The 55,418-nt window shown below is 66.9% G+C and carries 56 protein-coding genes (1 of these 56 running past the window's edge); 32 read left to right on the top strand and 24 right to left on the bottom strand.

Translation table 11 applies throughout. From position 1 onward, the window contains the following. The 4 genes in view from A6F68_RS00275 to A6F68_RS00260 are tightly spaced (at most 40 nt apart) and all read left to right on the top strand, a layout consistent with a single transcriptional unit that may run on beyond the window. A protein-coding gene (locus A6F68_RS00275) for a cyclic nucleotide-binding domain-containing protein (protein WP_067674693.1) crosses the window boundary here: on the top strand, positions 1-426 show its final stretch. The gene continues 2,088 nt to the left of window position 1, outside the view; the window shows 426 of its 2,514 coding nt (coding positions 2,089-2,514); its start codon lies beyond the left edge, outside the window; it ends in the stop codon at positions 424-426. Then, positions 426-1,286: a hypothetical protein gene (locus tag A6F68_RS00270; RefSeq protein ID WP_067674690.1), complete on the top strand. Its 861-nt coding sequence runs from the start codon at positions 426-428 to the stop codon at positions 1,284-1,286. Before A6F68_RS00275 ends, A6F68_RS00270 begins: the two co-directional genes overlap by 1 nt. Positions 1,287-1,293: 7 nt before the next feature. Further along, entirely contained in the window at positions 1,294-3,027 is a 1,734-nt protein-coding gene (locus tag A6F68_RS00265; protein WP_067674687.1) for a cytochrome c3 family protein, read from the top strand. 40 nt (positions 3,028-3,067) lie between these two features. After that, positions 3,068-3,916, top strand: a complete 849-nt coding sequence (locus tag A6F68_RS00260) for a phosphodiesterase (protein ID WP_067674684.1) — start codon at positions 3,068-3,070, stop codon at positions 3,914-3,916. Between the two features lie 31 nt (positions 3,917-3,947). On the opposite strand, the gene A6F68_RS00255 is transcribed toward A6F68_RS00260, so the two are convergent. Further along, on the bottom strand, positions 3,948-7,955 hold the full coding sequence (locus tag A6F68_RS00255; RefSeq protein ID WP_067674681.1) for an LVIVD repeat-containing protein: 4,008 nt from the start codon (positions 7,953-7,955) through the stop codon (positions 3,948-3,950). After that, complete coding sequence (locus tag A6F68_RS00250; protein WP_074428248.1) at positions 7,955-9,817, bottom strand: hypothetical protein; 1,863 nt, start codon at positions 9,815-9,817, stop codon at positions 7,955-7,957. Before A6F68_RS00250 ends, A6F68_RS00255 begins: the two co-directional genes overlap by 1 nt. Before the next feature lie 169 nt (positions 9,818-9,986). Here A6F68_RS00250 and A6F68_RS00245 point away from each other — a divergent pair, with 169 nt between their 5' ends. The 3 genes from A6F68_RS00245 to A6F68_RS00235 are packed head-to-tail and all read left to right on the top strand — an operon-like array spanning position 9,987 to position 12,669. After that, positions 9,987-10,619: a hypothetical protein gene (locus A6F68_RS00245; RefSeq protein ID WP_084001448.1), complete on the top strand. Its 633-nt coding sequence runs from the start codon at positions 9,987-9,989 to the stop codon at positions 10,617-10,619. After that, complete coding sequence (locus A6F68_RS00240) at positions 10,616-11,323, top strand: hypothetical protein (RefSeq protein WP_067674676.1); 708 nt, start codon at positions 10,616-10,618, stop codon at positions 11,321-11,323. The genes A6F68_RS00245 and A6F68_RS00240 overlap by 4 nt, the downstream gene beginning before the upstream one ends. Continuing rightward, positions 11,305-12,669, top strand: coding sequence for a hypothetical protein (locus A6F68_RS00235; RefSeq protein ID WP_198152632.1), 1,365 nt, complete (start codon positions 11,305-11,307; stop codon positions 12,667-12,669). The genes A6F68_RS00240 and A6F68_RS00235 overlap by 19 nt, the downstream gene beginning before the upstream one ends. A gap of 21 nt (positions 12,670-12,690) precedes the next feature. Here A6F68_RS00235 and A6F68_RS00230 read toward each other — a convergent pair whose 3' ends face one another. The 4 genes from A6F68_RS00230 to A6F68_RS00215 form a co-directional block, all read right to left on the bottom strand. Beyond that, entirely contained in the window at positions 12,691-14,673 is a 1,983-nt protein-coding gene (locus A6F68_RS00230) for a heme-binding protein (RefSeq protein ID WP_067674663.1), read from the bottom strand. Next, positions 14,670-15,962 carry a multiheme c-type cytochrome gene (locus A6F68_RS00225; RefSeq protein WP_084001446.1) on the bottom strand — a complete coding sequence of 431 codons (1,293 nt, stop codon included), beginning with the start codon at positions 15,960-15,962 and terminating at the stop codon, positions 14,670-14,672. The genes A6F68_RS00230 and A6F68_RS00225 overlap by 4 nt, the downstream gene beginning before the upstream one ends. 326 nt (positions 15,963-16,288) lie before the next feature. Continuing rightward, entirely contained in the window at positions 16,289-17,020 is a 732-nt protein-coding gene (locus A6F68_RS00220) for a hypothetical protein (protein ID WP_067674658.1), read from the bottom strand. Next, on the bottom strand, positions 17,007-19,040 hold the full coding sequence (locus tag A6F68_RS00215) for an adenylate/guanylate cyclase domain-containing protein (protein WP_067674656.1): 2,034 nt from the start codon (positions 19,038-19,040) through the stop codon (positions 17,007-17,009). The genes A6F68_RS00220 and A6F68_RS00215 overlap by 14 nt, the downstream gene beginning before the upstream one ends. Positions 19,041-19,387: 347 nt before the next feature. On the opposite strand from A6F68_RS00215, the gene gdhA reads away from it, so the two are divergent. Both gdhA and A6F68_RS00205 read left to right on the top strand, forming a co-directional pair. Next, positions 19,388-20,743 carry an NADP-specific glutamate dehydrogenase gene (gdhA, locus tag A6F68_RS00210; RefSeq protein WP_067674653.1) on the top strand — a complete coding sequence of 452 codons (1,356 nt, stop codon included), beginning with the start codon at positions 19,388-19,390 and terminating at the stop codon, positions 20,741-20,743. 69 nt (positions 20,744-20,812) lie between these two features. Beyond that, on the top strand, positions 20,813-21,196 hold the full coding sequence (locus A6F68_RS00205) for a hypothetical protein (protein WP_157096579.1): 384 nt from the start codon (positions 20,813-20,815) through the stop codon (positions 21,194-21,196). A gap of 16 nt (positions 21,197-21,212) precedes the next feature. Here the strand turns inward: A6F68_RS00205 and A6F68_RS00200 are convergent, their stop codons facing one another. After that, positions 21,213-22,313, bottom strand: a complete 1,101-nt coding sequence (locus tag A6F68_RS00200; protein ID WP_418368986.1) for a DUF3667 domain-containing protein — start codon at positions 22,311-22,313, stop codon at positions 21,213-21,215. Between the two features lie 100 nt (positions 22,314-22,413). Next, positions 22,414-22,758, bottom strand: a complete 345-nt coding sequence (gene rpoZ / locus A6F68_RS00195) for a DNA-directed RNA polymerase subunit omega (RefSeq protein WP_067674645.1) — start codon at positions 22,756-22,758, stop codon at positions 22,414-22,416. A 92-nt stretch (positions 22,759-22,850) separates the two neighbouring features. Here rpoZ and A6F68_RS00190 point away from each other — a divergent pair, with 92 nt between their 5' ends. Further along, entirely contained in the window at positions 22,851-24,002 is a 1,152-nt protein-coding gene (locus A6F68_RS00190; protein WP_067674642.1) for a phospholipase D-like domain-containing protein, read from the top strand. Between the two features lie 7 nt (positions 24,003-24,009). Here A6F68_RS00190 and A6F68_RS00185 read toward each other — a convergent pair whose 3' ends face one another. Continuing rightward, positions 24,010-25,530, bottom strand: coding sequence for a replicative DNA helicase (locus A6F68_RS00185; RefSeq protein ID WP_067674639.1), 1,521 nt, complete (start codon positions 25,528-25,530; stop codon positions 24,010-24,012). A gap of 129 nt (positions 25,531-25,659) precedes the next feature. Here A6F68_RS00185 and A6F68_RS00180 point away from each other — a divergent pair, with 129 nt between their 5' ends. From A6F68_RS00180 to A6F68_RS00165, 4 genes are all read left to right on the top strand, one after another. Further along, positions 25,660-26,142 (top strand): UPF0262 family protein, encoded by a 483-nt coding sequence (locus tag A6F68_RS00180; protein ID WP_067674636.1) that lies wholly within the window; start codon positions 25,660-25,662, stop codon positions 26,140-26,142. A gap of 18 nt (positions 26,143-26,160) precedes the next feature. Then, positions 26,161-26,859, top strand: a complete 699-nt coding sequence (locus A6F68_RS00175) for a glycoside hydrolase family 25 protein (RefSeq protein ID WP_067674628.1) — start codon at positions 26,161-26,163, stop codon at positions 26,857-26,859. 89 nt (positions 26,860-26,948) lie between these two features. Next, the gene (gene cdd, locus A6F68_RS00170; protein WP_067674625.1) at positions 26,949-27,359 is read left to right on the top strand and encodes a cytidine deaminase; all 411 of its coding nucleotides are present in this window, start codon (positions 26,949-26,951) and stop codon (positions 27,357-27,359) included. Further along, positions 27,356-28,372 (top strand): S66 peptidase family protein, encoded by a 1,017-nt coding sequence (locus tag A6F68_RS00165; RefSeq protein WP_084001442.1) that lies wholly within the window; start codon positions 27,356-27,358, stop codon positions 28,370-28,372. The genes cdd and A6F68_RS00165 overlap by 4 nt, the downstream gene beginning before the upstream one ends. Positions 28,373-28,376: 4 nt before the next feature. Here the strand turns inward: A6F68_RS00165 and A6F68_RS00160 are convergent, their stop codons facing one another. The 4 genes from A6F68_RS00160 to A6F68_RS00145 all read right to left on the bottom strand — a co-directional run bounded on the left by A6F68_RS00160 (position 28,377) and on the right by A6F68_RS00145 (position 31,561). Further along, entirely contained in the window at positions 28,377-29,276 is a 900-nt protein-coding gene (locus A6F68_RS00160; RefSeq protein WP_067674622.1) for a hypothetical protein, read from the bottom strand. 122 nt (positions 29,277-29,398) lie between these two features. Next, positions 29,399-29,758, bottom strand: a complete 360-nt coding sequence (locus A6F68_RS00155; protein WP_067674619.1) for a hypothetical protein — start codon at positions 29,756-29,758, stop codon at positions 29,399-29,401. A 43-nt stretch (positions 29,759-29,801) separates the two neighbouring features. Continuing rightward, on the bottom strand, positions 29,802-30,959 hold the full coding sequence (locus A6F68_RS00150; protein ID WP_067674616.1) for a M14 family metallopeptidase: 1,158 nt from the start codon (positions 30,957-30,959) through the stop codon (positions 29,802-29,804). Continuing rightward, complete coding sequence (locus A6F68_RS00145; protein WP_084001440.1) at positions 30,956-31,561, bottom strand: DUF4136 domain-containing protein; 606 nt, start codon at positions 31,559-31,561, stop codon at positions 30,956-30,958. The genes A6F68_RS00150 and A6F68_RS00145 overlap by 4 nt, the downstream gene beginning before the upstream one ends. Positions 31,562-31,696: 135 nt before the next feature. Between A6F68_RS00145 and galE the strand changes: the two genes are divergently transcribed. From galE to A6F68_RS00130, 3 genes are all read left to right on the top strand, one after another. Continuing rightward, the gene (gene galE, locus A6F68_RS00140) at positions 31,697-32,731 is read left to right on the top strand and encodes a UDP-glucose 4-epimerase GalE (protein ID WP_067674614.1); all 1,035 of its coding nucleotides are present in this window, start codon (positions 31,697-31,699) and stop codon (positions 32,729-32,731) included. Between the two features lie 106 nt (positions 32,732-32,837). Continuing rightward, entirely contained in the window at positions 32,838-32,963 is a 126-nt protein-coding gene (gene ykgO, locus A6F68_RS00135; protein ID WP_029941846.1) for a type B 50S ribosomal protein L36, read from the top strand. A gap of 72 nt (positions 32,964-33,035) precedes the next feature. Continuing rightward, entirely contained in the window at positions 33,036-33,644 is a 609-nt protein-coding gene (locus A6F68_RS00130; protein ID WP_067674612.1) for an HAD family hydrolase, read from the top strand. Positions 33,645-33,730: 86 nt separating this feature from the next. Here A6F68_RS00130 and A6F68_RS00125 read toward each other — a convergent pair whose 3' ends face one another. Continuing rightward, positions 33,731-34,075, bottom strand: a complete 345-nt coding sequence (locus A6F68_RS00125) for a CC_3452 family protein (protein WP_067681741.1) — start codon at positions 34,073-34,075, stop codon at positions 33,731-33,733. 171 nt (positions 34,076-34,246) lie between these two features. On the opposite strand from A6F68_RS00125, the gene A6F68_RS00120 reads away from it, so the two are divergent. Beyond that, positions 34,247-34,792 carry a winged helix-turn-helix transcriptional regulator gene (locus A6F68_RS00120; RefSeq protein ID WP_067681738.1) on the top strand — a complete coding sequence of 182 codons (546 nt, stop codon included), beginning with the start codon at positions 34,247-34,249 and terminating at the stop codon, positions 34,790-34,792. Positions 34,793-34,830: 38 nt separating this feature from the next. After that, positions 34,831-35,121: a hypothetical protein gene (locus A6F68_RS00115; protein WP_232308162.1), complete on the top strand. Its 291-nt coding sequence runs from the start codon at positions 34,831-34,833 to the stop codon at positions 35,119-35,121. 7 nt (positions 35,122-35,128) lie between these two features. Here the strand turns inward: A6F68_RS00115 and A6F68_RS00110 are convergent, their stop codons facing one another. The 3 genes from A6F68_RS00110 to A6F68_RS00100 all read right to left on the bottom strand — a co-directional run bounded on the left by A6F68_RS00110 (position 35,129) and on the right by A6F68_RS00100 (position 38,822). Continuing rightward, a complete protein-coding gene (locus A6F68_RS00110) occupies positions 35,129-35,935 on the bottom strand; it encodes a hypothetical protein (protein WP_067674608.1) in 807 nt (268 codons plus the stop codon). 66 nt (positions 35,936-36,001) lie between these two features. Then, positions 36,002-37,258, bottom strand: a complete 1,257-nt coding sequence (locus A6F68_RS00105; RefSeq protein ID WP_084001436.1) for a serpin family protein — start codon at positions 37,256-37,258, stop codon at positions 36,002-36,004. A gap of 55 nt (positions 37,259-37,313) precedes the next feature. Then, positions 37,314-38,822, bottom strand: coding sequence for a YifB family Mg chelatase-like AAA ATPase (locus tag A6F68_RS00100; RefSeq protein ID WP_067674606.1), 1,509 nt, complete (start codon positions 38,820-38,822; stop codon positions 37,314-37,316). Positions 38,823-38,976: 154 nt separating this feature from the next. Here A6F68_RS00100 and A6F68_RS00095 point away from each other — a divergent pair, with 154 nt between their 5' ends. The 6 genes from A6F68_RS00095 (at position 38,977) to yihA (ending at position 43,087) form a co-directional block, all read left to right on the top strand. Further along, positions 38,977-39,684: an alpha/beta hydrolase gene (locus tag A6F68_RS00095; RefSeq protein WP_198152631.1), complete on the top strand. Its 708-nt coding sequence runs from the start codon at positions 38,977-38,979 to the stop codon at positions 39,682-39,684. Between the two features lie 66 nt (positions 39,685-39,750). After that, positions 39,751-39,885: a 50S ribosomal protein L34 gene (gene rpmH, locus A6F68_RS00090; RefSeq protein ID WP_057884309.1), complete on the top strand. Its 135-nt coding sequence runs from the start codon at positions 39,751-39,753 to the stop codon at positions 39,883-39,885. A gap of 175 nt (positions 39,886-40,060) precedes the next feature. Continuing rightward, positions 40,061-40,420 (top strand): ribonuclease P protein component, encoded by a 360-nt coding sequence (rnpA, locus tag A6F68_RS00085; protein WP_067674600.1) that lies wholly within the window; start codon positions 40,061-40,063, stop codon positions 40,418-40,420. Beyond that, positions 40,417-40,626, top strand: a complete 210-nt coding sequence (gene yidD / locus A6F68_RS14580) for a membrane protein insertion efficiency factor YidD (protein ID WP_074428247.1) — start codon at positions 40,417-40,419, stop codon at positions 40,624-40,626. Before rnpA ends, yidD begins: the two co-directional genes overlap by 4 nt. A gap of 47 nt (positions 40,627-40,673) precedes the next feature. Further along, positions 40,674-42,440 (top strand): membrane protein insertase YidC, encoded by a 1,767-nt coding sequence (gene yidC / locus A6F68_RS00080; protein WP_067674597.1) that lies wholly within the window; start codon positions 40,674-40,676, stop codon positions 42,438-42,440. Then, positions 42,437-43,087, top strand: a complete 651-nt coding sequence (gene yihA / locus A6F68_RS00075; RefSeq protein WP_067674594.1) for a ribosome biogenesis GTP-binding protein YihA/YsxC — start codon at positions 42,437-42,439, stop codon at positions 43,085-43,087. The genes yidC and yihA overlap by 4 nt, the downstream gene beginning before the upstream one ends. Before the next feature lie 10 nt (positions 43,088-43,097). Here the strand turns inward: yihA and A6F68_RS00070 are convergent, their stop codons facing one another. Continuing rightward, a complete protein-coding gene (locus A6F68_RS00070) occupies positions 43,098-43,520 on the bottom strand; it encodes a VOC family protein (protein ID WP_067674591.1) in 423 nt (140 codons plus the stop codon). A 236-nt stretch (positions 43,521-43,756) separates the two neighbouring features. Here A6F68_RS00070 and A6F68_RS00065 point away from each other — a divergent pair, with 236 nt between their 5' ends. From A6F68_RS00065 to A6F68_RS00040, 6 genes are all read left to right on the top strand, one after another. Continuing rightward, positions 43,757-44,428 carry a glutathione S-transferase family protein gene (locus A6F68_RS00065; RefSeq protein ID WP_067674588.1) on the top strand — a complete coding sequence of 224 codons (672 nt, stop codon included), beginning with the start codon at positions 43,757-43,759 and terminating at the stop codon, positions 44,426-44,428. Continuing rightward, positions 44,386-45,279, top strand: a complete 894-nt coding sequence (locus A6F68_RS00060) for a S1/P1 nuclease (RefSeq protein WP_067674585.1) — start codon at positions 44,386-44,388, stop codon at positions 45,277-45,279. Before A6F68_RS00065 ends, A6F68_RS00060 begins: the two co-directional genes overlap by 43 nt. Further along, complete coding sequence (dapE, locus tag A6F68_RS00055) at positions 45,276-46,400, top strand: succinyl-diaminopimelate desuccinylase (RefSeq protein ID WP_067674582.1); 1,125 nt, start codon at positions 45,276-45,278, stop codon at positions 46,398-46,400. Before A6F68_RS00060 ends, dapE begins: the two co-directional genes overlap by 4 nt. 57 nt (positions 46,401-46,457) lie before the next feature. Further along, positions 46,458-47,777: a dicarboxylate/amino acid:cation symporter gene (locus A6F68_RS00050; RefSeq protein ID WP_067674580.1), complete on the top strand. Its 1,320-nt coding sequence runs from the start codon at positions 46,458-46,460 to the stop codon at positions 47,775-47,777. A gap of 75 nt (positions 47,778-47,852) precedes the next feature. Beyond that, a complete protein-coding gene (locus tag A6F68_RS00045; RefSeq protein ID WP_067681735.1) occupies positions 47,853-49,091 on the top strand; it encodes a dicarboxylate/amino acid:cation symporter in 1,239 nt (412 codons plus the stop codon). 50 nt (positions 49,092-49,141) lie between these two features. Then, positions 49,142-49,522, top strand: coding sequence for a nuclear transport factor 2 family protein (locus A6F68_RS00040; RefSeq protein ID WP_157096578.1), 381 nt, complete (start codon positions 49,142-49,144; stop codon positions 49,520-49,522). Here the strand turns inward: A6F68_RS00040 and nth are convergent. Genes nth through dapB form a run of 3 tightly spaced genes read right to left on the bottom strand, consistent with a single transcriptional unit; the run spans position 49,515 to position 51,792 of the window. Beyond that, entirely contained in the window at positions 49,515-50,174 is a 660-nt protein-coding gene (gene nth / locus A6F68_RS00035) for an endonuclease III (protein ID WP_067674574.1), read from the bottom strand. The genes A6F68_RS00040 and nth overlap by 8 nt on opposite strands. Further along, positions 50,171-51,043 carry an ion transporter gene (locus A6F68_RS00030; protein ID WP_067674571.1) on the bottom strand — a complete coding sequence of 291 codons (873 nt, stop codon included), beginning with the start codon at positions 51,041-51,043 and terminating at the stop codon, positions 50,171-50,173. Before A6F68_RS00030 ends, nth begins: the two co-directional genes overlap by 4 nt. Positions 51,044-51,060: 17 nt before the next feature. Then, positions 51,061-51,792, bottom strand: a complete 732-nt coding sequence (gene dapB / locus A6F68_RS00025) for a 4-hydroxy-tetrahydrodipicolinate reductase (RefSeq protein WP_067674568.1) — start codon at positions 51,790-51,792, stop codon at positions 51,061-51,063. 35 nt (positions 51,793-51,827) lie between these two features. Between dapB and A6F68_RS00020 the strand changes: the two genes are divergently transcribed. Beyond that, positions 51,828-52,541 (top strand): NAD-dependent deacylase, encoded by a 714-nt coding sequence (locus tag A6F68_RS00020; RefSeq protein ID WP_067681732.1) that lies wholly within the window; start codon positions 51,828-51,830, stop codon positions 52,539-52,541. Here the strand turns inward: A6F68_RS00020 and A6F68_RS00015 are convergent. Genes A6F68_RS00015 through dnaA form a run of 3 tightly spaced genes read right to left on the bottom strand, consistent with a single transcriptional unit; the run spans position 52,530 to position 54,941 of the window. After that, positions 52,530-53,300: a HesA/MoeB/ThiF family protein gene (locus A6F68_RS00015; RefSeq protein ID WP_067674565.1), complete on the bottom strand. Its 771-nt coding sequence runs from the start codon at positions 53,298-53,300 to the stop codon at positions 52,530-52,532. The genes A6F68_RS00020 and A6F68_RS00015 overlap by 12 nt on opposite strands. A 49-nt stretch (positions 53,301-53,349) precedes the next feature. Next, on the bottom strand, positions 53,350-53,529 hold the full coding sequence (locus tag A6F68_RS00010; RefSeq protein WP_067674562.1) for an RNA-binding protein: 180 nt from the start codon (positions 53,527-53,529) through the stop codon (positions 53,350-53,352). 2 nt (positions 53,530-53,531) lie between these two features. After that, a complete protein-coding gene (gene dnaA, locus A6F68_RS00005) occupies positions 53,532-54,941 on the bottom strand; it encodes a chromosomal replication initiator protein DnaA (protein WP_067674559.1) in 1,410 nt (469 codons plus the stop codon). Positions 54,942-55,418 lie beyond the last annotated feature (477 nt).

The following is a 55,418-nucleotide window of genomic DNA, read 5'->3' as shown; positions in this document are numbered from 1 at the left end:
CACGTGCCGACTTCGTGCCGCCACTGCGAGCATCCGCACTGCATGGCCGATTGCCCGCCGAACGCGATCAAGCGCGGCCCCGATGGAGAGGTCTTCATCGACGAGACCTGCATCGGCTGCGGCAACTGCCAGCGCAACTGTCCCTACGGCGTGATCCGCATGGACGCGAAGCCGCCAAAGAAGCCCGGCTTGCTGTCGTGGCTCATGCTCGGCATAGGGCCCGGGCCCGGCGAAGCGAGCTATGCCTGGCGCAAGAAGAAGGCCGAACAATCGGGCAAGGAGACGCCCAAGGTCGCGATCAAGTGCGACATGTGTTCGGGTATCGAAGGCGGTCCGGCCTGCGTGCGCGCGTGCCCGACCGGCGCCGCGATCCGCGTCGGCCCCGAGAAGTTCCTCGCGGTCAGCCAGGCGGATCGGGACGACTGATGGCGAGCCTCGCCAACGAGAGCGGAAGCCGCCGGGGCCCCAGCGACCACGAGAGCTTTCTCGTCCACAAGCGTTTCCGCTGGCTCAAGATCGCGATCGCACTCTGCGTTATCTTGTCGATCGGCTACGCCTTCGCCGACGTGGACCCGCGGCCCAACGGGGGCACCTGGTACGGCTACACGCTGGGCACGATCGGCGTGGCGCTGATCGTCTGGCTGTCGCTGCTCGGCATTCGCAAGCGCGCCATGACCGAGGGACGCTGGTCGCTCAAGGCATGGACTTCGGCGCATGTCTATCTCGGACTTTCCCTGATCGTCATCGCCACGCTGCACACCGGATTCCAGCTCGGCTGGAACGTCCACACGCTCGCCTATGCGCTGATGATGCTGGTCATCCTCTCGGGGCTCTACGGGGTGGTCGTCTATGCCACGTTGCCCGAGAAGCTTTCGACCAATCGCGGCGACATGTCGAAGAAGCAGATGGTCGAGGCACTGGGCGCCATCGACCGCCAGCTCGAGGCCGCGGCGCAGCCGCTGGCCCGCGACGAGAGCGACCTCGTCATTGCGGCGCTGGAGCAGGATGCGTTCAAGGCCGGGGTGATCGCGCGCCTGACGAACAGCTATCCGCGGTGCCGGACCGAGCGGGCGCTTGCCGCATTCGCGGCGGACCGTTCGCGTGACGAGCACGAAGACAGGGTCTTCGGCCTGCTGCAGCGCCGCTCGGCCCAGCTCGGACAGATCCGCCGCCAGATGCGCCTTCGCGCGCTGCTCGACATCTGGCTCTACGTCCATATCCCGGCGACGGTTGCGCTGCTCGGCGCGCTCACGGCGCACGTGATCAGCGTGTTCTATTACTGGTAGCGCCGCGATGACGTTCCGCCTCCGCCAGATCCAGACCACCGCCGCAGGGCGCGAGATCGTCCGTGAGCGCACGGTTGACGGCGAGCGGCTGACGATCGGCCGTTCGGCCGAGAACGACGTCGCGATTCCCGACCTTGCGGTGGAGCAGCACCACGTCATCGTCACCGCCCAAGGGCGCTCGCTGACGTTCGAGGCGGCCGGAACGCTCGGGTTCACGCTCGACGGACGGAAGCGCACCGCCGAAACGATCGACGACGGCGGCGCCGAGCTCATTCTGGGTTCCTACCGCATCGATTTTGCCGCCGGGCCCGATGGGGAGTTCGAGGTCACCGTCCGCAGCCAGGAAGAGCGGGAGAGCGGCGAGGGTCTCGGCACCCACGGTTTCCGCCTTGCGAACACCTGGCTTCCGAGCAAGCGACCGGTCGCCTGGACGCTGCTTATAGCGATCTTCCTCGCCTTCCTCGTCGTGCCCATCTGGAGCCACATCAACCGCGAGCCGGTCAAGCCCGACTACCGCAAGCCAGGGCAGGTCGCGATGGATGCCAGCTGGTCGACCGGCAAGCTCAGCCTCGCGCACCGCGGGCTCGAGGACAACTGCGAGGCCTGCCACGCGAAGCCCTTCGTCGCTGTGCGTGACGATACCTGCCTCACCTGCCACGAGAAGATCGGCGACCATTCGGCCAAGCCCAGGCTCACGCTCGCCCGCGGTCCCCTGAGCTGGGGAGATCAGGTCCAGCGCGACATCGCGGACGTGTTCCACAAGCCCGGCGCGGGCGCCTGCACCGATTGCCACACCGAGCACGAAGGCGAAGGGCGGATGGAACCCCCGGCGCAGAAGTTCTGCGCCGACTGCCACGGCACGATGGACAAGCGCATCAAGACGCCGCTCGGCAACGCGCACGACTTCGGCAAAGGGCATCCCCAGTTCCAGGCGGCGGTCCTGACCGTGCCGGGTGCGGAGAAGGCGACCCGCCTGTCGCTGGACACCAAGCCCAAGGAATTTAACGGCCTCAAGTTCCCCCATGCGATGCACCTTTCGAAGGGCGGGGGCGTTGCGCAGATGGCGCGGCGGCTCGGGGCGGGGAAGGGCTACGGCGCGCCGCTCGAATGCGCCGACTGCCATACGCCGACGTCGGACGGCGTGCGCTTCCGCGAGATCGACATGGAAACGAGCTGCGGCACGTGCCACAGCCTCGTCTTCGACAAGGTCGGCGGGACCTTCCGCACACTGCGCCACGGAGACATCGACCAGATGCGTGCCGACCTGGCAGCCGCCGATCGCGTGCCGCGGAGGCCGATCGCCAGCGGGCGCAAGCGCCCGGGTGAGTTCGCTCCGGGCGGGCTCTACTATGGCAACTTCGCGCCGCCCCAGGCTTCGTCGGTTCCGCTCGCCTCGCGCGTCCTGTCGACGCGCGGAGTCTGCACCGAATGCCACTTCCCGAGCGGAAGCGGCGTGATGGAAGTCGTCCAGCCCAAACGATACATCGCCAACGGCTGGTTCGATCACGAGCCGCACAAGCGCGAAAAGTGCACGACGTGCCATGCCGCGCCGACCTCCAGTTCGGCGACCGACGTGCTGCTGCCCGGCATCAAGACCTGCCGGACGTGCCACCTCGGCGAGGACGCGGCGAAGCCAAAGGTCCCGTCGAGCTGTGCCATGTGCCACAGCTATCATCCACGCGGAGAACTGGCCCCGGTGCGGGTCGGCAAGGACGCGGCGGACAGGAAAACGAAAACATGATCGAATGCTTGGGTCGCAACGGTTCGGGGAGAGCGCGGCAATGTTGATCGCGCAGCTGACCGACATCCACATCGGGTTCGACCCGGACGAGATGCCCGAGGAACTGAACCTCCGGCGCTTCCGCGCGACGCTCGCGCGGCTGCTCGGCGGGCCCAACCGCCCCGACATGCTGATCCTCTCGGGCGACATCACCGACAATGGCGACCTTGAAAGCTTCGAGGATGCGGCCGCGCTGGTTTCAGGTTGCCCCTTCCCGGTGTGGCCGATGGTCGGAAACCACGACAGCCGCGAAGGACTGTTCCATGCCTTCCCGCACATTAAGGGCGAGGGCGGGTTCGTGCATTATGCGGTCGACGCGGACGGTTTGCGTATCCTGCTGCTCGACACGCTCGAGCCTGGTCGCCACGGCGGCGCATTCTGCGAAGCGCGGGCGCGGTGGCTCGCGGCCGAGCTTGCAGCGCATCCCGACACACCGACGCTGATCTTCATGCATCACCCGCCGGTCGTGAGCGGGATCGACTGGATGGACCCGGCAGCGACGGAAGACTGGATCGTGCGCTTCGGCGACGTCGTGGAAGGGCACGAACAGATCCGCGGCATCCATTGCGGACACCTGCACCGGCCGATCCACTCGACGTTCCGGGGAATCCCATTGAGCGTGACCGGATCGTGCGCACCGCTCGTCGCGATGGACCTGCGCCCGGTGGACCGCGATCACCCCGACGGCCGCGACCTCATCACCACTGAGCCGCCGAGCTATGCGCTGCACCGCTGGGACGGAAGCTCGATCGTGAGCCACTACGAGGACGTCAGCGGCTGGCACGCGCTTGCGCACTACACCGACAAGCTGCAGCCGATGATCCACGACATGTTCGGCGAGCGCGACTAGTCAGCCGCGCATTTCGGGCTGCGGCCCGGGATTACTGAGCGGCCGCCAGAACCGGGCCGCTTCCCGCAACCCAGCGCTTCATGTCGGGGGTGTCGGAAACCTTCCACGGCACGCCCTTGCTGGTGAGGAACAGCTTTTCCATCTCGCTGCGGTTGAACGGGCGCGAGCCCAGGCGGCCGAAGACCGCGATCTGCCCGCCCGTCTCATCCACCGCGCGATCGCGGTCGAGGCCCTTCGACATCGCCAGCGCCGGGCTCGGCGTCTTCGCCCAGGCGATCAGTTCGGGCATCGGCGCTGGGCTGAAACCGTAGAAGTTGGGCTGGCTGTCGGGACTGGTGAGCTGGAGCACCTTCATCCCGTTCCGCCCGTCGGCGACATAGGCGAAGAGCGATGCATTGGTGGACGCTACGACCACGTCCTCGACGTCGTTCATGCGCCCGCCGAACGTCTCGCGCTTGTAGATCGAGGGCGCCGCCGGGTTGGTCACGTCGACTATGACGAGGCCTTCTCCCTTCGCCGCGACGTAAGCGTATGTCCGCGCGAGATAGAGACGCCGCGCGTCGGCAATCGGGATCGTGCCCGACGGCACCGGAACCGGCTGGCGCAGGTTCGTCACGTCGAGAAGCTCGACGCCATTGCGCGTGGTCACCCAGAGATACCGGAACTGGATCGCGCTCGCACGCGCGTCGTCGAGGGGCACAATTGATGCAACCTGCGGCTTCAGCGGGTCCTTCAGGTCGACCGCGACCAGGCCCTGCGCGGCCGTGATGTAGGCCACTTCGCCCGCCAGCACGATGTGCCGCGCGCCGTAGAGCACGCCGTCGGGATTCCAGGTGACGCTGCGCTTCAGCTTGTTGTTGCGGAATTCGCCGTCGGCCATCGTGTTGACGTTGACCAGGATCAGGCCTTCTTCCGCATCGGTGATCGCGGCGTAGCTGTAGATCGGCAGGAAGTCCTGCTCCTGGTTCATCTCGCGCATTTCCGGCGTGTTGCGCAGCGGGTTGATCGGCTGGTTCGTCGGCAGCGCCATGCAGGTCGCGTTCTTCGAAGGCACGTGCGTGTCGTGACCCAGCGGCGAGAACGGCGCGGTGACGATCCGCTCGGAGAATCCCTTGTTGGCGATCGAGGCGACATCGTAGACGCGGAAGCCGCCCTTGCCTTCGGCGACGAAGATGTACTCGCCGCGCAGCTGCAGGCAGCCGACCTTGTCGCGGGTGCCTTCGTGGACGTTGGCGAAACGTTCGAACGCCTTGGTTTCGCCCGAAATCTTGCTGTCGAAGGTCTGGCCGCGGGTCCAGTCCTTGAGCTCGCGGCCGTGTTCGTCGACGAACTGCGCGTAGTAGTCCGGGTAGGCGTACTTGTGCAGGTAGCTGCCGAGCACCGCCTGCGGTTCGTCCCATTCGGTCACGCGCACCGCCTCGAACCCGCCTTCGAGCCCGGTCCACGCGTTGAGGCCGAGGAAGTTCACGTAGTTCGTGCCGAGCAGCAGCAGCTGCGCCATGATGGCGTTGTTGTCGTCCTTCTCGGACAGGTGGCAGTCCGAGCAGGTCTTCGTCTCGGTCGTGCGCACGGTATGCGGGAAGTGCGGCGCGAAGGCCTGGCTGGAGAACCCGATCGCGCTTACCGGCGGCTGCTGCACGTAGATGCGTTCGCGGTTGATGTTGGTGGAGCTCAGCACCAGCGCCGAGCTCGAGCGGACCGGGGCTACCGCGTTGCCCTTGGTCGTCTGGTGCTTGCCGAGCTGGAACATCTCGTCGCGCGCGACCTGCGGGTTGTAGGTCGCGAAGTTGCGCGTCGTCTCGCCTTCGAAGTGGTGCTCCTTGGTCTTCCAGTTGGCCTCGATCGGAAGATGGCATCCGCCGCAGCTCGTGGTCCACGATAGGTGGCAGGTGAAGCAGGTCATTTCCTCGTCGCGGTGTGCGCGGTCGCCGGCAGCGATGCCCGGTCCGAACGAGAACAGGCCGTCTTCCGCGCCGGTCCTGCTCATGAGCTTCGCACGTGCCGACTTGGCATTGAACCGCGGGCTCGCCGGGTCGACCGTGTCCTTCACCAGGCTCACCCGCCATTCGAGCTTGGGATCGATGATCGAACGCTGGATGAGCTGCTGCCGGCCGGCGGAATCGTAGGTCCATTCGAACCGGCGCTGACCGTCCGGATTGCGGATGAGCGCGAGGTTGTTGCCCTTGGGCGGTGCGGCCGGGCCGCTCGTCATGAGGTTGGGATAGGCGTCGGCGGTGCCGTGGCAATCCTTGCAGGTGATCTCGATCGCGTTCGCGACTTCGCCGTAGATCAGTCCGTTGCCGTGGCTGTCCTGTGAAAAGTGGCAATCGGCGCACTGCATGCCCTTCTCGGCGTGGATGTCCATCAGGTGCACCGACTTGCCCGGGTTCACGCCGACGGGCACGAACTTGCCTTCGCCTTCCTTGCGCCACTTCTCCGGATCGTCGTTGGCGACGATGTTGCCGTCCTTGTCGAGCAGGTTGCCCTGGCGGTCGCGCTTGAAGATGCCGCGGAAGTTCCACCCGTGGCCGTGATAGTCGGCGAACTGGGTGTCCTTGAGCGTGGGGTTGAGGTCGTAGACGTTGCGCAGGAAATCCACGTCCGACCACTTGCCCTTGGGCGCGGCGCCCTCGGGGTTGCGCTCATTGACCTTCCGCACTTCCTCGGCGGTCGGGTACTTCTGCTTCTCGGGCCACATCGCGGGCGCGTCGGATTCGTAATCCCACATGGTGTAGCCGAGGAACGAATTCAGGAAGATGTTCGGCTGGTGCATGTGGCAGTTCATGCACTGCGCGGTCGGGATCGACCGGGTGAATACGTGCTGGAGCGGGTGGCCCTTTTCGCGGTCGTCGCCGGCGCCCATGGCTTCGTCGCCGTGGTCGCCCTTTTCATGCCCGTCCTTCAGCGCGCCGTGTTCCCGCTTGTCGGCGATGGTGGGGTCGGCGGTGATCGTCTGCCCGTCGCGGCCGTACTGGGCATAAGTCAGCGAATGGCGCGGCTCGCGGTCGTTGGCATAGACCACGTGGCAACTCGCGCAGCCCGAATGGCGATAGTCGCCCGGCTGGTCGTTGGTCCCCATGAACCAGGTGAACGGATCGTTGAGCCGGGTCTTGTGGATGTTCAGCACCGGGATGGCCACCCTGAGGCCGGTGCCCGGCCCGCGGTTCGATTGCTTGAGGTCCGGCCGGCCGGGCTCGTCGAGCCGCTGGATCTGCCCGGTCGGGTTGGGCAGGCCGATCTCGGGAAAGATCGGATTGATCGTGCGCCCGCCGCGCTCGAAGACGCGGAACACGTCGCCCGGCGGGATCACGTGCCAGGCCGGTAGCGGATAGAGCGCCGCGAGCGCGCCGCGCGCCTTCTGCTGGTCGGTCACCGTTCCCGGCGGACTGCCGGGGGCGACGATCTTCGCCGGGTCGCCGTCACGCGTGTAGGCTTCGCCGAAGATGTAGCTTTTGAACGGCGCGATGCCGTTGTTGTAGGCCGCGCCGCCCCAGAGCATCGAGCCCGATGCCATGAGCGAGCGTTCCGCCGCCTCGATCACCGGCATGTGGCACGCACCGCACGCTTCGCGCGCGACCCGGTAGTCGCTGGGATTGACGAAGCGGACGAACTCGGGCGCTTCCTTGTTGAGCAGCGCGAAGCTCGCCTTCGGATTGGCCGACGAGGGGAAATGCCAGCTTTCGGGATAGGTCGGCAGGACGTGCGCCTTGTCGCGGGCGGCGACATAGACCGCATCGTCGCGATCGAGCTGCGGATTGCCGACGACGGAGGCATCGCCGCCGTGGCAGTCGGTGCAGCCGAGCCGGACCGCGGGTGAGAGGTGCATCGTCGGCGCGTCGCTCGCCACGTGGCAACTTGTGCAGCCGTCGCTTTTCGACGCCATCTCGGCGATCGTCTGGGTGAGCGGCGCCGCCGGATAGACCGGATACTCGCGCTTGACCGGCTTTTCGCCTTCCGCTGCGCGCGAGGTCGACCAGCCGATCCCGCAGACCAGCGCCAGCAGGGCGAACAGCGCGAGGAGGCGATCGGCGCGGGCCATCAGTAGGCAAATACCACGTTGGCGAGCACGGAGTAGTAATTCCGGTTGTCGTTGAAATTATCGAACAGGTCGCGGAATCCCTTGCCCGGGACGAGCGCGGCGGCCGAGAGGCGCGCGACCGCGTTCTGGTTGGCCCACGGCCGCCAGATGGCGGATGCCGAAAGATCCCAGCCGATCTCGCGCGGGATCGAGCCTTCGTTGCGCAGCGCCTGCAGCGAACTCGTGTTCTCGAACCACAGGTGGTTTGCGTTGGTCGACAGGCGCAGCGTCGGGGTGAGGTCGAAATCTCCCCCCAAGCCGATCATCATCGTGCCCGGGTTGTTGAAGTTCGATTGCCCTTCCTCTTTCGAGGAGCGCAGCGAATTGAGGATGCCGTTGCGTCCGTTGAGCGAAACCGCGCGCGCGCCGCCGGCGAAGGGGATCGTCTGGCGGATCCAGTAACTGGTGTCGGCGCCGGCGAAGACCGGGTTCTCGAACACCGCGTCGAAGCCGCCTTCGTGGTTGTCGGTCGGGTCGCTGTCGCCGGTGGCATAGAGGCCCGACAGGCGGAAGCGCATCCAGTCCTTGTCGTAGCTCAGCTCGGCCGCGCCGAAATAGGCGCGTATCACCGCCGACTTGCTGGTGAAGAAGTTGAAGCGGTCCTCGCCGAATGCGCCATAGGCGCTCGCGGTCAGGTTCAGGCGACCGATCCGTCCGTCGGCGTTGTACCCGACGTACACGACGTCGTAGTTGCGCGGGCGGTGATCGCCCAGCAGCGCCGGGCGAATGGGAAAGCCGTTCTTGTCGGAATGAAACTCGTCGCCTTCGCGGTTCATGTTGTAGGCGACGGTCACTTGGCTCGTCAGCGCCGGGATCAGGAAGTCCTGGCGATAGACGTTGCCGATGAAAAGCCAGTCGTCGCGCGGCCGCACGGTCAGGTCGTTGAGCCCGGAGTTCGTATCCTTCGACACGCGCCAGATCGCCGCCAGGTTGTACTGGAAGCGGTTGTTGTCGCGGTTGCCGAACAGCCGGACGCCCAGGTTCTGATCGTTGAATAGGAACCCGCGGAAATCGCTCTGGAAGGGCTGGATGCCGACGCGGATCGAATCGAAATCGTACCGGTCCGAGGTGTTGCGGATGTGGTAGTCGATGAAGGCTTCCTGCACCCCGACGAAATAGTCGAAGCGGTGGCTCGGCGCGGACGGCTCGACCAGCAGCACGCGCCGCTCGGGCACGTTGGCGTAATTGAAATTGACCGCGACCGCGACGCGGTACTCGATGTCCGGCGGCTTGAAGGCGGTCGATCCCTTCGTCAGCGCTGCGCCCGCGATGAAGGTCTGCGACAGGACGTAGCTTGCGTCCTTGCCGAACACGTCGAGGCTGCCCGGGCGCTCGGTCGTCTGCAGGCCCACGGGGATGGGGAAGGTGCGCGGTTCGATCACCGTGTCGCTGATCAGGCTCGCGGTGAAGAACCAGTCGTGCCCCTTGATGAGAGGCCACTTGTCGGGATCGAGCGGACGATCGCCCTTGAGCGTGTTCTGGTTGTAGGGATCGAACCAGCGTTCCTTGACCACGCCCAGGGTCTCGATGAGGCGCCAGCGATCGGGAATCGGCACCTGGTCGGCGGGAAACGCCTCGGGCGGTGGCGCGCGGACCGCACCCGGGTTCGTCTGCGACTGGCGATCGGGAAGCGGGGAATCGTATCCGGGCCGTCGCCGGCCGTCGATCACCTCGTTGTCGACCTCGGGAACCTCGGCGGGCTCGGCTGCGGCCTGCGTCTCGACTGCCTCCGCGTGTTGCGAATCGGGGGCGTCAGGAGGGGTCTGGCCGTCCGTCGCAGGCGACAGAGCCAGGGCAGACAGCAGTGTCAGCGCAGCAGACATGCGATTTTTCGCCCCTTCCCTGACGGAAAACTGCGAAAAATCCGCACCAAAAGCAATTGCGAACTTGCGAAATCGGACAGGTAGGGGAGAATGGACCTGCTTCGATGGGCGGGCGCAGAGAAGCTGCGAGGGAGATACGTCGATGGCAAGACTTCGGAATTTGGCCAGGATGGCAGGTAGTACCGCCGTCGCGGCAGCTGCTGTGCTCGTGCTTACAGGCGCGCCCAATCGGGCCGCAGATCACCTCGATCCGCCGACCCGTACCGATCCGTCGGTCGATCCGACGGTCGATCTGCCCGGTGACATAGCGGACGTTTTCGCATGGCATGGCCCCGGGACCGTGCGACTCGCGGTCACGTTCGGCGGTCCCAACAATCCGAATGCGCCGGCGTTCTACGACCGCGACGTGCTCTACAAACTGTTCATCTCGACCGCGCCGCCCGACGACACGCCCGAGATCACCATCCGGGTCCAGTTCGGTCAGGGCACTCGGCCGAACGAGCATGGCGTCCGGTTCCAGGGCATCCCCGGCGTGACCGGCACGATCGAGGGGCCGGTCGAAACGACGCTTGAGAAGGACGGCGTGCGCGCCCGCGCGGGCCTGCATGACGATCCGTTCTTCTTCGATTCGCGCGGCCTTCGCGAATCGCGCACCACCGGCCAGATCCGCTTCAACAACACGCGCGATTTCTTCGCGGCGCAGAACGACACGGCGTTCGTGATCGAGGTCCCGCGCGAGCGACTCGGCAACGGCACTATAAAGCTGTGGTCCACCACGCAGCGCTTCGGGGGGCAGCTATGACCCGGCTTCTTGCACCCGCGATCTCGCTCGGCGCGATCCTCGCCCTGTCCGGTTGCGGCGGCGGCGATGCGCCCGCAGCTACCGCCACGCCGACTCCAGTCGCTACGGCTACCGGCGGCACCGGCAGCCAGACGACCTTCACCTACAACGTCGAACCTTGCTTCACGCAGATCGTCCCGAACACGGGCGGGCGCACGGTGCGCGAGATCATCGTGCCCGACGCGCTGACGTTCGACCTGTCGCGGCCCGCGGATTTCCCGAACGGGCGCGATCTCGACGACCAGACTGTCGACATCACGGTGGCGTTCCTGTTCCTCGATCTCACCGAGAGCGGGCAGAGCCTGCGGACGTTCGCCAACCTCCCGCTCAACCCGCCTTCGAGCGATCGGGCGCCGATCACGACCTTCCCATATCTCGCGCCACCGCAGGGCAACCCGCCGCTGGCCGCGACTACGGGGACGAGCTTCAATTTCCGCAACGATCCCGAGTCGGCCTATGTCACCGTCGATCGCATGGGTATGCCCGCGATCGCCCCGGCGATCATCGGCGGGCCGATGCGCATCGCCTATAACGATGCACCGCAGACCGCCGACCTGCAGGGTCAGTTCCGCGCCGAGCAGACGGCGCAGCTGACCATGCTGATGAACGCGATCGGGGACGACCTCGTCAACATCGGGCTCGACATTTGCGCAACGCGTATGTGACGCAGGAAAAGGACGGCGCGGGTCGGCGGACCGTTACCGGTATCGCCGCGGCGGTCCTGGTCGTCTCGGGCGTGGCTGCGGTGGAATATTTCCGCAGTGCGCCTTCGACCGTGGAAGCGCAGCCGCTCGACCCCGCCAGCCTGACCCCCGGTTACGGGCCGCGGACGTTCGCGGAGGCGCTCGCCGCGGCCGACAGCAACCTCGAAGGCAAGCGATACCTGCTCGCGCGCGAGCCCGGCGACTGGCTGCGCATGGAAGGCGTCGCGCGTGCGCTGCTGGCGCGCGCCCGCCTTACGGCAAGCGCCGAAGACATGGCCGAGGCCAATCGCATCCTCGAGGAAGCGATCGCTTCGGCGCCCTGGCCGTCGGGCCCGACGCTCTCGCGGGCCGGTGCGGCCTTGCTCATCCACGATCTCGCCAATGTCGAAAAGGCCCTCGCCCGTTTCGACGAATCGGTGACCCCGCCCAATGTCGTCGATGCGGCCGACGCGCAGGGAATGCGCTGCGAAGTCGCCTTCGAGCGCGGCCGGATCGCGGAGGCCCAGCGTCTCTGTGCCGGCGGCGACGACCTTGGCCTGTCACTTCGCCGCGCCAACATGGCGCTCGCCGGGGGCGATCCTGCCGAGGCGGCCCGACTGGTCGAGATTGCCCTGCGCACGCCGCAGCAGAGCCCGTTCCAGCTGGCGCGCCTCATGCTCCAGCGCAGTGCCATTGCGCTGGGCGCGGGCGACTGGAAAGCGGCCGCCGCGTGGGCCCGCGCCGCCGACGCGCGGTTCCCCGGGTACTGGCTGGCCGAGGCATTCGTGGCGCAAGCGCTCGCGCTGGAAGGCGACACAGCGGGCGCGGAGGCGGCCTATCGCAAGGTGGCGGAGCGCACCGGCGATCCCGACGTCTACGGCGCGCTCGTCGTCCTGGCCGAGGCACGCGGGGACGAGGCGGCGAAGGCTCGCTACCTCGCAGGCGCGCGCAAGGGTTGGGAAGCGCGCGCGGCGGTGCTGCCGCAAACCTACGCCGGTCACTATGCCGAGCATCTCGCTCTGGCGGGCGATATCGACCGCGCCCTGACGATGGCCGAATCCGACTACGCCGTGCGCCCCTACCTCCAGCCGATGACCGACTACGTCTTCGTGCTTGGCGTGGCAGGCAAGCACGAGGCGATCGTGCGCGTGGTCGAAAAGGGCGAAGCGGCCGGCTTCCGTTCGGCGTCGCTCAAGCTTGCCAAGGCTGATGCCCTCGATGCGCTGGGCCGCACCGATGAAGCCGGGAAAGTCCGCAAGGAAGCGCTGGCGATCAATCCGCGGGTAACCGATCCGCGGCAGGCGTTTGTTCACTTCCGGCAAGACTAGGAACCGGCCACCGCCGGGCGACTAGAGACCCTGGCAGGCGTTCTGGTCGTTGGTGTCCAGGAACGGTGCGAACGGACAGTTGACGTAGCGCAGGCGCACGCCCGCTCCGACCGGGATCACGATCTGGTCGGCGCGGATATTGGCGGGCGCATTGGAGATCGAACCCACCCGCGCGGCCCCGTTGTGAACGCCCAGGAAGCTGATCATGTCGTCCTGGTCGATACCGTCGCCCGATACGCCGATACCGCCGACCAGCACGCCGCCCCGGTAGATCGGCACGCCGCCAGAGAAGATCTGGATCCCGTTGGCGAGCCGCCGCTGGTTGTTGGGCGCGGGCGGGATGAGGGTGCACTGCTGCGCCGTATCGTTGAACGGCTTTCCTTCGGTGAACAGCGCATGCTGCAGGACGTTGGACTTGATGAGCGCAACCTGCAGGCCGGTCGCGAACGGATTGAAGTCCTCGATCGGACGCGAGAAGGGGCCCTCGGGCCGTCCCGCTTCGCCATCGGGAAAGTGCGGGCGGGCGAGGTTGCCGATCGAACGCGCGCCGAACGCCCACTTGCCCGTCAGCGCCGTCTGGTCGTTGAAGAACGTGCGCGCCCGGGTGACGTAGCCGGCGACCTCGGCATCGGGATTGTCGATCAGCTGCTGGGCCGCAAACGGTCCCGAGAAGAACGTCACCGTCCTTGCCTTCTGGAGCGAGACGTCGGTCCCGAACAACGGTGCATCGGGCGCGCGCACGATGCCGAGCACGCTGCCGTTGGTATCGACCAGGCTGATGGTCACCTGCGCGCGGCTGTCGAGCGGGCGGCGGATCTGCGCGCGCGACCGGCTCATGATCCGGTAGGCTTCCTCGAGGATCGCGCGCGATTCGGCGGCCGTCAGCGGCTGAGCGACCGAGCCGGCATCGGTGCCGCCGCGGATCGGGTAGCGATTGCCGCCGCTTCCGTTCGACAGCACGAATGCGTCGGGAAAGGCGAACTCGGCCGAAGTGGCAAACCGGTATCCGCTGGCCTCGGTGCCATAGGGCGTCCCGGCGATGATCGGCCCGTTGTTGTATCCGGTGACCGCGACGAGCAGCCCGATCCGTCCCTGGATCGCGGCGAAATCGGTCTTGAGCGGGCTCAGGTCCGTCACCCGCATATCGCTGTAGCGTAGCGTCGCGCCATCGACCGTGATCTTGTCGGCGGTGATCGAATCGGGCGCAGCGAAGCCCTGCAGGCCTGCAAGCGCGATCGCCTCCTCGTCGTCTATCTGGAGGTCGACGACGTTGCTGTCGAAGGCATAGTCGCCGTCCGCCATCACGCCGATGCCGCCGACGAGGACGCCGTTCTTGTAGAGCGGGAAGCCGCCCGGGTCGGCGGCGAGACCCAGCGGCGCGCGCTTGGGTCCGATGAACGCCGCCGGCCCCCCGGCGGGCAGGAAGCGCGTGTTGAGATCGGAGCAGGGCAGCTGGCTGAACTGCACGCCCGACAGCGGCCCGCTTTCGAGCCCGACCGTGTTCGGTGCGGGCGGGAAATTCGACTGCACGATCATGCTCGCCGTGCGGCTCGAAAATGCGTTTCCGCCGCTCGAGAGATAGGCCCCGGTGAGCGCCTTGGAGATCGAGGCGATGACCGAGTCGACGTTGGTGCCCTGCAGGTCGACATCGACATCGTTGAGCACGCCGAGCGCGGTCAGCCGGCTCGTCAGCGATCGATTGATCGTGCCGTTCATCACGAACACGCCGAGCACGTTGCCGACCCGGTCGGTTACGGCGATCGTTGCGGGACGGCGGCGCGCGTCGGCTTCACCGGCAGCCTGGGCGATGATCCGCTGGACGTCGGCAACGCTCAGGGATTCCTGTGCCGGGGCCGAATAGAGCGTCGTCGGAGTCGCCGGCGGGGTCGGCGCCGGTCCCGCGGTCGCACCGCCGCCCGAGCCGCTGCCGCTGCCGCCGCCGCCGCACGAGCCGAGCAGCAGCAGCGCTATCGAAAGCGAAGCGACCCGGGGAGAGACCCTCATTGGAGAGCCTCGATGCTGCGCGCAGCCTGCCCGAGGGCCGAACGGAACCCGGCGGGATTGTAGCTTTCGGGGCTTTCCACCGCGCCATAGGCCCGGTTGACCGAGGCGCGGATACCCGCGGCGGCGCCCACGGTGATCCGGCCTTCGCGGACCATCGCGTTGAGCAGCGTATCGATCGCCATCACGGCCTGGGCCGAGCCGGCGTAGTCGGTGAAGCGCGGTGCGGTCGTGCGATCGGCGATCGCCGCGACTACGCGGAACGCGTCGTTGCCGCCGTATCCGCGCTGCGAAAGCGCGTCGGACAAGGCGCCCGCCGCGGCTTCCAGCCGCTGCGCAGCGGCCGCAACCTCGGCGCGGCCCTGGCCCATCGAACGATGGAACGCCGCCGTCGCTTCGTCGAACTTCGCGGCTTGCGCCGGTGCAAGCGTGCGCGCCGCGACCGACAGCATGATGATGTTCTCATCGTTGAAGGGCGGGGTGCCGAAGCGAATCGGCCGGCCCGGATTGGTCTCGAACGTCAGGCGGCGCTGCGGTCCGTCGGTGATCGCCCGGTGGCAGCTGTGGCAATCGAAGAAGAAGAATTCAGGGTAGAGGCCCTGGCTGTTGCGCGCGGGATCGCGGAACACCGCCATCTCGCGCCGCACGGCCTCGGCCTGGCCGACCGCCCAGAGCCGCACGCTCGACAGGTCGCCCTTGCGGCGCACGTAATCGGCATCGACGTCGTGATGCTGCTGAAGGGCGGAGAACAGGTCGAGCTCGAACGACAGGCGCGGGTGACCTGCGGCCATGACCCGGTGCGTGACGAACTGACCGGGCTCCGAGCCCGCGAAATGGCAGTCGAGGCACTGGCGCGCGCGGACCTGCGGATTTTCCAGCGGGACGAGGCCTGCGGCAAGGTTGCTCGCATGGTTGCCGCCGACGGTGTAGTGGGTCGCAAGCCAGCGCTCGGCCGGACCGTGGCATCCTTCGCAGCCGACTCCGTCGGACAGCTGGAACCGCGGACCGCGCGCTGCCGCCGGGGCAGGGGTCGCGTGGCACTGCAGGCATTCGCCCGATGACGTCGCCTCGATGCCCAGCGTCGCCGCGATCTGCCGACCGCGGAGCGAGCTTAGCACTGCATAGGCCCGGCTGTGCGCGCCCGAGGCGCTGCTCGGCTCCTGCCATGTCGCGATTTCGTCCTGCCGGACGACGGCACCGTTGCCTTCGGCGCGGCCGTGGCAGGTCGACCCCGCACAGCTCGCCACTCCGAGATACTGCCCGCCGGCTGCGTAGGCCGCGCCTGCGGCCATAAGGGCGCCGGCAAATGCCAGCGCCGTCGCGATGCCTGAAAGCGGACCCCTAACCGCTCTGGAAAGCACTAGTCGGTCTCCCCATCCCCTGGCAGGCACCCTGCCTCATCCGCGCCCCGCTCGCAATGGACTTGCCACAAATCGTCGTCGCCGACTCCAGCCGCGCCGGCTCGCCGCGTCGATGGCCGTTCCGTGGCCGTAGCCTTCATCCCTAACTCCTCGACGCGCGGGCCACGCCCCCGGGCTCTGCAGCCGGGGCCGTGATCGTGAACCAGTGGCGGGGGAGATCTGGCGCCTCCCTCTATGCGGCCCGTGTCGGCGGAGCGCTACTCCTCGGAAGCGATCATGGCCGACGACAACACGTCGAGCTGCGCGTTGCAGCCCATCTCGATGAGCGTGGCGGCGAGCGCCTCGGCATCCTCGGGGACAGGATCGAGCACCCGGAAGGTGATCTCGTTCGGCTTTCCGTCTCCGCCGGCGATGACGTATTTCGCCCCGTCGGTGATCGGAGCCTGCGACAGGTCCCATACGGTCAGCATGTCGCCATCGCCGAAGCTGGCGCGGCTGGCGACCTGCGACGGTCCGACGCCGATCGCGTATAGCTGCTCGCCCGCGGTGGCCGGACGCCACAGGCGGACTTCGGTCGGGTCTGCGAGGCACATCGGCCCGGCCTGGCGAACGTCGACGTACCACAGGTTCGGCCGCGTGACCGGTCCCGTGTTGCTGTCGCGCACGGCCCCGGTGCGCATCCGCTGTGCCGAGCGCTGGCGCGTGAGCAACGCAAAGGTGTTGCTCTTGTCGGCGCCCGTCTGCGTCGCGAGGGTATAGGATCCCGCGCCGCGCAGGACGCGGGTGCCCTTCTCGTCGAGCACGGTCAGGGTATCGCCCGCCTGCAGCACGATCTTGTCGGTCGGCCCGATCTTGCGCCCCACCGGATAGGTCTTGGCCGAAGGGCCGCTGGCAGCGACCACGACGCCGGCCAGAGCGGGTGATGCCGGCAACAGGGCCAGCAGGGCGGCCGCGATCGACGCGCCGACAAAGTTCTTACGAAAGGACATAGGCCCCCTCCTCGTTGAGGTTCCGGATGCGGTGTAGCAAATTTTCGATAGCAATGTCATTTCCATAGCGCTCCTGTAGAGCATTTATTCGGTTAACCGCCGCTTGCGCATCCGTGGGGGCGATCCCGATCGCTTCGCCCAGTTCCGCGCGGTCTTCTGCCGACCACTCCGGGGCGATGTCGAACACCTCGACGGGCTGCTTGCGTCCGCGCAGCACGATCCGGCCCATTGGTCGCCACCAGTCGAGCCCGCTGCGGCTGACCAGTTCGCGGCTGGCGAGCACCTTGGTGTGCATGCTCTTGTTCGCGGCCTCGAGTCGCGCGGCCGTGTTCATGCTGTCGCCGAGCGCGGTGTACTGGATCCGGTTTTCGCCGCCGAAGTTGCCGACGACCGCCTCGCCGAAATGCGCGCCCACGCGGGTCCGCCCGATCGGCGGAAGGTGCGGTTCGGCGGCGGCGACCTCGGACCGGAATTCCTCTCCCGCCAGCCAGATCGCGTGCGCGGCCCTGGCCGCGCGTTCGGCATCGTCGGGCCGCGCGATTGGCGCCCCCCAGAATGCGACCACCGCGTCGCCCACGAACTTGTCGAGCACGCCCCCGTTATCGAGCACCGCGTTGCTCAGCAGCGAGAGGTAGCGATTGACCAGCTTGGCCACCTGCTCCGGCTGGAGCGCGTGGCTCATCTTGGTGAACCCCTCAAGGTCGCTGAACACGACGCAGATGTCGCGCTTCTCGCCATGGAGCGCCAGGAGTTCGGGATGCTCGATGATCTCCTCGGCCATCTCGCGCGGCAGGTATTTGCCCAGCGCTCCTTGGGCGAAATTGCGCTGGACGGCGCCCGCGGTGCGCGCGGCCGAGGTGACCGCGGTGAAGGCCAGGATCCAGCCGATGACCCACCCCACCGCCGGCAGGCCGTAGGTATCAACCCCGCGGAACGCGAGCACGAACGGGACCCCGAGCATGACCACGAACTGCGCGCCGAGCAGCGCGTAGATCCGCCAGCTGCCCCACTCGAGCAGCCCGGTCAGCACCGCCATCATGACAAAGAGCAACGCGAAGGCCCAGAGCGTGATCGGCAGCGGCTTGGGCAATGCCTTGCGGTCGAGCATCTGCGCGATCATCGTCGCGTGGACCTGAAGACCCGGCGGCTCGATCGCGCCCGACCATTCGCTCAGCGAGGTCGACACCCGGTCGGTATCGACGATGTCGCCGCCGATGAGGACATAGCGTCCCTCGATCGCCGGCTTGAGGGCTTCGCGCAGGGCTGGGTCGGCCAGGGTCTGGATCGGCAGCGAAGTGAACTCGGGGATTTCTTCGGTGTTGCGCGTCAGGCGGTAGGCGATCGAGCCGGTGTACCCGGGAAGGGTGGAGGCTCCATCCCCGGCCTCCTCGATCATGCGCCGCCCCAGCACTGGCGGCAGGTCGTCGCGAATTTCGGGCCAGATGCGGGTGACATTGAACAGGTCGCTCAGGCGGACGCTCGCGGGCTTCGCATTGCTCCCTTCGAGCCGGGCGAGGAAAGCGTTGAGGTACTGCTCCTGCTCCCACTCGATGCTGCCCTCGTTGGTTGCCTGGTTGGCATAACCGACGGCCACTGGTGTCCGCATCGCCCGCAGCGCGGCGACCAGCTCGTCGTCTTCGTCCTGCGGCTGGTCGAACAGAATATCGATCCCGATCGCCTTGGCGCCCATCGTGTCGAGGTTCGCCAGCGCCCTGGCCAGCAATCCGCGGTCGAGCGGCGAACGCTTGCGCAGTTCCGCCAGGGTCTGGTCGTCATACACGACCATGACGACGCGCTGGTCCTGCTCGATCCGGTTCTTGTCGGCGACGAGATAGCTGCGGAAGTCGTACACCGCACGCTCGGCCGGGCTCACCACGGGCAGTTCGCTGTCCGGCGTGAAGCCCCAGCCGAAGCGCGCGACGATAAGGGCGATGAAAACGAGCACGCCGGTGAGGGCGAGCCGCCGCGGTCCGGCCTCGCGCACGTTGCGCCAGCCCTTCCGGAGTAGCCCGGTGGCCATTCCTTCGCTCATTCTCTGGTTCGCTTGGCTTGAAACGGCAGTCGCTCCCTGTCGCCGGTCAGGGCGAAATTCGCCCCATCGAGGGCGCGCGACGCAACTGCGCCGTCCACTTGGTCGGTAGCCAGCCTGTCACCGTTTGCCCTCCTCGAACAGCGATCCCGATCGTCCCCCGGCAAGCCTGCGCCATGCGGAGCCGCAGGGCAAGAGGTCGAAATCCGCCGGCCGCGCGCCGAATCGAACCGACGCTTGCCCGCGACGCGATTTTCGTCTGTCTTCCTGCAACAATAAGACAGTACGCGGGTCGAGTCGCGCCAATCCGGTGTCATATCCCAAGGGGGGGAAGATCAATGGCCGTTTCCGACCACGTCGATTTCAATCAGTTCATGGAAGGCGTGAAGCGCCGCAACTCGCACCAGCCGGAGTTCGTCCAGGCGGTGCAGGAAGTCGCCGAGGACATCTTCGACTTCATCCAGGACAAGGAAGCGTACCACGAAGCGCAGATCCTGCGCCGTATCGCCGAGCCCGACCGGGTCGTGTCCTTCCGCGTCTGCTGGGAAGACGACAACGGCAACATTCGCGTCCAGCGCGGCTGGCGCGTGCAGAACAACAACGCGATCGGCCCGTACAAGGGCGGCATCCGCTTCCACCCCTCGGTGACCGAAAGCGTGCTCAAGTTCCTCGCCTTCGAGCAGACCTTCAAGAATGCGCTCACCGGCTTGCCGATGGGCGGCGGCAAGGGCGGCTCCAACTTCAATCCCAAGGGCAAGAGCGTGCGCGAGATCATGCGCTTCTGCCAGAGCTTCATGACCGAGCTCTATCGCCACATCGGTGCCGACGTCGACGTGCCGGCAGGCGACATCGGCGTGGGCGGGCGCGAGATCGGCTACATGTTCGGCCAGTACAAGCGCATCACCAACCAGTTCACCGGGGTGCTGACCGGCAAGGGCCTCGAATGGGGCGGCTCGCTGATCCGCACCGAGGCGACCGGCTACGGGGCGGTCTATTTCCTCGCCAACATGCTGGCGACCAAGGGGCAGGACCTGACCGGCAAGACCGCGGTCATCTCGGGTTCGGGCAATGTCGCCACCCACGCGGCGGAAAAGATCGTCCAGCTCGGCGGGAAGGTCCTGACGCTGTCCGATTCGGGCGGCTTCATCCACGATCCCGACGGCATCGACCAGGAGAAGATCGACTGGGTGAAAACCCACAAGACCCACCGCCGCGGACGGATCGAGGACTACGTGAACGAGTTCAAGGGCGCCAGCTTCCACGCGGGCAAGACCCCGTGGGGCGTCAAGTGCGACGTCGCCATGCCCTGCGCGACGCAGAACGAACTCCTTGGCGAAGATGCCAAGACGCTCGTCGCCAATGGCTGCATCGCGGTCAGCGAGGGCGCCAACATGCCGACCGATCTCGCCGGCGTGCACGTGTTCAAGGACGCCAGGATCCTGTTTGCGCCGGGCAAGGCATCGAACGCGGGCGGCGTGGCGGTGTCGGGCCTCGAGATGAGCCAGAACTCCGAACGCCGCGCGTGGAAGGAGGAAGAGCTCCAGCAGATGCTCAAGGACATCATGAGCGGCATCCACGCCACTTGCCAGCGCTACGGAGACCAGGGCGGCGGTTATATCGACTACGTGAAGGGTGCGAACATCGGCGGCTTCAAGAAGGTGGCCGACGCGATGCTGGCGTTCGGGGTGGTCTGACGCGGGCCTGTCAGCGGCGGCTCATTCTCGATGACGGAAGTCCGGCCCGATCTGACGGGAGGACAACGCTTGCCGAAATCTATCTTCGCCGCGGCCGCCGCGGTGCTCTTCGCCCTGTCGTCTCCAGCGCTGGCCGCGCCTGGTGACATGAGCGTGGGGACGTTCCTTGCCAAGGCGGAAGCGCTGAAGAAGAAAGGACCGCTTGCCCTGATGTCGAGCGACGTCGGGCTGCTGAAAGGCGAGGTCCAGGCAAGCGGGCAGAGCTATCGCGAACGGATCAAGGCCGACAAGGCTGCGGGCAGGAAGCCGCACAGCTGCCCGCCCGAAAAGGCGAGCATGAATTCGGACGACCTGCTCGCGCACTTGCGCTCATATCCGGGAGCTTCGCGGAAGAGCGTCACCATCAGACAGGCGTTTTCCGACCTGATGAAGTCGCGCTATCCCTGCAGCTGAAATCGCAGTCTGCCGTCTAGAGAACTCCGAGCGCGACCGTCGCGACGATGAATATCGCGAGGCTGGCAAAAGCGAAAATGTAGAGCAAGGGCAGGCGGACCATCAGGCCGCCCCAACCGAGTTCGTAGGCACCCTTCAACTGTGCGGCCATGTGGACGAGCAGGACCAGCCCGGCGATCGGCCCGACCGTCGCCGCCGCGCTCCACGCCGCCGCCCCCGCGACGATCGCAAGCAGCATCAGCGCGAATGCCAGCGAATAGGTCACGAAGACGGTGTGGTCGTAGAACCGGTATCGGCGGCTGAAGGGAAACAGCAGCCAGACGAACGGGACGCTGATCGGGATCAGCAGCCAGCCGAACTTGTAGGCGGTGTTCTGCAGCTTGTAGGCCAGTAACTGGGGGTTCTGCTTGGCCTTCTTCCAGGCCTTGTTGAGGGGGTCGTCGGGCGGCTGCTTCGCGGTGCCTTCGACCTTGGGGGCAAGCCGGACATCGGTTTCGGCGATGCGATTGTCGGACGCTTCCCGGATCAGCTCCGCCGATAACCCGTTTTCCTTGATCTCGCGCAGCAACTCCAGCTCGCGGGTGGCGCTTGCGATCTTGTCGGCCCGCTCCTCTCTTCCGGATGCGGACGAGGGGGCGTCCGTCTCGAGGCGGGCGAGTTCCCCTTCGACCCGCGCGATTTCCTGATCGATGTTGCTGTTGGCGGAAATGTCGCCGAACGCCACCGCGCCGCCGGCGAGCGAAACCGACGCGAAGGCCAGCAGCACCATGAACAGGAACAAGGCGATCGGGCTGATGTAGCTCGCGCGCTTGCCCCGTACGTACTCGCGGGTGAGCTTGCCGGGGCGGAACAGCAGCATCGGCAGCGTACGCCATGCCTTGCCTTCGAAATGCAGGACGCCGTGCACCAGGTCGTGCAGGAACGCGCTGATCGTGCGATGGACGTGTCCCCGTTGACCGCACTGGTGGCAGTGCGGGCCGACCAGTTCGGTCCCGCAATTGAGGCAGTAGGTCTCGTGCGTATGGCCGTCGGTCCCGGGCGACGATTCCCCGGCGTGCGGTTCGACCGACCGGGCGACGAGCGCACCGTCCGCCAATCCGCCCGCGATTTCGCTCACGTCACTCATCGGATACCCCCAAGCGGTTCATAGCCGCGGGAGACCCAACGAAAAAGGGCCGCGAAACCGCGGCCCTTTCTGCATCCGGTTTACGGCGGGTTCAGCCGTCGTAATCGCCGCCGACCGAGGTCTGGCGGGCAGGCGCGGCGGCGGTGATCCGCAGAGCCTCTGCCGACTGGCTGAGGCTGCCGATCTCGTCGGCCTCGTCCTCGTCGTCGGGAAGAATCTTCTGCAGGCCGACCACGACCGATTCGTGCAGGTCCTTGGGGCCCACGGTCTCCTCGGCGATCTCGCGCAGGGCGACGACGGGGTTCTTGTCGCGGTCCCGATCGATGGTCAGCTCGGCGCCGCCCGAAATCTCTCGCGCGCGCTGCGCGGCAAGCAGGACGAGATCGAAACGGTTGGGGACCTTGTCGACGCAATCTTCGACGGTAACGCGCGCCATGTGGCACTCCGGTAAACTAGGGTGTCGGGAAAGCGCGCCAACTAGGGCGGGCGGCTCGCCAAGTCAAGGAAATGCCACTAGGCGTCCCCCACATGACGTTCGAGGAACCGCCGCCGTTCACCGTCGAGGCGCAGGGCCAGACGCTGACCTTCCATCCGGGCGGCCGCGAAAGGCTCGAGGCGTTGCTCGGCCTGATCGAAAGCGCACGCCAGTCGATCCGGATGTGCTTCTACATATTCGCGGAGGATGCGAGCGGAACGGCGGTACGCGATGCGCTGACCGCCGCGGCGCGGCGCGGGGTTGCGGTCGACCTCCTGCTCGACGGGTTCGGCGCCGATGCGCGTGAAGCCTTCTTCGCGCCCATGAAGGAAGCAGGCGGCAGCTTTTCGTGCTTCTCGGCGAAGTGGAGCCAGCGCTACCTGATCCGCAACCATCAGAAGATCGTCGTCGTCGACGACCGGGTGGCGATGATCGGCGGGTTCAACGTCGAAGACAGCTATTTCGAATCGCCCGACGAGCAGGGCTGGATGGACCTGGGCGTGGTCATCGAGGGCTCGATCGTCGGCGACCTGTCGCGCTGGTACGACCAGCTCGACGCATGGACCCACCACCCGCGGCCGAGCTGGCGCGCGGTCCGGCGCATGGTGCGCGAGTGGGATCCGGGAAAGGGGCCGGCACAAGTCCTCATCGGAGGGCCGACACGGGGACTTTCGAGCTGGGCGCGCTGCGTGCGCGCGGACCTGACGGGCGCGCGCAGGGTCGACATGATCATGGCCTATTTCTCGCCTTCGTGGCGCAGCTTGCGGGCGATCGCGACGGTCGCGCGGCGCGACGGCGCGCGGCTGGTGATGGCGGGCAAGAGCGACAACGGTGCGACGATCGGCGCCACCCGCGCGCTCTACACCTACCTCCTCAAGCGGCGCACGAAGATCTGGGAGTTCATGGCGACCAAGCTCCACACCAAGCTGATCGTCATCGACGACAAATGCTACATCGGCAGCGCCAATTTCGACATGCGCAGCCTCTACCTCAATCTCGAGGTCATGCTCCGGATCGAGGATGCAGGCCTTGCCGAGCGGCTGCGCGAGTTCATCGACCGGCACATACCGGCCTCGGTGCACGTCACTCCCAGCGTGCACAAGAAGCGCGCCAACCCGCTCAACTGGTTGCGCTGGAAAGCCTCTTGGTTCCTCGTCGCGGTGGTCGACTATACGGTCAGCAGGCGATTGAACCTCGGCCTCTAGGGCTCTCTCAGTCGTATCCGCCGTATCCCCGCGTGTCGTCGGCGAGGTCGGAGAAGCGGGTGATCTTGGGCTCGAACTTCAGCCGCACCTTGCCGGTCGCGCCGTGGCGCTGCTTGGCGATGATCAGTTCCGCAAGGCCGTGCACCCGCTCCATCTCGGCGGCCCAGGCGTTGTGCGCATCGTGGGTCTTGGCGTCGTCGTCGGCCTGGGGGACCTTGGGCTCGCGCGCGGCGACGTAATAGTCCTCGCGATAGACGAACCAGACCATGTCGGCGTCCTGCTCGATCGAGCCCGATTCGCGCAGGTCCGACAGCATCGGGCGCTTGTCCTCGCGCTGTTCGACCGCGCGGCTGAGCTGCGACAGCGCAATCACCGGCAGTTCGAGTTCCTTGGCGAGGGTCTTCAGGCCGCGGCTGATCTCCGAAATCTCGTTGACGCGGTTGTCGTTGGCGCGGCCGGTGCCCTGGAGCAGCTGGAGGTAGTCGACCACGATCAGCCCGATGTCGTGCTTGCGCTTCAAGCGCCGCGCGCGGGTGCGCAGCGCGGCGATGCTGAGCGCGGGCGTATCGTCGATGTAGAGCGGCAGTTCGGCGAGCTTCTGGCTTGCGAACGAGAGCTGCTGGAACTCCTCGCGGCTGAGCTTGCCCATGCGCAGCGCTTCGGACGAGATCGCGGCGGTCTCGGCAAGGATGCGGGTCGCGAGCTGGTCGGCGCTCATTTCCAGGCTGAAGAAGGCGACGCCCGCGCCCACGCTCGCCTTTTCGTCGATCCCGTCGCGCCGGTCGCGCAGGAGGCGCTCGGCGCAGTTGAAGGCGATGTTGGTCGCCAGCGAGGTCTTGCCCATGCCCGGACGCCCGGCGAGGATGATGAGGTCGGAATCGTGCAGGCCGCCGATCTTGTCGTTGATAGACACGAACCCGGTGGTCGTGCCCGCGATGTGGCCGCCGGATCCGATTGCCTTCTCGATCTGGCGCAGCGCCTTGGTCGTCGCCATGCCGAAGCTCGAGGCTTCCGAATTGCTCGCGGCGCCCTCGGCCACCTCGAACAGCGCGGCCTCGGCAGCCTCGATCTGCTCCATCGGCGCGACCGATTCGGAGGTGTCGAGAGCGTTCTCGACCAGGGTGCGGCCGACGCTGACCAGCTCGCGCAGCAGGGCGAGATCGTAGATCTGCTCGGCCAGTTCGCGCGGGGCGAGCAGACCCTGCCCGTCCGCGGTGAGCCGCGCGAGATAAGTGATCCCGCCCAGTTCCTTGAGCGCTTCGTCGGCCTCGAAATAGGGCTTCAGGGTGACCGGCGTGACCACCGCGTTCCGGTCGAGCAGGGTCAGCACGCGCTCGTACACCCGCTGGTGCACGGGTTCGAAGAAGTGCTGCGGACGCAGCGGTGTGGGCAGCTCCTCCAGCACCCGGTTGTCGATCAGCACCGCGCCGAGGAACGCGGCCTCCGCCTCGATATTGGCGGGCAGCGCGCGGATGACGGGCGAATCGGGTGCGGTCCCCGGGCGGAGAAGGAGGTCGGTGTCGGCCATGCGCGTGCAATGCGCGCTGGCACGGCATGGGCGCAAGGGCGGCGTTGCAACAGGTGGCTGTGGATAGCGGGGACGGTTTGCTTATACGCTTGCCCCGGCCCCTTCGCATCTGCGAAAGACGCCTCCGCCATGGCCGAATACCGCATCGCGAAAATTGCGCTCGACGAGGACACGATCCTCTGGCGCAACGCGGACGTCGAACAGGAGCGCCGGGTCGCGATCTACGACCTGATCGAGGAAAACCTGTTCAAGCCACTGCGCGCGGTCGAAGCCGGGCATCACGGTCCCTACGACCTGAGGCTTGCGGTCCATGAAGGGCGCCTCGTGCTGACAATCGGCGACATGGACGGGCACGACCTGGAAACGCTGGTGCTGGGCCTTGCGCGCTTCCGCCGGCCGATCCGCGATTATTTCGCGATCTGCGACAGCTATTACCAAGCGATCCGCAAGGCGACCGCGGCAGAGATCGAGACGATCGACATGGCCCGCCGGGCGATCCACAACGATGCGGCCGACCTGTTGCTCGAACGGCTCGACGGAAAGGTCGAGACCGATCATCCTACCGCACGGCGCTTGTTCACCCTGATCTGCGTGCTCCATATCAAGGGCTGAGAACAGGGGTCGCGATTCGTGGGCAGGAAACGGAAGGGCATCGGTTGGCGCGCGCGTGCGCTCGCAGCGCTCGTGCTGGCCGCCGTGCTCCTGGGAGCGTGGGGCTGGTGGGAACTGCGCCACTGGACCCCGTCGCAGGACGCGTATCCCCATCAAGGCGCGGAGATAGCGGCCCGCGACGGTAACGTGCGCTTCGGGACCCTCGCGGCGCTCGGCGCGCGGTTCGTCTATCTCGATGCGAGCGACGGCGTGCGCCGCGACCCGGCCTTTGCCGCCAATCTGGCCGCGGCCCGCGAGGCGGGGCTGGAGGTCGGTGCGGTCCACCGGTTCGATCCCTGCACGATGGCCGACGGCCAGAGCGCCAGCTTCGTCGTGCTGGTGCCCCGTGGCGGCGACCTGCTGCCTCCCGCGATCGCGCTCGACGAGACGGCCGACGAGTGCCCTGTGCCGGTCGGCGAGGCCGAGGTCGAAAGCGAACTGATGACGCTGATCAACCAGGTCGAGGCCCACGCCGGAAAGCCCGCGATCCTCAAGGTTTCGAAGGCGTTCGAGGACCGCTACCACCTGGCCGGGCGGATCGAACGGCACCTGTGGGTGGTGGGTACCTGGCGCGAGCCGACCTATGCGGGCCGCCCCTGGCTGATGTGGACGGCGAACGAGGGCTTGTGGGGCGATGCCTCGGAAGCGCCGCTGCGCTGGGTGGTGATGCGCCAGTAGCGCGCACGCCCGCGCCTATTGACGGCGGGCATGGCTGGATCAACGAAGCCCCTTCGACAACCTCGTGAAAAGCGGGATAGGAAGCGCCGATGACGATCACCGACGATGACCTGATCGCCGCCGCGCGGGCTGCCGCGGACCGGTCCTACTCGCCCTATTCCAACTTCGCGGTCGGCGCGGCGTTGCTCTTTGCCGACGGGTCGGTGGTGACCGGCACGAACGTCGAGAACGCGAGCTACGGCCTTGCCCTCTGCGCCGAGACGGTCGCGGTGGCGAAGGCGATGGCGGACGGCGTTCGCGGCGGGCTCGTCAGGGTCGCGGTGACGGGGCCGGGCGTCGACGTGATCACGCCGTGCGGCCGGTGCCGCCAGGTCCTCAACGAACTCGCCCAGCTCGGCGGGACGGATCCCGAGGTCCTCTGCGTCGGCCCGGACGAGGTTCGGCGCACCACGATGTCGGCGCTGCTGCCCGACGCTTTCGGTCCGGCGAGCCTCGCGTGATCGACCGCAGGGGAGCCATCGGCGGCATCGGCGCGCTCGCGGCAGTTCCGCTGGCGAGCGTCGCCGACGCGCGGTCCACCGGCAAGCCGCCATTCCTCAACCCAGGCGACACCGTCGCCGTCGTCGCCCCGGCGAGCGCCGTAGGGTCCGACGACGGGCTCGACCGGGCGGAGTACTGGCTGCGCTCGATGGGCCTCGTGCCGAAGTTCGGTCCGCATGTCGGCGATCGCCACGGCTACCTCGCGGGCACCGATGCCGACCGTGCGGCGGACCTCAACGCGGCGTATCGCGATCCGGATGTGAAGGCGGTCTTCGCAGTGCGCGGCGGCTGGGGCGCGGCGCGTATCCTGCCCCTGCTCGACTGGGATGCGATCCGAAACAATCCGAAGCTCCTCATCGGGTACAGCGACGTGACGGCGCTTCACCTCGCATTCGCGGTTCGGGCTGGCTACGCGACGATCCACGGCGGCAACGCGACCAGCGGATGGTACAAGCAGGGCTGGGAGAGCCTGTGGCACCTCGCCTTTGCCGGTGCGCGCCCGGTTCTCGGTGGGATGGAGACCGAGGCAGAAACCAGTCGGCCGGGCCGCACGATCACCGGGGGCAAGGCGCGCGGACGGCTGCTGGGCGGCAACATGACCATCCTGTCGACCCTGATGGGCACGCCTTGGGTGCCCGACTTCGACGGCGCGGTGCTGTTCCTCGAGGATATCAACGAAGCCGAATACCGCATGGACCGCATGTTCCAGCAACTGCGGCTCGCTGGGGTACTCGACGGGCTGGCCGGAGTGGTCTTCGGCCAGTGCACCCGCTGCGCCTCGACCGAACCCGACTACGACGGTTTCACCGTCGACCAGGTGGTCGACCAGTATCTCGCGCCCCTCGGCGTGCCCGCGTTCACGGGTGCGAACATCGGCCACGTGGCGAACCAGCTCAGCCTGCCGTCGGGTGCCGAGGTCGAACTGGATGCCGATGCAAGGACGATCAAGGTTCTGAAACCGATCGTGGGATGACCGGTTACGGCGGGCAGTTGGGGCAGCCTTCGTAGATCCGCACCTGCTGCCAATCGGTCCAATCGCCGTCGAGGCGAGCGGGCGCGTTCCAGTAGACGCCCATCTGGTCGGCGTTCGGACCGAAAAGGCGTCCGCGCAGCTCTCCGGTGCGCGGTGCGCCCGCCACGGTCAGCTTGGCGACGAAGGAGCCGTCGGGCTGCAGCGTTGCGGGTTCGATCGTCCCGGATTCGAGCGGACCTTCCGCGTGGAACCCGCCGCCGTCATGGTATGCGGTGACTTGCCCAATGACGGTGCGGTTTGCGAAATCCACCCGAAGGACGTTGCGCCCCCCTCCCGGTCCCACGAAGTCCAGGCCGCCCGTGGTCGGCAGTCGCCCGGCCGGAACCGGAAGCCCGAAGATGGCGCGTCCGTAGACGAAGGGCTTCGCGCCCTCGGCGGATTGCCAATAGAGGTCGCCCACGCTTCCGACGCGTTCGAAGAGCGTCACGGATGCGGGGACCGTGGATCCGTCGGACAGGACGATCGAGAACGCCGCGGCGTTGCTTTGCTTGCCGAAAGTATAGACGAGGCGCCCGCTCCCGAGATCGACAAGGTTGATGCGGTAGGTCTTGTCGGGTTGGGACCATTCGAAGCCCGCCTTTTCGCCGGCCTGCGCAAACACGGTCGGCGCGCGTTCGGACGAGATGTATTGCCAGCCGATGAGGCCAAACGTCGCGCTCGATTGCAGGGCGAAGGGTGCCGGAGGCAGGGTGTTGGAGCCCTGGGACGCTCCGGCAGTGCCCGTGCCGCCGCTCGACGTCGCGACCGGGGTCGGCGTTGGGGCCGAACTGTCCCCGCCGCATCCCGCGAGCGTGCACAGCGCGATGCCGACCGCTGCTATGCCGGTCGTCCTGAAACTGGTCATTCTGCCCTCCGGTACGTCACTGGCGAAAGGCATGCGCCAGGTCGGAGAGGGTGACCATGATGGGAAGCTGATGATTTGCCGATGATCGCGGCCGGCCCGCGGATGGATGGCGGCGGGCGGTTTCAGTCCTCGCGGCAGCGGACCCAGCGCCGCTTGCCCAGCCACTGGACTGACCCGTCATAGAAGCGGCCGTTGGCCCTGGTCCGCACGGTCGCAAGCGTCTTCATCGCCTCCGGATCGGTGAGGACCAGCCGCATTTCCTTGTCGTCGAGCCACCACTGGGGGGCCTGCGCGGTGATCGACTTTCCCTTGGCGGACAGGCGAGTGGCGACGACCGGCGCCCCCGGCACGTGCCCGAAGCCGACCGAAATGACGAGGTCGCTACCATCGGCGGTGCGGCACTGGAGGCCGCCCGTGGCGTGGGCCGGCGCGGCGATGCCCAGCACCGCCAAAATCGAACCTGCGATCAGTAATTTGCGCATGGGCTCCAACTGGCGCCCGGCGAATGAATCCGCGCTTGCCGGATCACGCGTCCTTGTCGTCGAGCCATTCGAGCAGGCTGGCCAGGCAGTCGCGGGCCAGCATCTTGGAGCGTTCCGGGCTCCAGCCCTGATCGGGATCGGGCAGGTCGTCGTTGTCCTTGAACGGCATCTCGAGGGTCATCGAGCAGGCACCGAAGCGCTCGGCGAGCTGGTTGGTGCTCATCGAGAGGTTGGCCGTGCCGGGCTTCGACTTGGGATATCCCTTCGCGGTCTGGAAGTCGGGCGTCCGGCGGGCGAGGATGCGCTCGAACCGGTAGAACTTCTCGCCCAGCGCGTCGGTCCACGAGGGGATGCCTTCGAACCCGGCCAGGAACACGGCCGGGATCGCCTCGTCGCCGTGAACGTCCATCGCGAAGTCGACCCCGGTCGCGTCCATCGCAGTGCGGACCGCGAGCACCTCGGGAGATTTCTCGGGCGTCGGCTCGTGCCATTCGCGGTTGAGGTTGGTCCCGACGGCGTTGGTGCGCAGATGGCCGCGGCGGCTGCCGTCGGGGTTCATGTTGGGCACGACATGGAAGCGGCACTTCTGCCGCAGAGCGCGCGCGACGGGGTCGGCGGGGTCGGTCAGACACTCGATCGCACCTTCCATCCACCATTCCGCCATGCTCTCGCCCGGATGCTGGCGGGCATAGAGCCAGACCTGCACGGTGCCTTCGCCCATCTCGAGGCAGTCGATCGGCTGCCCGTCGAGCGTGCGCCCGAGGTGCCGATAGCTGACGCCGTCGCTGGCCGCGGCCTCGGCCACGAGGTCGTGGTGCCGCTCCATCGAGTAGGGCGCGAAATAGGCGAACCAGGCCACGTCGCTCGCAGGCGTGTGGCGGATCGTCAACGTGCCGCCGTTCTCGGCCTTGTCGTACGTCGTCTCGGCCCGGCCCCAGAAGTCGCGATCTTCCGAAACGCAGGCGCGGTAGCCCGGCCAGCCTTCGGGATAGGCCGAGGTCCCGAGATCGCCGATCTTGAGCACGAGTTCTCGGCCCCCTGCGCCGGTGACGCGGAAATGAAACCACTGGCGGAACTCGGATCTGTGGTCGGCCGGGATCGCAAGGTGCGCGGTGGCTCCTTCGATCCTGATGATTTCGATGTTGCCGCTGTCGAATTCAGCGTCGATGGCGATGTCGGGATTCGTCGGTTCTGCACTCATCGCGCCCCGATAGTCGCTCCCGATTCCCCTGGGAAGCCGGAGAACAGCCGATCCGCCATTTCACCCGCAAGCGCGCGGGTCTGCGCGTCCTTGGACTTGGCGCGGGGGCTCGCTTCGGCGCGGCCTTCCCATGCGTGCGCGCCGCCTTCGCCGACGATCGTTACGCCAAGCCGGCTGTCGAGCACTTCGCCCGAACGCCCTCCGCCTAGGTTGATGCCGAGGCCGACGCCGAGATCGACGCCGCTGCGCCGACGACCATACCATCCGCCGCCCGAGCCGACGCCCACGCCGACGCTGACCCCGGTGCGGGAACGCGCCGCCTCGCTGCGGACGACTTCCTGGTCGAGCGAGACCATGGCCACGCGCGGGGCATCGGCGACGACCGTGAAGCCTTGCCGGGTCAGCGCTCCGGCGACCGCATCGAGCCAGATCTGGGTCTCGAGCGTGCCGGCTTCGAGCCCCGCGCCGGCGCGCACCGCGATCGGGCCCGGCGCGGCGGAAGCAAGCGATTCCGCATTGTGAAAGCGCGTCACCGCCACATCCGTGGCCGCCGCGGGTACGGCGAGCGCAAGCGCTGCCAGCGGGAGGAAAGCCTTCATCATCGCGTGTCTCTTCGAAAAAGCCCCAGTAATTTCACCGGAATAGCGCAGAGTGCATGGCCCGTCGATGAATGGACCGTCTCTGAAAAGACACCGGTGAGAACGAAATGTTTACCATGTTCCACCCAGACACGCAGCATGGCCCAGACCCGCGCGAAGCTCGCCCATCCCGTTCTCGTCACCGGCGGCGCCGGCTATATCGGCAGCCACGCCGTACTTGCGTTGCGCGATGCCGGCTTCCCGGTCGCCGTGATCGACAACCTGACGACCGGCTTCCGCTTTGCTGTGCCCAACGACGTTCCGTTCTTTCATGGCGACATCGAGGATGCCGAGCTCCTCGCACGGATATTCGAAAGCCAGGGGACGCGCGCGGTGATGCATTTCGCCGGCTCGATCGTGGTGCCGGAGTCGGTCGAGAACCCGCTGAAATACTACCACAACAACACCGCGAAGAGCCGTGTGCTGATCGATGCCGCGGTCACCGCGGGCGTGCCGCATTTCATCTTCTCGAGCACCGCAGCAACGTATGGCGTGCCCGATGTCGAGCGGGTGTCGGAAGACTGCCCGCAGGTGCCGATCAATCCCTACGGATGGTCCAAGCTGATGACCGAGCAAATGCTGTCGGACACGGCCGCCGCCCATGCGATGAATTTTTGCGCTCTGCGCTACTTCAACGTCGCGGGCGCGGACCCGCAGGGCCGGACCGGCCAGTCGACCGCCGGGGCGACCCATCTGATCAAGGTCGCGGTCGAAGCCGTGCTCGGCAAGCGCGACCATGTCGCGGTGTTCGGCACCGACTTTGCCACGCCGGACGGAACCGGAGTGCGCGATTACATCCACGTGTCCGATCTTGCCTCGGCGCACGTTCTGGCGCTCGAGGCGCTGATCGCCGATCCCGCCAAGTCGCTGGCGATGAACTGCGGCTACGGCCAGGGTTTCTCGGTGATGGAAGTGCTCGACGCGGTCGACCGCGTAACCGGTGGATCGCTGGTTCGCAGGCTCGAGCCGCGCCGCGCGGGCGATCCGGGTTGCCTGGTTTCGGATAACGCGCGGATCATGGCGACGCTGCCGTGGAAGCCTGCACACGCGGACCTCGACACGATCGTCGCCCATGCTCTCGCGTGGGAAGAGAAGTTGGGCTCGATCCGCGAAGAGTCGGCCTGGGCGGCGTAACGGCGATCCCGCCCTTGACGCGAATCGCGCCTCCCACTAGTGGCGCGGCTTGCTTTTACCGGCATCGGGGCCATCTCCGGTGCCGTATCTATTTCAAGGCCATGTCATGAAGATCCGCAACAGCCTCAAGTCCCTCAAGGACCGTCACCGGGATTGCCGGGTGATCCGTCGCCGCGGCCGCACCTATGTGATCAACAAGACCAACCGCCGCTTCAAGGCCCGCCAGGGCTGATGATCGGCGCGCCGCGGCTCGTCCGCGGATGTTCGCAAGTAGAGGGCCCTCGCGGAAGCGGGGGCTTTTTGCGTGCCTGACGTAGACGCGGTCGTCTTCGATGTCGGACGGGTCCTGATCCAGTGGAACCTGCGGGCGCTGTTCGGCAAGCTGATCTCCGACCGGGACGAGCTGGACTGGTTCCTCGCCCACGTCGTGACCGAGGAATGGCACTTCCAGCACGACGAGGGCCGCCCGCTTGCCGAGATGGTGCCCGAGTGCAAGGCCCAGTTTCCCGCCTATGCGGACCTGATCGACGCTTACGAATCGCGCTTCCTCGAGACGATCCCGGGTGCCGTGCCGGGCAGCGTGGGCCTTGTCGAAAAGCTCGCCGCACGCGGCATCCCGCTCTACGCGATCACCAATTTCGGGGCCGAGTTCTGGGCGCAATTCCGTCCGACTTTCCCGCCGCTCGATCACATGCGCGACATCGTCGTGTCGGGCATCGAGAAGCTGGCCAAGCCCGATCCGGCGATATTCGACCTCGCGGCCAGACGCTTCGGTCATCCGCCTGAAGGAATGCTGTTTGTCGACGACAACGCCGACAACATCGCCGCGGCGCGAGAGCTGGGCTGGCACGTTCACCATTTCGTGGATGCGGGCGGGCTGGAGGCCGATCTCCTTCGGCGCGGCCTGATCTGAAACTGACCAAAAAAGGCCCCGGCATCGCTGCCGGGGCCTGCAAGTTCCACCCTGGGGTCGGAGAGGACTGGGTGGTCGGGAACGGTTTACTTGCCGTTGCAGCGGGCGAGCTCTTCGGCCTCGAACGCCTTGCCGCCGGCAGTGAACGCGGTCAGCGGTCCGACTTCCTTGGCGAGCCGGGCACAGACGATGGCCGGACGGCTGCTTGCCTCGCCGGCAGTGCAGACGGTCTCGGTGCACTTCCACACCATGCCACTGGCAATCGGACGGGCTTTGCCTTCGGCGACGGTCGTCACCTCGGCACGGTAGAACGGCACGCTGGCCGCCTCTGCCGGGCTGGGCGTGAGCGCAACGCCAAAGGTCAGCGTGGTATAGGCGAGCGCGGCCACGACGGCAGCCGGCTTGAACGAGCTGGGGAGGGTGAGGGTCATGATCGCAATCCTTTTCATCGAGCGGTTCAGCGGGTAGTCAGTTGCGAATCGAATACCCGTTGCGAATCAATACCTATCTAACTAGATTGCAGGTTGCAACCTAAAACTTATTTTTTGCCGTTTGAGGGCGTTTCCGTTACGGCTACAAGACTGCGACACGAGAGGATGACGATGGGCGACCTGCGCGAACCGCTGAACGAACTCACCGCCTGCGGGCTGCCCGAGGCGCTCGAGGTCATGGGCGAGCGATGGAGCTTCATGATCCTGCGCGCCAGCTTCAACGGGCTGCATCATTTCGAGGAGTTCCTGAGCGAACTCGGCATCGCGCGGAACATCCTGTCCAACCGCCTCGCCAAGCTGGTCGAGCACGGCATTCTCGATCGTCAGCCCTGCGCGGACGACCGCCGCCGGATCGAGTATCGCCTGACCGCAAAGGGTTTCGATCTCCTGCCTACCATGGTGGCGCTGCGTCAGTGGGGTCAGAAGTATGGCAGCGAAGTCGTCGAGGACCCGGTGTTGGTCGACGAGGAAGACCGGCTTCCGATCGGGCCGACCTCGATCCTCTCGCACGACGGGAGGATTTTGGGACCCAAGGACCTTCGTTTCGTGAAGCGCGGCGACCTTGGTCTGCGCGCCGACGGCACGCGTGCCAAACCGGCTGCCGGTTTCGACCGCGCTAGCGGCGACGGCTTCCCTCGGATTGCGGCGGTCCGCTGAGCGGAGCGACCCGCACCCCCGACGGGCGCTACATCGTCGTGCGCGGCCGACTGTGGCGCGCAAGCAATCCCGAACTCGAACCCGGCGAGCGCGAACGGCTCGTCCACGAGCTGATGGATGCGCGCCGGGCCGTTCGCGCTGCTCGCGCCGATCCAGACGCGCTCAGGCTTGCCCGTTCGAGGGTCCACGCGGCCAAGGCCGCCCTCGGCGAGCGCGGACCGGTCTGGTGGAGCGATGGTGCGCCCGATTTCAATCGTCACCTCGCCAGGAACACCCCCTACGCCGACTGGTGGGCATCGAACCAGAGCTCCGGAAGCGACGAGCGCTGAAGCGCATTCAGCCGCGGTCGCGCTCATAGCTGATGCGGATCCGGACCCATGACCCCACGAGCACGCGTCCGCCGACCTGAGCCGGACGCACGCGGAATTGCCACGACGCCGCCAGCACTGCGCGGCCCATCTGCGACCCGCTCGGCCATTCGTCGACCAGCTCGCAATCCTCGACCCGAAAATCGGGGACGGTCCGGCAATTGATCAGCGCCCACCCGGGGCCGCCGGCAGTGGACAGATAGCCGCGCAGTTCTTCGGGATAGGGTTCGCGGTACCATCGCGCCGCATAGAGCGGCTCGCCGTTGGAAGCCGTGCCGACCCGCTGCGAATCTCCGGAGCGCGGCCGGTTGGGCGGACCGGCGGGCCCTGCATCCTGGTCGCGCACGACCGCCTTGATCCTCGGCGCTGCCGGTGCGGGTGCGGGCTCGACCTTGGGCGAGATCGTCGCGGCAGGCGGCGGCATCGGCGGCGGCGGTACCGGCGGAACGGGCAAGTCCGGCTGCGGCGAAGGTTGCGAGCGGGGAAGCGCGGTGGGTGCGGCTTCTTCCTCGGGCAGAGGCGGTGCGTCGGGTGCTGGCGGCTCTTCGGCGAAATCGACCGTGGTCAGCGTTTCTGCCGCTTCGCGCCGTCCGGCGATGCCCGTCCCGAGCGTGAGCAGCAGAAGCAGCAATCCGACTTCGAGGACCAGCGCGAGCCCGATCCCCGCCGCCCGCCGGCGCAATCCCGGCCAGCGCGCGTCGAACGCGGCCACGCGCAGCGCCAGCGTCGATTTGTGCTCCGGTTCGGGAGAGAGCGCGGCTTGCGCGAGTGACATCGATGGCCGTCGGAAGTGGTGGGCGGAACGCGTCCTCTAGAGCCGGATGGACGCGAGCGCCACGCCCTAACCGTCCTGTCGCTTCGGCACGAACGGCTGCGGCGCCGCGATCCTGCCGAAGAACAGGACCTCTCCTGTCCTGAGGTCGCGGATGGCGAAGAGGAATGGGCGATCGACGGTGAATTCCGGCCCCTCGAACGGCGGCGGCGCCGAGGTGGGCATGGCGACCATCATGGTGACCGCAGCAGCGCGGGTCCCGCTCTCGTAAACCTGCAGCTTGGCCACCTGGAATGCCTCGCCGATATGGAGCGGCCGCTGACCGGGCTCCGCCATCGGCGTAAGGTCCGCGCGGTCGCGGTCGAACGGCAAGGTGAGTCCGAGCGCCTTGAGCGGCGGGATCAGGTCCGCCCGCATGTCGGCCTCGAACCGCGGCAGCCACACCCGCACCGGCGCGGGCGTCGCCTTGTCGAGCGCGGATGCCATGGCGTCGATCTGACCAAGCGCGGGCGCGGGCACATCGGCGACCCGCGCCTCGGGCATCATCACGTCGAAAGCGAACCGACGCTGCTCGAACCCGTAGGTCATCCGCAGCGCGCGCCAGTTGCCCACGGACACGCTCGCGAACTCGCCTTCGTTCTTCATCATGTGGAAGGGGCGTTGGGTACCGTCGCCGAACAGGAACGGTTTCGTCTCGGCACCCTTGAAGCGCGCCGACCAGTCGCCTTCGAAGAACGTGGCGTTGGCCAGATAGGCCGCGGCCTCGCGCTGGATCGTATCGGGGGTGACCACATTGCGGATCATGCCGTCGGTCTTGTCGTCCGCCCACGCATTGATCACCGCGGCCGCGCCCGCCGGATCGTTCATGAAATCGACCCGCTCGGCGCTCGCACCATAGATCGTGCGGGTGGCATCGAGAAACGCGGGTTGAAAGCTCCAGTCGCGACTGAGGAAGAGCGCGTTTGCGATCTCCACCTTCACGCCGCGCTCGCCTTCCCGCAACGAGGCGGCACGTGCGGCGAGCGCCCGGTCGCCGGTCTCGCCGGGGGCAATCGCCAGAAAGCGCTCGATCTGCTCCTTGGTGGTGCCGCCCGCACCCAGGTGGACCAGCCCGAGCGCCTGGGAGACGCTCGTTGGCGAATAGACCACGTTCGCGTCCGCCGCCGCCGCGCGGACGAGGCGGTCGTACACCGCCAGTTGGCTAAACGCCTCGGAAGGAAGGGAAGGCTCGGACCGTGGCGGCGCAGCGGCGCTCTCCCCGTCGGCGACAATGGACGACGTGCAGCCCCCGAGCAGGCAGGCGGCGGCGAGCATTAGACTGCGCATGAAACCGGACCCTTTCTTGCGTGCAAGATAGGCCCGCCTCCCGGTGAACCCGGCGTTAAGCCCGCGGCGCGCTCCGCCGGTAGCTCAGCGCCTCGGCCACATGGATGCGCCCGACCTGCTCTGCGCCCGCAAGGTCGGCGATCGTGCGGGCCACCCGCAGCATCCGGGTGTAGCCGCGCGCGGAGAGGCGCATGGCCTCGGCCGCCTGCATGAGGAGCTTGCGTCCGGGTTCGTCGGGAGTGGCAAAGCGTTCGAGCAGCTCGCCGTCCAGCTCCGCGTTGGTGCGTGCGCCCGTTTCCGCGGCCCTGGCCGTCTGGACCGCGCGGGCCGCGGCGACGCGCGCGGCGACTTCGGCGCTCCCTTCGGCGGGCGGAGGCAGCGAGAGGTCCGCGGCGCTCACCGGATCGACCTCCACATGCAGATCGATCCGGTCGAGCATCGGGCCCGAGACCTTGCTCTGGTAATCGGCGGCGCAGCGCGGGGCGCGGCTGCACGCGAGCGCGGGATCGCCAAGGTGGCCGCAGCGGCACGGGTTCATCGCCGCGACGAGCTGCACCCGCGCCGGGAAGGATACGTGCGCATTGGCGCGAGCGACGTCGACCTTTCCGGTCTCGAGCGGCTGGCGCAGCGAATCGAGCACCGCGCGCTGGAATTCGGGCAGCTCGTCGAGGAACAGCACGCCGAGATGCGCGAGGCTGACTTCGCCCGGGCGCACGCGCAGGCCGCCGCCGGTCAGCGCCGCCATGCTCGCCGAGTGATGGGGCGCTCGGAAAGGGCGAGCGCGGCTGATCCGCCCGCTCTCGAGCGTGCCCGCCACCGAGGCGACCATGCTCGTCTCGAGCGCCTCTGCCGGTGTCAGCGGCGGCAATATGCCGGGCAGGCAGCTTGCCATCAGCGACTTGCCCGCACCCGGCGGGCCGATCATCAGCAGGTTGTGCCCGCCGGCGGCGGCGATCTCGAGCCCGCGCTTCGCCGTCTCCTGGCCCTTCACCTGCTTGAGGTCCGGTCCGAAGCCCGGATCCTCGACCTCTCCCGGAGCGGGATCGGGCAGGCGGCTGGTCCCCTTGAGGTGGTTGAGCAGGCTCACGAGGTCGGGCGCGGCGATGACCGGTACGCCGCTCGCCCAGCGTGCCTCGGATCCCTGCGCGGCCGGACAGATCAGTCCGGCGTCCACCTCGTTGGCATGAATCGCGGCCAGCAGGACCCCGGGAGAGGGAGCCACCCGCCCGTCCAGGGCGAGTTCGCCCACCGCGATCCAGTCGCCGAGTTGTTCGGCGTCGGTGACGCCCATCGCCGCAAGCAGCGCCAATGCGATCGGCAGGTCGTAGTGGCTGCCCTCCTTGGGCAGGTCGGCGGGCGACAGGTTGATGGTGATCCGCTTGGGCGGGAGCGAAAGCCCCATGGCGGCAAGCGAGGCCTGCACCCGCTCCCGGCTTTCGCCCACCGCCTTGTCCGGAAGTCCGACAAGATTGAAGCGCGGCATTCCCGGGGCGACCTGGCACTGCACTTCGACCGCGCGCGCCTCCAGCCCGAGATAGGCCACCGTCCGGACCAGTGCGACCACAAAACCCCCCAAGTAATGAATGGCTTGTGCCGACTATTCGTCCGGCTGTCGAGTGGCTGGGTCTTGCGGCGGACCGTTAGTTTTAAGCGACGATTAACCATGACGTTTGGCGCTTTGGCAAGCGCCTGCGCGTTAGCCAGAGATCGTGCGTAACGTGTTTGCCCTTATCGCGCTGACCGCTTCGATCGTCGCCGCTCCGGCGGCGGCACAGGAGCGTGCGGACGAAGGTGCCGAGCGCGCGGTCGCCTTCGCTCCCAAGCAGGCGACGGTTGGCGTCGCGGATTATGGACCGTTCCGGGTTCTCGACGAGAAGCGCGCGGCGCTCGTGGACGTGACGGACGCGGCGACCATTGCCGACTTCGAGGCGATGCTGCGCGACCATCCCGGCATCGCGATTCTCGAGCTGGTCGAATGCCCCGGTACGGACGACGATTCGGCCAACCTGAAGCTGGGGCGGATGATCCGGGCCAGAGGCCTCGCGACGCATGTGCCCGCGGGCGGCTCGGTACGTTCGGGCGCGGTCGAACTGTTCCTGGCGGGTAAACGCCGCCTGATCGACGACGGGGCGGAATTCGCGGTTCATGCCTGGCGCGACAGCGACGGGCGGGAGCCGGCCGACTATGCCCCCGATTCGCCCTACAACCGGGCCTATGTCGACTATTACCGCGAGATGGGCGTCGCCCAGCCGCAGGCCTTCTATGACATGACAAACGCCGTGCCCAACGCCGATGCGCGTTGGCTGACCGCGCAGGACATGCGCCGTTGGGTGGGAGAGGCGCGCGACGGCGACGTGACCGTGGCCGCTCCGCAGGAGCAATCGCCTTCGATCGCCTACCTTGACTTGGGGTCCCGCTTCCCATAGTGGCGCGCCCCTGACGGCGGCTGCACGTTCGGCCGCCCCTTTGCGTTTTAGATATTCGAGGATCCGATGAAGCGGACTTTCCAGCCCAGCAACCTCGTGCGCGCCCGTCGCCACGGTTTCTTCGCCCGCAAGGCGACCCCCGGCGGCCGCAAGGTCCTTCGCGCTCGTCGCGCCCGCGGTCGCAAGAAGCTCTGCGCGTAACATTTTTCGAGCGCGCCTCCGCGCGCTCGTCCTCGCCGCTGTTTCCTCGGCTCGGGCCTCGGAGCAGCTGCGGGCGCCCGGTCGGGCTTGCGGGCTCCCTTGTCGGGGGCCCGTTGTCGTTGGCGCCGCGCACTCGCACTTTGATTCGGTGTGTTAGTCACCTATATCGCCGCCCATGACGCTCTCGACCATTCGTAAGCGCGCCGACTTTCTCGCGGCGAATCGCGGGGTGCGGGTGGCGCGGCCCGGCTTTGTGCTGTTGGCGCAGCCGAACGGCGGGCGCGGCAAGCGGTTCGGAGTGACCGTCACCAAGAAGATCGGGAACGCGGTCGTGAGGAACCGGATGAAGCGCCGGTTTCGCGAGCTGCTGCGCGGCGAGCTGCCGCAGCGAGGCCTGCCGGATCACGATCACGTACTGATCGGTCGCGAAGGCGGGATCGAACGCGACTTCGCTCTGATGCGTGACGAGCTCGTTGCCGCGCTGTCGCGCGCCGCTGCAGGCAAGGGCGATCCGCCGCGGCGACGCAAGCGGTGAAGCAGGTTCTCATCCTCGTTGCCCGAGCCTGGCAGCTCGGTCCCAGCCGGGTGCTTCCGCCGACTTGTCGATACGCACCATCGTGTTCGCAGTACGCCATCGAAGCGCTCGAAAGGCACGGGGCAATCAAAGGTGGATGGATCGCCCTGAAGCGTATAATGCGCTGCCACCCGTGGGGCGGGCACGGCTACGACCCGGTGCCCTGATGCGAATATCGCGACAACCACAGTGACAGAATTCGGGATCGATCTTCTTGGATAACCAGCGCAATCTCCTTCTCGCCGTGGTGCTGTGCGGCCTGCTCCTTTTCGGGTGGGACGCGATGATGCAGCAGTTCTATCCGCAACCCGACCGGCCGACGCCGACCCAGGCGGCAGCACCGGCTCCGTCGGCGAGCTCTGCCCCGACGCGCGAAGGTGGCCTGACCGATCCGGCGGCGGTGGCGCTCGAGAAGCGCGACCTTGCCACGGCGTTGAAGTCGCCGCAGCGCGTCCGGATAGACGCACCCGCGGTCTCGGGTTCGATCGACCTCGTCGGCGCACGGATCGACGACCTGACGCTCAAGGGTCGTCGCGAAACGCTCAAGAAGGATTCGGACCCCGTTCGCTTGTTCAGCCCCGCCGGCACGCCGGCGCAGCACTTCGCCCAGTTCGGCTGGGTGGGCGAAGGGCTGAGGGTCCCCGACGCGAAGACCGTCTGGACTGCCGAAGGCGGCCCGCTCGCGCCCGGAAAGCCGGTGACGCTGAAATGGCCCAATGGCGAGGGCCAGGTCTTCACGATCGAACTGTCGATCGACGACAACTACCTCATCACGGCCAAGCAGACCGTGGGCAACGCCTCGCGCGCACCCATCGTCGTGCGCCCGTTCGCAACCGTCAGCCGGACCTCCGCGACTGCCAGTCTCGACCAGTGGACGATCCATTCGGGCCCGATCGGCTATTTCGACGACGGCGTCGATTTCGGGACCGATTACGACGATATCGCGGCTGCCGGCCGACTGACCCCCGAAGGTTCGGCGCGCTGGATCGGCTTCACCGACATCTACTGGATGTCGGCCATCGTTCCGCAGTCAACCGCGCGGGTGGATGCCGATTTCCGCTCGCTTGGCGGCGGAGTGTTCCGCGCCGACGCGATCTACCAGCCGCTGACCGTACCCACGGGCCGCCAGATCTCGCGCACGACCCAGCTTTTCGCCGGGGCGAAAGAGAGCGAGGTCCTAGGCGGATACGAGCGGGCCGGCATCGCCGGATTCGACAACGCGATCGACTGGGGCTGGTTCGGGGTGATCGAGAAACCGATCCTCTGGCTGCTGCGCTGGCTCTACGGCATCGCGGGCAACTTCGGCGTGGCGATCATCCTGCTGACGGTCATCGTCCGCGGCCTGATGTTCCCCATCGCGCAAAAGCAGTTCGCCAGCATGGCGGCCATGCGCGCGATCCAGCCGAAGATGAAGGCGATCCAGGACCGATACAAGGACGACAAGCCCAAGCAGCAGCAGGAGATCATGGCGCTCTACAAGACCGAGGGCGTGAACCCGCTCGCGGGCTGCCTGCCGGTCCTGCTGCAGATCCCGATCTTCTATGGCCTCTACAAGGTCCTGATGGTCTCGATCGAGATGCGCCACAAGCCGTTCGCGCTCTGGATCCAGGACCTTTCCGCGCCCGACCCGGCGCACATCCTCAACCTCTTCGGCCTCTTGCCGTTCACTCCGCCAAGCTTCCTTGCGATCGGGCCGCTGGCGGTCCTGCTCGGCATCTCGATGTGGGCGACGTTCCGCCTCAACCCGCCTGCGACCGACCCCGTCCAGGCGCAGATGTTCAAGTTCATGCCGTGGGTGCTGATGTTCGTGATGGCGCCGTTTGCCGCGGGCTTGCTGATCTACTGGATCACCAACAACCTGCTGACGCTGGCCCAGCAGAGCTATCTCTATTCCAAGCACCCGCAGCTGCGGGCGCAGGCGGAAAAGGACAAGACCGACCAGGACCGGGCCAAGGCGCGCGACGCGAAGGCTAAAGGGTGAACGAGGAAGAGGCCGCTGCCGCCGAGCTGGAGGAACGCGCCCGCAAGCTCCTGACGGGGCGTGTCGAGTTCCTGCTCTCGGCGCCGCAGCTCAAGTTCCTGCCCGACCCGGTGGTGCCGGAGATCGCATTTGCCGGCCGGTCGAACGTCGGCAAGAGCTCGCTGCTCAACGCGCTCACGGGCCGCAAGAGCCTGGCCCGCGCGTCGGTCACTCCTGGGCGCACGCAGGAACTCAATTTCTTCGAGGTGGGTGACCCGCTCGCGCTGCGGCTGGTCGACATGCCTGGCTACGGTTTCGCCAAGGCACCGGTGAAGGTCGTGGAGCGGTGGAAGATGCTCGTGCGCGATTTCCTGCGCGGGCGGCAGGTCCTCAAGCGGACGCTGGTGCTGATCGACAGCCGCCACGGGGTGAAGGATGTCGACCGGGAAATGATGAAGCTGCTCGACGAAGCGGCGGTCGGTTATCGGCTGGTGCTGACCAAGGCCGACAAGATCAAGGCAAGCGAGCTTGCGGCCGTGCTGGATGCTACCCGGGCGGAAGCGCGCAAGCACGTTGCCGCCTATCCAGAGGTGCACGCCACCTCGAGCGAGAAAGGCATGGGGATCGCGCAGCTGCGCGCGGCGGTGCTCGCGGATTCCGAAACCTGACCTCAGCGGCCTAGGTCGCGAACAGCGATTCGAGGCTTGCGAACGCCTTCATCTCGATCGCGTTGCCGCTGGGGTCGCGGAAGAACATGGTCTTCTGCTCGCCCGGTTCTCCGGCGAAGCGGGTATAGGGCTCGATGTCGAAGCGGGTGCCGGCGTCGCGCATCTTCGCGGCCAGCGCGTCGAACGCCTCCAGGGTCAGCACCACTCCGAAATGCGGAACCGGCACGCCGTGGCCGTCGACGGGGTTGACCGCGGCGTCCCCGCTGGCGCGCTGCGGCGCGTGGTGCACGACGAACTGGTGGCCGAAGAAGTCGAAATCCACCCAGGCCTCGGCACTGCGGCCTTCGGGCAGGCCAAGGACGCCGCCATAGAAGGCGCGCGCTTCGGCGATGTCGCGAACGGGAACGGCGAGGTGGAACGGGCGCAGGCTCATGTCGGCAAGACTACCTCTCGATAAAGCATTTTCCTACAGTCATCGTGCCGTGTCACCAGACGGCGATGAACCGCGCCGAAGCCCGCCGAATCCTCGTCGAATTCGCTGCCGGGGCGGGAATGTCGGAGGCCGAGTTCTTTTCCCCTGGACACTGTGACAGGTGTGACAGCGTTCAGCCTCGACAGCACAAGGCTGAACGCCTAGGGCCCCGGACAGGTGGGAAACAGGGCAGTCCTTTGAAGCTTATCGTCGGTAACAGGAATTACTCGAGCTGGTCGTTGCGCGGCTGGCTGGCGGCCAAGCAGTCGGGCCTCGCGTTCGAGGAGCTGACCGTGCCGATCTACGGCGAGGAATGGGAGCACGTTAAGCGCGAGATGGGCGAGATCCAGCCCTCGAGCGGCAAGGTGCCCATCCTGTGGGATGGTGACGCAGTGATCTGGGACAGCCTGGCGATCCTCGATTACCTGGCCGACAAGGTGGGCCGCGATCGTTTCTGGCCCAAGGACGATGCGCCGCGCGGCATGGCCCGGTCGATGGTCGCCGAAATGCATTCGAGCTTCCTGCCGCTTCGCCGCCAGTGCCCGATGAACGTGAGAATGCGGCACGAAGGCGTCGGGTTCTCCGAAGAGACGACGGCCGACATCGTGCGTATCCTCCAGCTATGGGCCGAGGCCCGTGCGCGGTTCGGCCGGGGCGGGCCGTTCCTGTTCGGCACGTTCGGGGCCGCGGACGTGTTCTATGCACCGGTGGTCAGCCGGTTCGTGACGTATGGTGTGCCGGTGCCGGGATTCGCAAAGGCCTATATGGAGGCGGTCTGGGAACACGAATGGATGCAGGCGTGGATCAAGGCTGCCGAGGACGAGCAATGGGTGCTGGAACAGTTCGACGCCGTGCCCTCCCAAGGCTGATCGCGACGCTCGCGGCGCTTCTGCTCCTCCAGCCCTCGATCGCGGGTGCATGGGGCTATTTCGGGCACGAGACCACCGCGCGGATCGCCCTTGCCAACGTGCGGCCGGAGACTCGCACGGCGATCGCTCGCCTGATCGCGCACGACCGTGAGCTCGGCACGCCCGACTGCCGTATCCGCAACCTCGCCGACGCGGCGACCTGGCCCGACTGCCTTCGCCGCGAGGGCTGGCGCTGGGGCTACACGTTCGCGTGGCATTACCAGACACAGCCTGTCGACCAGCCGTACGACCTGCGGCGCAGCTGCTCGGGCGGGAATTGCGTGACCGCGCAGATCGAGCGCAACCAGCGCATCCTTGCGGACGAAACTCTCCCCGCGAACGTCCGGCTCGAGGCGCTGGCGTTCATGGTCCACTTTGCGGGCGACATCCACATGCCGCTGCACTCGGGCGACAACGACGACCGCGGCGGGAATGACGTCGCCGCGCAGTACGGGATCGTACCGGGGCTCAACCTTCACTCGATCTGGGACGGCGCGCTCGCCGAACGTGCGGTCACCGCGGCCATTCCTCCCCTTGTCCGGCGCTATTCGCCTGCCGAACGCGCCGCCCTCGGCGGCGGCGACTCAGCGCAGTGGGGAGCCGAAAGCCACGCCCTGGCGCGCGACTTCGTCTACCCCAACGCTTTCGGGTCCGAGCCGCCATCGAACGCGGCGATCCTGACCCAGGAGGCGATCGTGGCGGCGGTTCCCGTGGCCGAGCGCCGCATCGTGCAGGCGGGCATCCGGATCGCGGGATACCTCGACGCCGCGTTTGCGCCCGGACCCTTGCCCGAACCGGAGCGACGCCCGTGACCCAATTAGTCGACCTCGCCGAGCAACTGATCGCCTGCCCCAGCGTGACCCCGGCATCGGGAATGGTGTTCGACGCCCTCGAGGCGATGCTGGCGCCGCTCGGGTTCGAGATCGATCGCTTCGTGACAGGGGAAGCGCCCGACGGACCGGTGGAGAACCTGTTCGCGATACGCCGTGGGCCGAAAGGTTCGCGGCACTTCGCCTTTGCGGGCCACCTCGACGTCGTCCCGCCCGGCGAAGGGTGGACCACCGCGCCCTTCGCGCCCGAGCGGCGTGGCGATCTCCTCTACGGACGCGGCGCGGTGGACATGAAGGGCGCGATCGCAGCGATGGTGGCTGCGGTCGCCGAGGTGCCGGCCGATGCCGGGACGATCAGCTTCGTCATAACGGGAGACGAGGAAGGGCCGGCCGTCCATGGAACGCGCGCGTTGATCGATCGCATGCGCGAGCGGGGCGACATTCCCGATCTCATCCTCGTCGGCGAGCCCACTTCGGCCAATCGGCTCGGCGACATGGTGAAGATCGGTCGCCGCGGCTCGGTCAACGTATGGCTCGAGGTCGATGGCACGCAGGGGCACGTCGCCTATCCGCACCTTGCCGACAACCCCATCCCGAAGCTGGTGGCGATGCTCGCCGAACTCGACGCGCTCGAACTCGACGACGGGCACGAGTGGTTCCAGCCTTCGAACCTCGAGATCACCGACCTCGAGGTCGGCAATCCGGCGACGAACGTGATCCCGGCCAAGGCGAGGGCGCGGGTGTCGGTCCGCTTCAACGCGCATCACACCGGAGAGGAGATCGCCGCGCGGATATCCGAGGTGGCCCTGCGCCATGGCGGCACCGCCCGGCCGGTCATCAGCGGCGAAGCGTTCCTGACCCCGCCCGGTGCGTTTTCCGCGATGATCAGTGCCGCGGTCGAAGCCGAGACCGGCATCGCTCCCGAGCTCTCGACCACCGGGGGAACGTCGGATGCGCGGTTCCTGAAAGACCTCGCGCCGGTGATCGAGTTCGGCCTGTGCAATGCGACGATGCACAAGCGCGACGAGGCAGTCGCGATGGCGGATCTGGAAACGCTCGCCCGCATCTATGCACGAATTGCATGGACCGCTCTAAACGGCTGATTGTGCTGGCGCGAAGCCGCTGATAATCCCGCCGCTCATTTGAGGGGAGGGGCCGCGATGGACCGCAGGCTGACGTTCTGGATTCTCGTCGGCATGGTGCTGGGCGTGGTCGTCGGGCAGGCGCTCAACGCGACGCTCGATCCTGCGGTCATCAAGGAGAGCGTCGCCCCGTGGCTCAAGCTGCTGAGCGACATCTTCCTGAACCTGATCAAGATGCTGGTGGCGCCGCTGGTGCTGTCGACGATCGTGGTCGGCATCGCCAACATGGGCGACAGCGCCGCTCTGGGCCGGATCGGCGTCCGCTCGATCGCGTGGTTCATCACGGCCAGCCTGATCTCGATCGGCCTCGGCCTGGTGATGGTCAACCTGTTCCAGCCCGGGGTCGGTGCGCCGATCCCCGATGCCGCTGCGGCGACGGCGGCCCTGGGCGAAGTCAAGGAACTGAAGGCGACCGAATTCATCCTGTCGATCTTCCCCAAGAACGCCGTCGAAGCGATGGCGACCAACAATATCCTACAGATCCTGGTGTTCTCGATCTTCGCGGGCGTCGCGCTCTCGGCGATTGGCGAGCGAGGCGCGGCGCTCGTGCGCGGAGCCGACGCGCTGGCCGAAATGATGCTCCAGGTGACCGGCTACGTGATGCGCTATGCGCCGATCGCGGTGTTCGCTGCCATCGCCAACGTCGTCGCGGCGAGCGGGCTGGGGATCCTCGGTACATATGTCGAGTTGCTGCTCGAGTTCTACTTCAGCCTCGTCATCCTGTGGGCGATCCTGCTGACAATCGGGGCGATGTTCCTGCACGGGCGGATCTGGACCCTGATCCGGTACATCAGGCAGCCGATCATGATCGCCTTCTCGACCGCGTCGAGCGAGGCCGCTCTGCCCAAACTGTTCGAGCAACTCGACCGCTTCGGCGTGCCGCGACGCATCTCGGGCTTCATGCTGCCGCTGGGCTACTCGTTCAATCTGGACGGCTCGATGATGTACATGAGCTTCGCGACGATCTTCATCGCGCAGGCTTATGGGATCGACCTGTCGATCGGCACGCAGATCATGATCCTGCTGACCCTGATGATCTCCTCGAAGGGTATCGCCGCGGTTCCGCGCGCGAGTCTCGTGGTGATCACCGGTACGCTGGCGATGTTCGGCCTGCCGGTCGAAGGCGTGGCGATCATCCTGGCGATCGACCAGTTCCTCGACATGGGCCGTACCGCGACCAACGTCGTCGGCAATGCGGTTGCGACTTCGGTGATCACCAAGTGGGAAGGCATGCTCGAGGTGGAGGAACCCGAGTATGTGCCGCATCCCGAAGCGCCTGCGCACACGGCCGCCGACGGCAAGCGCGGGCTCGAGCTCGATCCGGAAAACTTCGCCTAGGCCAACCGCCCGTCGGGAACCGTGACATCGCCTGGTCGCTTCCCTAGGGTAGCGGCCAAGCCATCACGGAGGATCATCGTCGGTATCTGGTTTGCCATTCCGCTTTGGAAGCGGGTCGTCGGTGCGCTGCTTCTGGGAGTAGTCGCCGGACTTGTCTGGGGACCGGGTGCCGAAAGCATCAAGATAGTCGGCGACGTCTTCATCGCCTTCATCAAGATGCTGGTGGTGCCGCTGATTTTCCTGTCGGTCGTATCGGGCGTCGCATCGATCGGCGATCTGCGGAAGCTGGGCTCGGTCGGATGGCGCGCATTGCTGCTGTTTCTCCTGACCAGTCAGGTCGCAGTCTGGCTGGGTCTTGCGCTCGGCACCGTCTTCACCCCGGGGCTGGGGGTGGATACCAGCGCCATCGTCCGCGGCGATCCGCCGGCGCCGAGCGAGGCGACGTGGCGCGACATGCTGCTCGGCGTCATTCCGCAAAGCCCCGTCCAGGTCATGGCCGATGCCAACGTCCTGCCGCTCATCGTCTTTGCCCTGCTCGTCGGGGTGGGCATCGTGATGGCGAAAGAGGAAGGCGGACCGGTCGCCCGCCTTTTCGATTCGGGGGCCGTGGTCATGCAGAAGGTGACCATCCTCGTCATGGAACTGACCCCGTTCGGCGTATTCGCGCTGATGGCCTGGGTTGCCGGTACGCTCGGACGCGACGCGCTCGTCGCATTGGCCCAGGTGGTCGCGCTCAACTATCTGGGCTGCTTCCTCATCATCGGGCTGGTCTACGCCTCGCTGATCCGCTTCGTCGCCAAGCTGCCGGTGGTCGATTTCTTCCGCGGCATGGCCGATGCGATCGCGGTGGCCTATTCGACCGCGTCGTCGAGCGCGACCCTGCCGGTGACGCTGCGCTGCACGCAGCGCAACCTTGGCGTCAGCGCCCCGACCTCGAGCTTCGTGGTGTCGCTCGGGGCGACGATCAACATGGACGGGACCGCGATGTATCTCGGCCTCGCGACCCTTTTCGGGGCGCAGCTGTTCGGCGTCCCGCTCGACCTTGGCGATTACATCCTCGTCTCCGTACTCGCCACGCTGGGTTCGATCGGCGCAGCGGGTATCCCCGGATCTGGTCTGATCATGATGGCGCTGGTCTTTGGCGCGGTCGGCGTGCCGCTGGAGACGATCGCCTTCGTCGCCGGGATCGACCGGATCATGGACATGATGCGCACCGCCACCAACGTGACCGGCGACGGTACCGTGACCACGACCGTCGCCGCGCTTGTCGGCGACATCGATCGGGGCGAGATGATCTCCGCCGACGATGTCTAGCATCTCCGATGACGCGGGCGCATGGTGCAGCGGCTGACGGAGGGGGGATCATGAGCGCACAGGAATCCATTCTGGACCAGGCCAAGGCATGGATGGCTGCCTATGGCGATGACCTTGCCGCGGGTGACCGCGATGCCATCGTCGCGCGCTATCACCCCGAGGGTGCGTGGTTCGGCATGAATGCAGCAAAGGCGTTCCGGAGCCTGCCGGACATCCGCGCTCGCTATGCCAGCGTATGGCAGCCACCTACCGAGTTCCGCTGGATCGGACTTGCCTATGAAGTCGCGGGCCCCGACGCGGTCGTTGCCACCGGCCAGTTCCATTGGGGTATCGAAGGCGGGTCGCGAACCTACTCGTATACCGGACTGTTGCTCCGGCTGGACGGCACCTTCCGCATCCGCATCGAAGAGGAATCGTTCGTCCTCAACTGACCGGACGGCCCTTGGGCTTCTCGACCACCTTTTGCCGGTACGAGCAAAGGTCCGCTACCGGACACCGCCAGCATTCGGGCGTGCGCGCCTTGCAGACGTAGCGGCCGTGGAGGATCAGCCAGTGGTGCGCGCCCAGGCGAAAAGGGGCGGGCACGCGTTTCTCCAGCTTGGCCTCGACCGCCTCGGGCGTTTTGCCCTTCGCAAGACCGGTGCGATTGCCCACCCGGAAGATGTGCGTGTCGACCGCGAAGGTCTCCTGCCCGAACCAGCAGTTGAGCACGACGTTGGCCGTCTTGCGGCCGACCCCCGGCAGCCGCACGAGCTCTTCGCGCGTCTGCGGCACCTCGCCGCCGAACTCATCGACCAGTAATCTCGACAGCAGGATGACGTTCTTGGCCTTCGAGTTGAAAAGGCCGATCGTCTTGATGTGCTCCTTCAGGCCGTCTTCGCCGAGGTCGAGCATCTGTTGCGGCGTTTCGACCGCCTGGAAAAGTGCCCGGGTCGCCTTGTTGACCCCGACGTCGGTCGCCTGCGCCGACAGCGCCACGGCAACCACGAGTTGATAGGCGTTGCCGTATTCGAGTTCCGTTTCGGGCGAAGGGTTGTCTTCCGCAAGGCGGCGGAAGAATTCGAAAATCTGGTCGCGCGTCATGGTTTTCCGGTTGGTCGCCTTCCGCCGGCGCGCTCCAGCGCGGCGATCTTGGCCTCGACCTCCTCGTCGATCCGGTCGAGCCGGGCAAGGTGCGCGCGCATTTCCTCGATCATTCGGTCGCGGCGGCGCTGCATCGCATCGGAGAACGCCGCCGCGATGATCCCCGTCGGCATGGCCACGAACGCCACGCCGCCCAGCGCGACGAGCGCTGCGAAGACCTTGCCGAGTGCCGTCACCGGAACGACGTCGCCGTAACCGACCGTCGTGAACGTATTGACCGACCACCACAGCGCCCGCGGGATCGAGCCGAAAGCCTCGGGCTGAACCGTCCCTTCCACCACGAACAGCGCAGTTGCGCCGAACAGCAGAAGCAGTGCGGCGAGGGCGACGGTGACGATCAGGTCGTCCTTGCGCTCGCCGATCGCGGCCCCGATCTCGCGCAATGCTGCCGAAAATCGGCCGAACTTCATGACTGCAATCACCCGAACGAGCCGGACCATGCGCAGCACCGCGACATCGGCGGTGATGAGCGGGAGGAGCGTCGAGGCGATAACGACCAGGTCGATCAGACCGAGCGGCGATCGAATGAAGTGCCAGCGCTTTCGCCACGCGCTCTCGGGTCCCGGCTCCTCGGCAGCTGCGAAGATTCGCGCCGCATATTCGAGGACGAAGATGGTTCCGAAGACGAGTTCGGCAATCACCAGGTCGCGGTGCCACCGCGCACCCAGTGACGGTTCTGTCGATAGCACCGCGGTCGCCACCGCAACGATGATCACCGCCACCAGCAAACGGTTCATCCATGTCAGGTGTCCGTCGAGTTCCGCGCCGACGGTCAGTTGGTGGTGCAGGTATCGCCGCAGTCGTGCCATGCCCCGCGCCCGTTCCCTTAGTCCAACCCGAGCACCTGCGGCATCGTGTAGCGGCCCGCATCGCGGCCAATGAGCCACGTCGCCCCTGCCACGGCTCCGCGGGCGAAGATTCCCCGGTCCTCTGCGACATGCGTCAACGTCAGGCGCTCCTGCTCACCGGCGAGGATCACACTGTGCTCGCCCGCGACGGTGCCGCCGCGCAGGCTTGCAAAACCGATGGCGCCTTCCGCGCGGCGCCCGGTGATCCCGTCGCGGCCACGCTCGCTGTTGGTTGCCAGGTCGATTCCGCGCCCGTTCGCCGCAGCCTCGCCGAGCAGGAGCGCCGTGCCGCTCGGCGCATCCACCTTCATCCGGTGATGCATCTCGAGCACCTCGATGTCCCAATCCGGTCCGAGACGCGCGGCCGCCTCGCGCACAAGGTGGGCGAGGAGCGTCACGCCGAGCGAGGTGTTGCCCGTCTGCAGGACCGGGATCGCCAAGGCCGCCGAATCGAGCGCCGCGTGATGTCTTTGCTCGAGACCGGTGGTGCCGATGAGGATCGGAATGCCCGCGCCGACCGCGGCGTGCAGGTTGCCCTCAAGCGCCGCCGGAGCGGTGAAATCCACGAGCACGTCGCTTGCTTCGGCCAGGTTCGCGGTGTTGCCGCCCTGGTCTACGCCGCCGGAAAGATCGTGCCCTGCGTCGGCAATGGCCCGCGCGAGCGCGTGCCCCATGCGCCCTTCGCTGCCGATGATACCGATACGCGCCATTGCCACTCCCCTGCCGCCCATGCTTCATGGGCGACATGAGCGACATCCGCAACATCGTCATCCTCACCGGCGCCGGCGTCAGCGCCGAAAGCGGCATCGACACTTTCCGCAGCGGGACCGATGGCGCACCGAGCCTGTGGGAACAGCACCGGGTCGAGGATGTCGCCACTCCCGAAGGCTTCGCGCGCGATCCGGACCTCGTCCTCCGCTTCTACGACATGCGCCGCGAGGCCATTCAGACCAAGCAGCCCAATCCCGCGCATCACGCCCTCGCCAAGCTCGATGCGGAATGGCGCGGCGAACTGCTCATTGTCACCCAGAACGTCGACGATCTGCACGAAAGGGCGGGTGCACGCCGCGTTCTGCACATGCACGGAGAGCACCTCAATGCGTGGTGCACCACGTGCGATACGCGCAGCAGGTGGACTGGGCCGTTGATCGACCGGCCGGCCTGTCCGGCTTGCGAAGCCCGCGCGCTGCGTCCCGACGTCGTGTGGTTCGGCGAAATGCCCTACCGGATGGACGAGATCTACGCCGCGCTGCGCCGGGCGGACCTGTTCGTCAGTATCGGCACGAGCGGCGCCGTCTATCCGGCGGCGGGGTTTGTGCGTGATGCGCGCAGCCTTGGAGCCAAGACGCTCGAACTCAACCTCGAGCGCAGCCAGGGTTCGGGCTGGTTCGACGAGACGCGGCTGGGGCCTGCCAGCAACCTGGTCCCCGGCTGGGTGGACGAGGTGCTAGGCGGGTGAAGATCCGCACGTGCGGCAGCCGGGATCCTTGGAGATTCTGAAGCTCCGCATCCCCGGGGCGAGCCCGTCGAGCGTGAAAAGGGTGCCCCATTGCGGCTCGCCCATCTGGGGTGCGATGAGCACGCGGATTGCCTGAAGCGCCGCGAACGTTCCGGTCCAGCCGGCCATCGCGCCGAGCATGCCGTCGTCGGCACAGGTGTCGCAGTCGTCGTTGTCGAACGCGTCGCCGACGAAGCAGCGGTAACAGGCGTGCTCGGCGAGGTGGCCCGCGAAGGCTCCGACCTGGCCCTGGAAGCGGCCCACGGCTGCGCTGAGGAGCGGAATGCCGCTCGCCACGCAGGCATCGGCGACGGCCAGGCGGGTGGCGAAATTGTCGGTCCCGTCGAGCACGAGATCGGCCCCCGCGATCGCCGGCGCGGCATTGTCCGGCGCGATCCGCCGATCATCGAGCGCGACTTCCAGCTTGTGGTCGAAGTTCGCCAGCCAGCGCCGCGCGGCCACCGCCTTGCCGTGGCCCACGTCGCGTTCAGAATAGATCGTCTGGCGCTGGAGGTTGCTCGTCTCGACCTTTCCGTCATCGATAAGGGTCAGCTTTCCGACCCCTGCCCCGGCGAGGTACTGGAGCGCGGGAGAGCCGATTCCGCCGAGCCCGACGATCGCAACATGGGCCTCGGACAAGGCGAACTGCCCCGCGCCGCCGACCTCGGGAATGATGATCTGCCGCGCGAACCGGTCGAGGCGTTCAGGGGAAAAAGCCATGGAACGGCTGTTGGCATCCTGTGCAGCGCCTGTCGACAAGGCCGTGCGCTCAGATGACCTCGACGTTCTTGGCCAGCGTTTTGAAGCGCATCCCGTCGGCTTGCCGCACCGTGATCGTCACTGCGCCGGTCTTGCTGACGTGACGATCCTCGACCGTGCCCGCCTTGCCCTTATGCACCCCTGCAATCACCCTGCAGGAAACGCCGTCGACGATCGCACCGGTCGCCATCGTCAGCTCTCGAGTTGGCGGAGGAGCGACCGGACGTCGCCGTCCATGTCCGCATCGCGCTGGCGCAGGTCCTCGATCAGGCGGACCGCATGGATCACCGTCGAGTGGTCCCGTCCGCCGAACTTGCGGCCGATCTCGGGATACGACCGCGGGGTAAGCACCTTGGAAAGGTACATCGCCACCTGCCGCGGGCGGACGACCGCGCGGGCGCGGCGCTTCGAGGCCATCTCGGCGCGATCGATGCGGTAGAACTGGCAGACCGTGCGCTGGATCTCGTCGATGGTGATCCGGCGGCGGTTGGCGGAGAGGATGTCGGTGAGCTGTTCCTCGGCGAGCTGGAGCGAAACCTCCTGTCCCGTCAGCTGGGCATAGGCGATCAGCTTGTTGAGGCCGCCGACCAGCTCGCGAATGTTGCGCGTGATGGTGCGGGCGAGAAAGTCGACGACGTCCGCCGGGACTTCGAGCGGCGCGAAGCGAGTCAGCTTCGATTCGAGGATCGAGCGGCGCAGTTCGATGTCGGCCGCCTGGATATCCGCGACGAGGCCCATGCTGAGGCGGCTGAGCAGCCGTGGCTCGACTCCGTCGAGCGCCTGCGGGGCGCGGTCGGCGGCGAACACCAGTCGCTTGCCCTCGGCGAGCAGCGCGTCGATCGTGTAGAGCAGCTCTTCCTGCGCGCTTGCCTTGCCGATGATGAACTGGATGTCGTCGACCAGCAGGAGATCGAACGAACGCAGGCGGGCCTTGAACTCGATTGTCTGGTTCGATTTCAGCGCCTGGACGAATTCGACCATGAAGCGCTCGGCGCTGCAGTAGAAGATTCGCGCACGCGGATGGCTGCCGAGATAGGCGTGGCCGATCGCGTGGAGGAGGTGCGTCTTCCCCTGGCCCGTCGCTGCCTTGAGGTAGAGCGGCGAGAACTGCGGCTGCTCGGTCGCCGACATGCGCTGCGCGGCGTTGCACGCCAGCACGTTAGCCTCGCCGGTGACGAATGCCGCGAAGGTCAGCGAAGGGTCGAGGCCGATCGACGAGGTGAACCCGCGATCGCCGATGGTGCCCGCGGCGACTGCGATCATGCTGGTGTCGCTGCCGTCGTTCGCCGGGCGGCGGCCGTCACCGAACGACAGTTCGGGCAGCTTGCGGCGGCCGGGGTGGACCTTGATCTCGACGTTGCGGACTTCGCTCCGGGCTATCTTCCAGGCAAGGCTCAGCCGGTCGTGGAACCGGTCCAGCACCCAGTTGGCGCTGAACTCGGTCGGCAGGTACAGCTCGAGCGTACCGGTGTCTTCGGCAAAGCCGCCGACCTGGATCGGCTTGATCCACTGGCTGTGAAGCTGGTGACCCAGGTCCTTGCGGAGCCCCTGGCTGATGTCTGCCCAATCGGCCGCCAGGTTTACCGCTTCCAGATCTTCCATGCCGTCCTCTGTGCCCCTGTACCGCGCAGCATTTCCGCTGCCGACGCTCCCGTTAATCGACATTTCGTCCTCGCCTTTGCGCGACTTCTGCGGACCCGCATTTTTCCCCCGCTCCGGGCACGACTTCCCACTTCCCGAATTCACCTGGAATCGAGTCGAACGGGCCGGTCCAAAGCTGTAATCGCGGGGCGGTCCAAGCGCCCTGCGGACACTTCTTTTCAACAGCCGCGTGCGCCTTGCAAGGGCGACGTCGAAAAAAAACTGAAATAAAGGCTGTTGACTCGCCGAATCCCGCAGACTTGCGTTCAACCTACTGAATCGAAACGGTTAAGTATGTTACGAAAGTGCGAATCGCGGGATTTGCGCGGTTTTCTAATAACCGGTGCGCGCATACGACAACGCCGGCGCCTTGCGGCACCGGCGTCGTTTGCTTTTCGTTCCGTAGCAGACCCGAACCGATCGGCCCGGGGCAGCGAA

It is taken from the genome of Tsuneonella dongtanensis, assembly GCF_001698205.1.
Lineage (GTDB): Bacteria > Pseudomonadota > Alphaproteobacteria > Sphingomonadales > Sphingomonadaceae > Tsuneonella > Tsuneonella dongtanensis.
Note: the sequence above shows the minus strand (reverse complement) of the source record. Positions and strands in the feature narration are given on the sequence as shown.

What these genes read in the sequence shown, in the direction of transcription:
- rpmH (WP_057884309.1), top strand. Translation starts at nt 39,751, where the DNA reads ATGAAGCGGACTTTCCAGCCCAGCAACCTCGTGCGCGCCCGTCGCCAC.
- nth (WP_067674574.1), bottom strand. Translation starts at nt 50,174, where the DNA reads ATGACGCGCGACCAGATTTTCGAATTCTTCCGCCGCCTTGCGGAAGAC.
- cdd (WP_067674625.1), top strand. Translation starts at nt 26,949, where the DNA reads ATGACGATCACCGACGATGACCTGATCGCCGCCGCGCGGGCTGCCGCG.
- A6F68_RS00050 (WP_067674580.1), top strand. Translation starts at nt 46,458, where the DNA reads ATGGACCGCAGGCTGACGTTCTGGATTCTCGTCGGCATGGTGCTGGGC.
- rpoZ (WP_067674645.1), bottom strand. Translation starts at nt 22,758, where the DNA reads ATGGCGCGCGTTACCGTCGAAGATTGCGTCGACAAGGTCCCCAACCGT.
- A6F68_RS00015 (WP_067674565.1), bottom strand. Translation starts at nt 53,300, where the DNA reads ATGGCTTTTTCCCCTGAACGCCTCGACCGGTTCGCGCGGCAGATCATC.
- A6F68_RS00240 (WP_067674676.1), top strand. Translation starts at nt 10,616, where the DNA reads ATGACCCGGCTTCTTGCACCCGCGATCTCGCTCGGCGCGATCCTCGCC.
- A6F68_RS00010 (WP_067674562.1), bottom strand. Translation starts at nt 53,529, where the DNA reads ATGGCGACCGGTGCGATCGTCGACGGCGTTTCCTGCAGGGTGATTGCA.
- A6F68_RS00030 (WP_067674571.1), bottom strand. Translation starts at nt 51,043, where the DNA reads ATGGCACGACTGCGGCGATACCTGCACCACCAACTGACCGTCGGCGCG.
- A6F68_RS00105 (WP_084001436.1), bottom strand. Translation starts at nt 37,258, where the DNA reads ATGCGCAGTCTAATGCTCGCCGCCGCCTGCCTGCTCGGGGGCTGCACG.
- A6F68_RS00040 (WP_157096578.1), top strand. Translation starts at nt 49,142, where the DNA reads ATGAGCGCACAGGAATCCATTCTGGACCAGGCCAAGGCATGGATGGCT.
- A6F68_RS00180 (WP_067674636.1), top strand. Translation starts at nt 25,660, where the DNA reads ATGGCCGAATACCGCATCGCGAAAATTGCGCTCGACGAGGACACGATC.
- ykgO (WP_029941846.1), top strand. Translation starts at nt 32,838, where the DNA reads ATGAAGATCCGCAACAGCCTCAAGTCCCTCAAGGACCGTCACCGGGAT.
- A6F68_RS00250 (WP_074428248.1), bottom strand. Translation starts at nt 9,817, where the DNA reads ATGTCTGCTGCGCTGACACTGCTGTCTGCCCTGGCTCTGTCGCCTGCG.
- A6F68_RS00265 (WP_067674687.1), top strand. Translation starts at nt 1,294, where the DNA reads ATGACGTTCCGCCTCCGCCAGATCCAGACCACCGCCGCAGGGCGCGAG.
- A6F68_RS00155 (WP_067674619.1), bottom strand. Translation starts at nt 29,758, where the DNA reads ATGCGCAAATTACTGATCGCAGGTTCGATTTTGGCGGTGCTGGGCATC.
- A6F68_RS00020 (WP_067681732.1), top strand. Translation starts at nt 51,828, where the DNA reads ATGAGCGACATCCGCAACATCGTCATCCTCACCGGCGCCGGCGTCAGC.
- A6F68_RS00225 (WP_084001446.1), bottom strand. Translation starts at nt 15,962, where the DNA reads ATGGCCGCAGGCGCGGCCTACGCAGCCGGCGGGCAGTATCTCGGAGTG.
- A6F68_RS00270 (WP_067674690.1), top strand. Translation starts at nt 426, where the DNA reads ATGGCGAGCCTCGCCAACGAGAGCGGAAGCCGCCGGGGCCCCAGCGAC.
- A6F68_RS00245 (WP_084001448.1), top strand. Translation starts at nt 9,987, where the DNA reads ATGGCAGGTAGTACCGCCGTCGCGGCAGCTGCTGTGCTCGTGCTTACA.
- A6F68_RS00220 (WP_067674658.1), bottom strand. Translation starts at nt 17,020, where the DNA reads ATGTCCTTTCGTAAGAACTTTGTCGGCGCGTCGATCGCGGCCGCCCTG.
- A6F68_RS00230 (WP_067674663.1), bottom strand. Translation starts at nt 14,673, where the DNA reads ATGAGGGTCTCTCCCCGGGTCGCTTCGCTTTCGATAGCGCTGCTGCTG.
- A6F68_RS00070 (WP_067674591.1), bottom strand. Translation starts at nt 43,520, where the DNA reads ATGAGCCTGCGCCCGTTCCACCTCGCCGTTCCCGTTCGCGACATCGCC.
- A6F68_RS00145 (WP_084001440.1), bottom strand. Translation starts at nt 31,561, where the DNA reads ATGATGAAGGCTTTCCTCCCGCTGGCAGCGCTTGCGCTCGCCGTACCC.
- A6F68_RS00255 (WP_067674681.1), bottom strand. Translation starts at nt 7,955, where the DNA reads ATGGCCCGCGCCGATCGCCTCCTCGCGCTGTTCGCCCTGCTGGCGCTG.
- A6F68_RS00160 (WP_067674622.1), bottom strand. Translation starts at nt 29,276, where the DNA reads ATGACCAGTTTCAGGACGACCGGCATAGCAGCGGTCGGCATCGCGCTG.
- A6F68_RS00215 (WP_067674656.1), bottom strand. Translation starts at nt 19,040, where the DNA reads ATGGCCACCGGGCTACTCCGGAAGGGCTGGCGCAACGTGCGCGAGGCC.
- dapB (WP_067674568.1), bottom strand. Translation starts at nt 51,792, where the DNA reads ATGGCGCGTATCGGTATCATCGGCAGCGAAGGGCGCATGGGGCACGCG.
- gdhA (WP_067674653.1), top strand. Translation starts at nt 19,388, where the DNA reads ATGGCCGTTTCCGACCACGTCGATTTCAATCAGTTCATGGAAGGCGTG.
- A6F68_RS00150 (WP_067674616.1), bottom strand. Translation starts at nt 30,959, where the DNA reads ATGAGTGCAGAACCGACGAATCCCGACATCGCCATCGACGCTGAATTC.
- galE (WP_067674614.1), top strand. Translation starts at nt 31,697, where the DNA reads ATGGCCCAGACCCGCGCGAAGCTCGCCCATCCCGTTCTCGTCACCGGC.
- A6F68_RS00125 (WP_067681741.1), bottom strand. Translation starts at nt 34,075, where the DNA reads ATGACCCTCACCCTCCCCAGCTCGTTCAAGCCGGCTGCCGTCGTGGCC.
- A6F68_RS00120 (WP_067681738.1), top strand. Translation starts at nt 34,247, where the DNA reads ATGGGCGACCTGCGCGAACCGCTGAACGAACTCACCGCCTGCGGGCTG.
- A6F68_RS00185 (WP_067674639.1), bottom strand. Translation starts at nt 25,530, where the DNA reads ATGGCCGACACCGACCTCCTTCTCCGCCCGGGGACCGCACCCGATTCG.
- A6F68_RS00110 (WP_067674608.1), bottom strand. Translation starts at nt 35,935, where the DNA reads ATGTCACTCGCGCAAGCCGCGCTCTCTCCCGAACCGGAGCACAAATCG.
- dnaA (WP_067674559.1), bottom strand. Translation starts at nt 54,941, where the DNA reads ATGGAAGATCTGGAAGCGGTAAACCTGGCGGCCGATTGGGCAGACATC.
- A6F68_RS00260 (WP_067674684.1), top strand. Translation starts at nt 3,068, where the DNA reads ATGTTGATCGCGCAGCTGACCGACATCCACATCGGGTTCGACCCGGAC.
- A6F68_RS00060 (WP_067674585.1), top strand. Translation starts at nt 44,386, where the DNA reads ATGGGTGCTGGAACAGTTCGACGCCGTGCCCTCCCAAGGCTGATCGCG.
- rnpA (WP_067674600.1), top strand. Translation starts at nt 40,061, where the DNA reads ATGACGCTCTCGACCATTCGTAAGCGCGCCGACTTTCTCGCGGCGAAT.
- A6F68_RS00190 (WP_067674642.1), top strand. Translation starts at nt 22,851, where the DNA reads ATGACGTTCGAGGAACCGCCGCCGTTCACCGTCGAGGCGCAGGGCCAG.